This is a genomic window from Candidatus Accumulibacter sp. ACC003 (assembly GCF_907163085.1).
Taxonomy (GTDB): domain Bacteria; phylum Pseudomonadota; class Gammaproteobacteria; order Burkholderiales; family Rhodocyclaceae; genus Accumulibacter.
In genome coordinates this window covers 1-56714 of the sequence record NZ_CAJQTX010000006.1, presented here as the reverse complement: position 1 = coordinate 56714, position 56714 = coordinate 1, and the positions used below count along the sequence as shown (strand labels likewise).

At 63.4% G+C, this 56714-nt stretch carries 52 protein-coding genes, 1 tRNA gene and 4 pseudogenes (1 of these 57 running past the window's edge); 37 read left to right on the top strand and 20 right to left on the bottom strand.

Annotation, left to right across the window (positions count from 1 at the left end; all coding sequences use genetic code 11):
- Both QZ656_RS13490 and QZ656_RS13485 read left to right on the top strand, forming a co-directional pair.
- Nucleotides 1-309 carry the 3' portion of a carbohydrate-binding family V/XII gene (locus QZ656_RS13490; RefSeq protein WP_291993900.1) on the top strand. It extends 2253 nt beyond the left edge of the window, so only the last 309 of its 2562 coding nucleotides appear in the window; the start codon falls outside the window, past its left edge; the stop codon is at nt 307-309.
- Between the two features lie 89 nt (nt 310-398).
- Entirely contained in the window at nt 399-833 is a 435-nt protein-coding gene (locus tag QZ656_RS13485) for a hypothetical protein (RefSeq protein WP_291993899.1), read from the top strand.
- 198 nt (nt 834-1031) lie between these two features.
- Here QZ656_RS13485 and QZ656_RS13480 read toward each other — a convergent pair whose 3' ends face one another.
- The 3 genes from QZ656_RS13480 to QZ656_RS13470 form a co-directional block, all read right to left on the bottom strand.
- Nucleotides 1032-2513: an IS1634 family transposase gene (locus QZ656_RS13480; protein WP_291993898.1), complete on the bottom strand. Its 1482-nt coding sequence runs from the start codon at nt 2511-2513 to the stop codon at nt 1032-1034.
- Nucleotides 2514-3086: 573 nt separating this feature from the next.
- Nucleotides 3087-4550 carry an efflux transporter outer membrane subunit gene (locus QZ656_RS13475; protein WP_291993897.1) on the bottom strand — a complete coding sequence of 488 codons (1464 nt, stop codon included), beginning with the start codon at nt 4548-4550 and terminating at the stop codon, nt 3087-3089.
- On the bottom strand, nt 4550-5443 hold the full coding sequence (locus tag QZ656_RS13470) for an efflux RND transporter periplasmic adaptor subunit (protein ID WP_291993896.1): 894 nt from the start codon (nt 5441-5443) through the stop codon (nt 4550-4552). The genes QZ656_RS13475 and QZ656_RS13470 overlap by 1 nt, the downstream gene beginning before the upstream one ends.
- Before the next feature lie 96 nt (nt 5444-5539).
- On the opposite strand from QZ656_RS13470, the pseudogene QZ656_RS13465 reads away from it, so the two are divergent.
- Nucleotides 5540-6474 (top strand): annotated as a pseudogene (locus tag QZ656_RS13465) (site-specific integrase).
- A complete protein-coding gene (locus QZ656_RS13455) occupies nt 6471-7577 on the top strand; it encodes a transposase (RefSeq protein ID WP_291991620.1) in 1107 nt (368 codons plus the stop codon). The pseudogene QZ656_RS13465 and the gene QZ656_RS13455 overlap by 4 nt, the downstream one beginning before the upstream one ends.
- 287 nt (nt 7578-7864) lie before the next feature.
- Here QZ656_RS13455 and QZ656_RS13450 read toward each other — a convergent pair whose 3' ends face one another.
- From QZ656_RS13450 to QZ656_RS13430, 5 genes are all read right to left on the bottom strand, one after another.
- Nucleotides 7865-8131, bottom strand: a complete 267-nt coding sequence (locus QZ656_RS13450) for a hypothetical protein (protein WP_291993895.1) — start codon at nt 8129-8131, stop codon at nt 7865-7867.
- Between the two features lie 15 nt (nt 8132-8146).
- Nucleotides 8147-8515: a DUF3302 domain-containing protein gene (locus QZ656_RS13445; RefSeq protein ID WP_291993894.1), complete on the bottom strand. Its 369-nt coding sequence runs from the start codon at nt 8513-8515 to the stop codon at nt 8147-8149.
- Between the two features lie 146 nt (nt 8516-8661).
- Nucleotides 8662-9108, bottom strand: coding sequence for a cytochrome d ubiquinol oxidase subunit II (locus tag QZ656_RS13440; RefSeq protein WP_291993893.1), 447 nt, complete (start codon nt 9106-9108; stop codon nt 8662-8664).
- 161 nt (nt 9109-9269) lie between these two features.
- Nucleotides 9270-10127 carry a DUF4338 domain-containing protein gene (locus QZ656_RS13435; RefSeq protein WP_291991654.1) on the bottom strand — a complete coding sequence of 286 codons (858 nt, stop codon included), beginning with the start codon at nt 10125-10127 and terminating at the stop codon, nt 9270-9272.
- Complete coding sequence (locus QZ656_RS13430) at nt 10124-11824, bottom strand: IS66 family transposase (protein ID WP_291991655.1); 1701 nt, start codon at nt 11822-11824, stop codon at nt 10124-10126. Before QZ656_RS13430 ends, QZ656_RS13435 begins: the two co-directional genes overlap by 4 nt.
- A 263-nt stretch (nt 11825-12087) precedes the next feature.
- Here QZ656_RS13430 and QZ656_RS13425 point away from each other — a divergent pair, with 263 nt between their 5' ends.
- From QZ656_RS13425 to QZ656_RS13415, 3 genes are all read left to right on the top strand, one after another.
- Nucleotides 12088-12825 carry a PEP-CTERM sorting domain-containing protein gene (locus QZ656_RS13425; protein WP_291993892.1) on the top strand — a complete coding sequence of 246 codons (738 nt, stop codon included), beginning with the start codon at nt 12088-12090 and terminating at the stop codon, nt 12823-12825.
- 443 nt (nt 12826-13268) lie between these two features.
- Complete coding sequence (locus QZ656_RS13420) at nt 13269-14621, top strand: IS4 family transposase (RefSeq protein WP_291991684.1); 1353 nt, start codon at nt 13269-13271, stop codon at nt 14619-14621.
- 251 nt (nt 14622-14872) lie between these two features.
- Nucleotides 14873-15202, top strand: a complete 330-nt coding sequence (locus QZ656_RS13415; RefSeq protein WP_291993891.1) for a hypothetical protein — start codon at nt 14873-14875, stop codon at nt 15200-15202.
- Nucleotides 15203-15274: 72 nt separating this feature from the next.
- Here QZ656_RS13415 and QZ656_RS13410 read toward each other — a convergent pair whose 3' ends face one another.
- The 3 genes from QZ656_RS13410 to QZ656_RS13400 form a co-directional block, all read right to left on the bottom strand.
- Nucleotides 15275-15736, bottom strand: a complete 462-nt coding sequence (locus QZ656_RS13410; RefSeq protein ID WP_291993890.1) for a hypothetical protein — start codon at nt 15734-15736, stop codon at nt 15275-15277.
- Between the two features lie 9 nt (nt 15737-15745).
- Nucleotides 15746-16696 carry a DUF2092 domain-containing protein gene (locus QZ656_RS13405; protein WP_291993889.1) on the bottom strand — a complete coding sequence of 317 codons (951 nt, stop codon included), beginning with the start codon at nt 16694-16696 and terminating at the stop codon, nt 15746-15748.
- A 169-nt stretch (nt 16697-16865) separates the two neighbouring features.
- On the bottom strand, nt 16866-18365 hold the full coding sequence (locus tag QZ656_RS13400; RefSeq protein WP_291993888.1) for a CoA-acylating methylmalonate-semialdehyde dehydrogenase: 1500 nt from the start codon (nt 18363-18365) through the stop codon (nt 16866-16868).
- 133 nt (nt 18366-18498) lie between these two features.
- On the opposite strand from QZ656_RS13400, the gene QZ656_RS13395 reads away from it, so the two are divergent.
- The 6 genes from QZ656_RS13395 to QZ656_RS13370 all read left to right on the top strand — a co-directional run bounded on the left by QZ656_RS13395 (nt 18499) and on the right by QZ656_RS13370 (nt 25020).
- Entirely contained in the window at nt 18499-19281 is a 783-nt protein-coding gene (locus QZ656_RS13395) for an IclR family transcriptional regulator (RefSeq protein WP_291993887.1), read from the top strand.
- Nucleotides 19282-19389: 108 nt separating this feature from the next.
- Entirely contained in the window at nt 19390-20370 is a 981-nt protein-coding gene (locus QZ656_RS13390; protein WP_291993886.1) for a D-glycerate dehydrogenase, read from the top strand.
- Nucleotides 20352-21281 (top strand): NAD(P)-dependent oxidoreductase, encoded by a 930-nt coding sequence (locus QZ656_RS13385; protein WP_291994209.1) that lies wholly within the window; start codon nt 20352-20354, stop codon nt 21279-21281. The genes QZ656_RS13390 and QZ656_RS13385 overlap by 19 nt, the downstream gene beginning before the upstream one ends.
- Nucleotides 21278-22183, top strand: a complete 906-nt coding sequence (locus QZ656_RS13380) for an NAD(P)-dependent oxidoreductase (RefSeq protein ID WP_291993885.1) — start codon at nt 21278-21280, stop codon at nt 22181-22183. Before QZ656_RS13385 ends, QZ656_RS13380 begins: the two co-directional genes overlap by 4 nt.
- 339 nt (nt 22184-22522) lie before the next feature.
- Nucleotides 22523-23170, top strand: coding sequence for a PEP-CTERM sorting domain-containing protein (locus QZ656_RS13375; RefSeq protein ID WP_291993884.1), 648 nt, complete (start codon nt 22523-22525; stop codon nt 23168-23170).
- Nucleotides 23171-23766: 596 nt separating this feature from the next.
- Complete coding sequence (locus QZ656_RS13370) at nt 23767-25020, top strand: IS4 family transposase (protein ID WP_291991552.1); 1254 nt, start codon at nt 23767-23769, stop codon at nt 25018-25020.
- A 19-nt stretch (nt 25021-25039) separates the two neighbouring features.
- Here the strand turns inward: QZ656_RS13370 and QZ656_RS13365 are convergent.
- A pseudogene (locus QZ656_RS13365) lies at nt 25040-25426 on the bottom strand (PAS domain S-box protein); the annotation flags it as partial.
- A gap of 1057 nt (nt 25427-26483) precedes the next feature.
- On the opposite strand from QZ656_RS13365, the gene QZ656_RS13360 reads away from it, so the two are divergent.
- Nucleotides 26484-27581 carry an ISAs1 family transposase gene (locus QZ656_RS13360; RefSeq protein WP_291991628.1) on the top strand — a complete coding sequence of 366 codons (1098 nt, stop codon included), beginning with the start codon at nt 26484-26486 and terminating at the stop codon, nt 27579-27581.
- An 84-nt stretch (nt 27582-27665) separates the two neighbouring features.
- Here the strand turns inward: QZ656_RS13360 and QZ656_RS13355 are convergent, their stop codons facing one another.
- Nucleotides 27666-28010 (bottom strand): cupin domain-containing protein, encoded by a 345-nt coding sequence (locus QZ656_RS13355; RefSeq protein WP_291993883.1) that lies wholly within the window; start codon nt 28008-28010, stop codon nt 27666-27668.
- A 395-nt stretch (nt 28011-28405) separates the two neighbouring features.
- Between QZ656_RS13355 and QZ656_RS13350 the strand changes: the two genes are divergently transcribed.
- On the top strand, nt 28406-28591 hold the full coding sequence (locus QZ656_RS13350) for a hypothetical protein (RefSeq protein ID WP_291993882.1): 186 nt from the start codon (nt 28406-28408) through the stop codon (nt 28589-28591).
- 884 nt (nt 28592-29475) lie between these two features.
- Here QZ656_RS13350 and QZ656_RS13345 read toward each other — a convergent pair.
- Nucleotides 29476-30111: a hypothetical protein gene (locus QZ656_RS13345; protein ID WP_291994208.1), complete on the bottom strand. Its 636-nt coding sequence runs from the start codon at nt 30109-30111 to the stop codon at nt 29476-29478.
- A 411-nt stretch (nt 30112-30522) separates the two neighbouring features.
- On the opposite strand from QZ656_RS13345, the pseudogene QZ656_RS13340 reads away from it, so the two are divergent.
- A pseudogene (locus tag QZ656_RS13340) lies at nt 30523-30807 on the top strand (VapC toxin family PIN domain ribonuclease); the annotation flags it as partial.
- 666 nt (nt 30808-31473) lie between these two features.
- Here QZ656_RS13340 and QZ656_RS13335 read toward each other — a convergent pair.
- Nucleotides 31474-31547, bottom strand: a tRNA-Gly gene (locus QZ656_RS13335).
- A 331-nt stretch (nt 31548-31878) separates the two neighbouring features.
- Here QZ656_RS13335 and QZ656_RS13330 point away from each other — a divergent pair.
- The 11 genes and pseudogenes from QZ656_RS13330 (at nt 31879) to QZ656_RS13280 (ending at nt 42646) form a co-directional block, all read left to right on the top strand.
- Nucleotides 31879-32133 (top strand): hypothetical protein, encoded by a 255-nt coding sequence (locus QZ656_RS13330; protein WP_291993881.1) that lies wholly within the window; start codon nt 31879-31881, stop codon nt 32131-32133.
- Nucleotides 32134-32148: 15 nt separating this feature from the next.
- The gene (gene miaB, locus QZ656_RS13325; RefSeq protein ID WP_291993880.1) at nt 32149-33516 is read left to right on the top strand and encodes a tRNA (N6-isopentenyl adenosine(37)-C2)-methylthiotransferase MiaB; all 1368 of its coding nucleotides are present in this window, start codon (nt 32149-32151) and stop codon (nt 33514-33516) included.
- Nucleotides 33513-34517, top strand: a complete 1005-nt coding sequence (locus QZ656_RS13320; protein ID WP_291993879.1) for a PhoH family protein — start codon at nt 33513-33515, stop codon at nt 34515-34517. Before miaB ends, QZ656_RS13320 begins: the two co-directional genes overlap by 4 nt.
- Nucleotides 34518-34607: 90 nt before the next feature.
- Nucleotides 34608-35075 (top strand): rRNA maturation RNase YbeY, encoded by a 468-nt coding sequence (gene ybeY / locus QZ656_RS13315; protein ID WP_291993878.1) that lies wholly within the window; start codon nt 34608-34610, stop codon nt 35073-35075.
- A 68-nt stretch (nt 35076-35143) separates the two neighbouring features.
- A complete protein-coding gene (locus QZ656_RS13310; protein WP_291993877.1) occupies nt 35144-36007 on the top strand; it encodes a transporter associated domain-containing protein in 864 nt (287 codons plus the stop codon).
- On the top strand, nt 36000-37529 hold the full coding sequence (lnt, locus tag QZ656_RS13305; RefSeq protein ID WP_291993876.1) for an apolipoprotein N-acyltransferase: 1530 nt from the start codon (nt 36000-36002) through the stop codon (nt 37527-37529). Before QZ656_RS13310 ends, lnt begins: the two co-directional genes overlap by 8 nt.
- Before the next feature lie 116 nt (nt 37530-37645).
- Nucleotides 37646-38551 (top strand): glycine--tRNA ligase subunit alpha, encoded by a 906-nt coding sequence (gene glyQ, locus QZ656_RS13300; RefSeq protein WP_291993875.1) that lies wholly within the window; start codon nt 37646-37648, stop codon nt 38549-38551.
- A gap of 1 nt (nt 38552) precedes the next feature.
- Nucleotides 38553-40625, top strand: a complete 2073-nt coding sequence (gene glyS / locus QZ656_RS13295; RefSeq protein WP_291993874.1) for a glycine--tRNA ligase subunit beta — start codon at nt 38553-38555, stop codon at nt 40623-40625.
- Nucleotides 40616-41158, top strand: a pseudogene (gmhB, locus tag QZ656_RS13290) (D-glycero-beta-D-manno-heptose 1,7-bisphosphate 7-phosphatase); the annotation flags it as partial. The gene glyS and the pseudogene gmhB, both read left to right, overlap by 10 nt.
- The gene (locus tag QZ656_RS13285) at nt 41158-41901 is read left to right on the top strand and encodes a lysophospholipid acyltransferase family protein (protein ID WP_291993872.1); all 744 of its coding nucleotides are present in this window, start codon (nt 41158-41160) and stop codon (nt 41899-41901) included. The pseudogene gmhB and the gene QZ656_RS13285, both read left to right, overlap by 1 nt.
- Nucleotides 41885-42646 carry a SprT family zinc-dependent metalloprotease gene (locus QZ656_RS13280; protein WP_291993871.1) on the top strand — a complete coding sequence of 254 codons (762 nt, stop codon included), beginning with the start codon at nt 41885-41887 and terminating at the stop codon, nt 42644-42646. The genes QZ656_RS13285 and QZ656_RS13280 overlap by 17 nt, the downstream gene beginning before the upstream one ends.
- A gap of 112 nt (nt 42647-42758) precedes the next feature.
- On the opposite strand, the gene QZ656_RS13275 is transcribed toward QZ656_RS13280, so the two are convergent.
- On the bottom strand, nt 42759-43274 hold the full coding sequence (locus QZ656_RS13275) for a hemerythrin domain-containing protein (protein WP_291993870.1): 516 nt from the start codon (nt 43272-43274) through the stop codon (nt 42759-42761).
- Nucleotides 43275-43407: 133 nt separating this feature from the next.
- Nucleotides 43408-44073 carry an OmpA family protein gene (locus QZ656_RS13270; protein WP_291993869.1) on the bottom strand — a complete coding sequence of 222 codons (666 nt, stop codon included), beginning with the start codon at nt 44071-44073 and terminating at the stop codon, nt 43408-43410.
- A gap of 303 nt (nt 44074-44376) precedes the next feature.
- Between QZ656_RS13270 and gloA the strand changes: the two genes are divergently transcribed.
- The 5 genes from gloA (at nt 44377) to QZ656_RS13245 (ending at nt 48533) form a co-directional block, all read left to right on the top strand.
- The gene (gloA, locus tag QZ656_RS13265) at nt 44377-44763 is read left to right on the top strand and encodes a lactoylglutathione lyase (RefSeq protein WP_291993868.1); all 387 of its coding nucleotides are present in this window, start codon (nt 44377-44379) and stop codon (nt 44761-44763) included.
- A gap of 4 nt (nt 44764-44767) precedes the next feature.
- Complete coding sequence (locus QZ656_RS13260; protein WP_291993867.1) at nt 44768-45367, top strand: hypothetical protein; 600 nt, start codon at nt 44768-44770, stop codon at nt 45365-45367.
- 144 nt (nt 45368-45511) lie between these two features.
- Nucleotides 45512-46027: an HD domain-containing protein gene (locus tag QZ656_RS13255; protein WP_291993866.1), complete on the top strand. Its 516-nt coding sequence runs from the start codon at nt 45512-45514 to the stop codon at nt 46025-46027.
- 84 nt (nt 46028-46111) lie between these two features.
- Nucleotides 46112-46732, top strand: a complete 621-nt coding sequence (locus tag QZ656_RS13250) for a LysE family translocator (protein WP_291993865.1) — start codon at nt 46112-46114, stop codon at nt 46730-46732.
- Between the two features lie 178 nt (nt 46733-46910).
- Nucleotides 46911-48533, top strand: a complete 1623-nt coding sequence (locus QZ656_RS13245) for an ABC-F family ATPase (protein ID WP_291993864.1) — start codon at nt 46911-46913, stop codon at nt 48531-48533.
- Nucleotides 48534-48604: 71 nt separating this feature from the next.
- Here QZ656_RS13245 and QZ656_RS13240 read toward each other — a convergent pair whose 3' ends face one another.
- Nucleotides 48605-49189, bottom strand: coding sequence for a hypothetical protein (locus QZ656_RS13240; RefSeq protein WP_291993863.1), 585 nt, complete (start codon nt 49187-49189; stop codon nt 48605-48607).
- A 341-nt stretch (nt 49190-49530) separates the two neighbouring features.
- Between QZ656_RS13240 and thrH the strand changes: the two genes are divergently transcribed.
- The 5 genes from thrH (at nt 49531) to QZ656_RS13215 (ending at nt 55728) form a co-directional block, all read left to right on the top strand.
- Nucleotides 49531-50148, top strand: a complete 618-nt coding sequence (gene thrH, locus QZ656_RS13235; protein WP_291993862.1) for a bifunctional phosphoserine phosphatase/homoserine phosphotransferase ThrH — start codon at nt 49531-49533, stop codon at nt 50146-50148.
- Nucleotides 50149-50161: 13 nt separating this feature from the next.
- Complete coding sequence (purU, locus tag QZ656_RS13230; RefSeq protein ID WP_291993861.1) at nt 50162-51034, top strand: formyltetrahydrofolate deformylase; 873 nt, start codon at nt 50162-50164, stop codon at nt 51032-51034.
- Nucleotides 51035-51112: 78 nt separating this feature from the next.
- On the top strand, nt 51113-53059 hold the full coding sequence (locus tag QZ656_RS13225) for an ATP-binding cassette domain-containing protein (protein WP_291993860.1): 1947 nt from the start codon (nt 51113-51115) through the stop codon (nt 53057-53059).
- Nucleotides 53060-53294: 235 nt separating this feature from the next.
- Nucleotides 53295-53732: a hemerythrin family protein gene (locus QZ656_RS13220; RefSeq protein ID WP_291993859.1), complete on the top strand. Its 438-nt coding sequence runs from the start codon at nt 53295-53297 to the stop codon at nt 53730-53732.
- Nucleotides 53733-53943: 211 nt separating this feature from the next.
- Complete coding sequence (locus tag QZ656_RS13215) at nt 53944-55728, top strand: sensor domain-containing diguanylate cyclase (protein ID WP_291993858.1); 1785 nt, start codon at nt 53944-53946, stop codon at nt 55726-55728.
- 78 nt (nt 55729-55806) lie between these two features.
- On the opposite strand, the gene QZ656_RS13210 is transcribed toward QZ656_RS13215, so the two are convergent.
- Nucleotides 55807-56586 (bottom strand): ABC transporter ATP-binding protein, encoded by a 780-nt coding sequence (locus QZ656_RS13210; protein ID WP_291993857.1) that lies wholly within the window; start codon nt 56584-56586, stop codon nt 55807-55809.
- 1 nt (nt 56587) lies between these two features.
- Nucleotides 56588-56714, bottom strand: a 127-nt coding sequence (locus tag QZ656_RS13205; RefSeq protein WP_291994207.1) for an iron chelate uptake ABC transporter family permease subunit, incomplete at its 5' end; no start/stop codon positions are given.

Below are 56714 nucleotides of genomic sequence, written 5' to 3'. Positions count from 1 at the left end.
ACCGGCCAGACCAAGAGCTATACCTCGAGCGGTCTGTTCGGCAATCACTACGCCGGCGCCGACGGCAGTGCCTACCGCAGCAGCGACAGCGGCTGGCAACAACACGGCGCCGACGGCTGGCAAGCCGCTGGCGGCGACACCGCGTGGGCCGATCGCGAGCAAAACGCGCGCAACAATGCCGAGAGCCATGCCAGCGCTGGCGGCTTTGGTGGCGACAACCGCTTCGGCGGTGGTGGCGATCGCTTTGGCGGTGGCTTTGGTGGCCGCTTCGGTGGCGGCTTCGGCGGCCGTTTTGGCGGCCGCCGTTAGCGATTCCTTGCTGCTGCAGCCTGAACACTGGACCTCTGAACCTGTCACGCCGTCGAACGCGGCACTGATCACCCATGAAAGCAGACGAAATGAATAAATCGATCATCATGCTGACGCTCGGCGTGTCGCTGGCGGTGGCTTCGGTCGCTACCGCGATCGCCGCGCCACCTGCAGCCGCCGCCGGCAACACGCTATCGCCAACCGCTGCGACGAGCGTCGACTTCAAGGTGTTGAAAGGCGCTTGGGTGCGTCCCGACGGCGGCTATACGATCACCATCAGCGACGTCGCCGCGGGCGGCCAGATCGACGCGCTGTATTTCAATCCCGGCCAGTTGCCTTTCGCCCGGGCCGAAGCATCACGCGCGGACGGCAAGCTACGCGCCTTCTTCGAGTTGACCGCCGGCGGCTACGGCGGCTCGACCTACGATCTCACCTACGATCCGGCCAACGATCGACTCATCGGCATCTACTACCAGGCAGTCGCCAAACAGAAGTACGACATCTACTTCCAGCGCCGCCGCTGATCGGCTGACGCGGCAGGCGCGGCGCCAGCGAAGCCGACGACGATGCCCTGCCCCGACAAGCCGATTCCCAGCAGGTAGGGAAACCCGTCGTGATGCGTGGCAGCCCGGACGGATCTTCCTCGCGCTGGTAGCCGAAGTTCTGCTGTATGTCTTTGTATTTTTTTAAATAACGGTGGATGAAGCGAGATCGGCTTCTGCCTACGCAGCGCGCTTCTGGGCTTTTGGCTTGAGGGGGAAGGCAAGGCCAATGGCACCGAGGATCTGTGCCTGTTGCTCGTCCGGGCGCGGCAGGTGAGTGTGACGCTGACCGTTGCGGTCGGTGCTGTAGAGGTAGGTCAGTCGTCCGAGCGCCAGTAGGGCGTCGTCCGAGGTAATGGCGGTACTACTGCTTTCGGTCGTGCCGAAGGCCTGACGCAGCCCCGCTTCAAACTGTCGGGTGATCTTCAACGCCAGCATCGCCACGAACACATGCGCTTTGGTGCGCTCGGCCTTGCGCAGGAAGATCGGACGGATTTCCAGGAAGGCGGTCTTCACGGTGCGGAAGTTGCGCTCGACTTTTTGCAGGTCCCGATAGCGCGCATCGACCGTCTTGGCATCCATCATGTCCACCGGCACGTTCGTTTCCAGGAGGTAGCAGCCGTCGAGCAGAGCGTCCTGCGCTTTGGCCTCCTCGTCGATAGACCAGACAATGACGCGTTCCTCCAGCGTCAGCGTGACAAACCCGCTGAGCTTGTGGCGCTTGGCCCAGTTCTGCAGGGCGGCCAGGCCTGTCGCGGCGCTGGCGCGGGTGGAGTCCTTGACGAAGGCGTTACGTGCGGTGATCTTTGCCTGCAACTGGGTCAGCTTGTCGTCCCGCCGCCGCTCCTCGCGTACCCGCACGGTATCGTTGCGGCGCACGATCAGGCGCTTGTCGCCGTGCTCCACCTCGCACAGATGTGCGTCGAAGAGATCCGTCTGCAACACGCCCTGCTTGAGAAAGGTACGCACCTGGGCGTCAGTCAAGGCGGTGATATAACGAAAGCCCTGCGCCGACAGCGCCGCTTTCCCCTTGGCTTTGATCATTCCCCGGTCGCCGACCAGCACCACCTCGGCCAGGCCGAATTGCTCTTTGAGAATCGTGATCTGACTGGCCACCGTCGTCGGGTCCGCCGTGTTGCCTTCGAAGACTCGCACAGCCAGGGGCTCCCCGTCCTCCGCGGTCAATAAACCGATGACGATTTGCTGCTTGCCCCGCTTGCCGTCGCGGTTGTAACCGTACCGCCCCAACTCGTTGCATTCCCCTTCAAAGTAGCTCGAGGTGACGTCGTAGAGCACCAATACCGGTGGCTGGCCCTGTTGTTTGACATAGGCCTGGTACAGCTCGCGCTCAATGCGCTCCTGCTGGCTCGCCAGCCAGTCCAGCGCCGCGTAGAGATCATCCTCATCAAAGTCGTCCACCCCCAGCACGCTGGCCACCGCGTGCTGCTGCGCCCAGCGCACCGCCGACAACCGCGACCCACCATGCGCGATGCGTGCCAGAATCAGGAACAAGTTGAGCTTGCTTTCCGGGGCCGTGCCCAGCACCCGCGTGATGCCCACCTGGTCAGCCAGATGCTTGAGCGCAAACAGAACACCGAAAATCTCACCACTGGTCATCTCCCCGGACCAATCGTCGAACTCGCCTTTCACCAGACGTTCCATCGCGGTGATCTGCTCCGCAGACCAATTCGTCAGATTGGCGATAGTCCGTGTGCAGACCTTGCCCCCCTCGCGATACGATTCGCGAAGCAGAATGGCTGGCCTAGACTTGCGGTTGGGGATGTGGGCGATGTACATGCCGACACTTAACAATATAACGACATGTTTGTAAAGCCGTAAATACATTGTTACATGCCTACGCGTTCGGGCGATTTATGGCTTACTTCAATTACATCAACGACTTACATTGATGGTGCGTGGAAGATCCGCCGGAGGAACTGCGTCGGCGACATATGGCTTCGCTGCGCTCGCCATGACGGCTACGCGGCTAGCCGCCCCCACGTCGTCACTGCGCAGTCCAGCGCAGCGGCGGCGCAGCAGCAGCAGCCATGGCAGTTGCCTACTTCGAGTACCTTGCCGGTACACAGATTCGCTGATGGCACAGCCAGCATCTCATCCGGAGGGCCGGCGATCGCTTGTCGCGTCTCGCTTGACAGCCGTCGCAGTGGCTTCGCCGGCCACCAACGGTGAAGCGTGCGAGCATTGCCGTGCATGTCCATGCACCGCTGCTGCGTGCTACTGCGCCGTGGTCGTCGCCTGTTCCTGGTCGTCGCGTGATGGACGTGCAGGGGGAAGCGCCGCAGCCACCGCCGGCGTAGCGTCGAAGCTACGGCCAAGTGCCAGATACAGCCGGATGCGGTTGGCGCCCCGGGTGGCACGCAGTTTGATGGCGATCGCCTGGCTCTGGATCTCTGCCGACTGTAACTGCGCCACCCAGAGCAGGTCCCGCATACCCGCCCGATACTGGACAGTGGCGATGCGTACGGCGGCAGTACGGTCCACCACCGCACGATCCTGAAAAGGTATGCGCCTGGCCAGGAACTGCTCGTTGGCCAGGGCGGCTTCGGCTTCACGAAAAGCGTCCAGCATCAGCGCACCGTAGTGGGCGACCGCCTGCGCCTGCTGCGCATTGGCGATCTCGATCTGTGCGCGTAAGGCGCCACCTTCGTAGATCGGAATCGACACGCCGATGCCGGCCGCGGCCAACCACGGATTGAGGCGAAGCAGCGAGAGCAGGTTGTCACCAAGGCGACCGCCGGCCAGTGACAGGGAGAAATCCGGCAGCAGCGCCAACTCCGCCGCTTCCTGCTGGCGGAAGGCGGCGAGCACCGCGCGCTCGGCGGCGACGATGTCCGGGCGTCGTTCGAGCAAGGCAGCGGGCGCGCCTGCGCCGACGACCGACGGCAGCCGTGGAAACGACGACGCCACCGCCAACTCGGCGCCGGGATAACGGCCGAGCAGGATTTCCAGGGCGCGGCGTGCGTCGCCAGCAGCCTGGCGAGCACCTTCGAGATCGCTCTGCGCCGTCTCGAGCTGGGCACGGACGTCGACCACGTTCAGCTCGGAATCCTTGCCGGCGGAAAACCTGATATCCACCAGCCGCAGCAGGTCCTCGAAAACGCGCACCGCCTGCTCGCTGAGTTGGACCAACTGGCGCGTCTCGATGGCCAAGTACCAGGTCTTTGCCACCAGCCCCGCCAGCGATTGGCGCGCGTTCGCGTAATCAAGCGCGCTGGCCTCGAAGGCCGCTTCGGCAACAGCGCGCTGCGCGCGCAGGCGGCCCCAGAGATCAATCTCCCAGGCGACGCCGACGTAGGCCAGCGTGCTGTTGAAGCTATTACCCTGGTCTTTGTCGCGCAGGCTCTTGGCGCCGAGTTGCCCGTCAATCTGCGGCGCCAGCTGCGCGCCGACGAGCAGCAGCTGCTGCTGAGCGATGCGCACGCGCTCTGCCGCCTGGCGCAGGTCGAGGTTATTGGCAATGGCCTCGGCGACGATGGCCTCGAGCAGCGGATCCTGGAAGGCCTTCAGCCAACCGTCGACGACGCTCCCGGCCCTGGCGTCGGCCTGCCAGGCGGCGGGAATATGGGTCGACGCCGGCAGCGCCTGCTCGACCACCTCGGACTGCGTGAAGGGGGTCTTCAGTGCGCAGCCAGCCAGCGCGGCCAGCGCGCTGAGCACCATGACGATCGGCGCGCGCATCAGCCGGCGAAGGGGTACAGCCAGTTGAACCAGCTGTAGGCGCGGATACCGATCCGCCGCAAAACGACGAAGCCGCTGTCGGGATGGGTGTAGATTGTCGCCCGACCCTGGGTGCCGATCGGGAATTTCGCCTGGTCCTCGTCGTCGAGGTGGATAGCAACCGCGAACTGTCCCTGCGGGACTTCGGTCGGCACGTAGGAGAATGTCGGCAGCGTCCCGCTGGGCAGCATCTGCCCGACACCGTTGCCCTTCCAGATCGCCTGGACCGTACCACGAAATATCTGCCCGGGATAGAGATCGATCGCCGCCTCGACCAACTGGCCGGGCTTCACGTACTTGAGATTTTCCTGGAAGAAATTAGCCAGCAGGTAACGATCGGCGTCGCAGATGAACGCGGCAATGGCGCCGAAACGGACGATGCCGGCGACCATCCCCGGACGCACCTGCAGATTGATGATGTAGCCGTCCTCGGGCGCGACCATCAGCGTGTTGTCGAGGTAGAAGCGCGCCTGCTCGAGCTCGGCCTGTACTTCGGCGACCGTCGTGTTGACGTTATTGATCTGCGAGTTGTATTGCAGCCGCGCACGCTGCTCCTCGGCCAGCGCCTCCTGGACCCCGGCAGCATGGGCGGCCGCCTGCGCGCTCCATTTCTGGGCGTCTTCCTCGGGGCCAGCGCCCTGCTTGGCGAGCTTGACTGAAAGCTTTTCCTGGTACTTTGCGTACTTCAGCTCGCTGCGCAGCTTGACGACCTTCGCCGCGTTGATGTCGATGTCGCTCTTCATCACCAGCACATTCTGCTTGGCCTTGGCCAACGACGCTTCGAGCTGATCGACCTTGTATTGATAGGCGCGACGATCAAACTGGAACAGCGGCTGGCCCTTCTTGACCGGCACGTTGGACGAAGCCGCTACGCGGAGGAAACCCCGGTGCTGTCGTCGCGTTGACTCAAGATGTGACCTCGCCCCTCATCCGAGGGACGTTCATGACGAATGCGAGGTTACCGCAAGATGGAAGAGATGTCCGCTGTCGCAACGACGATTTTTGACACGAACTACGAGCTGCACCAGAAGCACCTGAAGCTCAAGGGCTTGCAGCCGAAGACGATCGACGCGTATTCGCGCGCCGTCCGCCGGGTGGGAGATTACTTCGCTCATCAGATCGACGATCTGAGCGAGGCCGACCTGTTGGATTACTTCGCCGACCTGCGTGAGACGCACTCCTGGAGTTCGCTCAAGCTCGATCTGTACGGGCTCAAGTTTTACTACGAGCACGTGCTGAAGAAACCCTGGGTGGCGCCCGGTCTGATCAAGCCGCCGCGCTCGCTGCGCCTGCCGGACATCGTCACGGTCGAGGAGACCGAGCGGATTTTTCTGGCCACGCAGGTGCTCAGTTACCGCGTTTTCTTCTTCACCCTCTACAGTCTCGGCCTGCGCCTGGGCGAAGGCTTACGGCTGACGGTCGCCGACATCGACGGCGCGCGCGGGCGGGTGCATATCCGCGATGCCAAGGGCAACAAGGATCGCCTGGTGCCGCTGCCGACGGCCACCTACCGACTCCTGCGTTGTTTCTGGCAGCGCCACCGTAATCCCGTTCTGCTGTTTCCCAATCGCCGCGGCGGCTTGCCAGGTGCGAGCAGCGCCAGGACACCGCTCAATCGCAGCGGCGTTCAGAAGGCACTGCGGGCGGTGGTCGAATCCTGCGGGCTAAAAAAAACATTTCGCCGCACAGTTTGCGTCACGCCTATGCCACGCACCTGATCGAGGCGGGCGTCGAGCTCACCGAGGTGCAGAGCATTCTCGGCCATCACTCGATTCTCACGACGGTTCGCTACACCCATCTGACGGATCAAACCCGGCATCACGCCATCGACCGCATCAACGCGCTGATGGACCGCTTTTGTCTGAGCAAGGGGACGCCGCGATGATCCGCCTCGGCTCTGTCATTGCCGAATTCGAAGCGGACTTCATGACGCAATTTCGCCACCGCCTGAGCTTCGATCAGCTTCGGGCACTCTCGGCGATGCGCGATTGCCGCGGCCCGGCCAGCCCGATGATGCAGCTCCAGTGCGAAGGCTGCGATCAGCAAAAACTCGTTCCGCATTCCTGCGGCCATCGCCTTTGCCCGCACTGCCAGCACCACGAGAGCCAGCAATGGCTGGAACGTCAGATAGAGCGCCTCGTCCCGGCCGACTACTTTCTGCTGACCTTCACGCTGCCGGCCGAATTGCGCGGGCTCGCTGCGGCGCACGCCGACGTCGTCTTCGATGGCTTGATGCGCTGTGCCTGGGAAACGGTGCACCGCTTCAGTCAGAACGACCGGCAGTTGCAGGGCACGCCCGGCGCCATCGCGGTCCTGCACACGCACTCGCGTCGGCTCGACTTCCACCCGCATGTCCATCTCGTCGTCCCCGCGGCAGCGATCGATGCCGCGAAGCAGCGCTGGCGACGCAAGCGGCGCGGCAAGAACGGCACCTACCTGTTCAACGAGAAGGCGATGGCCAAGGTCTTCCGGGCCAAAATGCTGGCGGCGATCGAGGCGGCCGGCATTTGCCTGCCGGCGTCCTATCCGCGGGAATGGGTAGCGCACTGCAAATCGGTGGGCAGCGGCGAGAAGGCCCTGATCTACCTCGGTCGTTACCTCTACCGCGGCGTCATCCGTGAACAGGACATCCTCGCTTGTAAGGATGGGCGGGTGAGCTTCCGCTACCGCAACGCACAAACCGGCAAGTCGGAAAAGCGCTCGCTAGCCGGCGCCGATTTCCTCTGGCTGATCCTCCAGCACGTGCTACCCAAGGGCTTTCGCCGCGCCCGCAATTTCGGCTTCCTGCACGCCAACTGCAAGCGCCTGATCAGTTTGCTGCACCGCTTGCTGAAGTTCGATCCCAGCCGCTTCACGCCGCCGCGCAAGGAGCGGCCAGCGATGCTTTGCCCGTGCTGTGGCTCCGTGATGTCAATTGTCCGGACGCGTATTCGATCAACATCGCCCGCCTTCGTCGCTGCTCCACCGCTCGTCGCGATCGCTGCCTGATCGTGTAAGCCGCCTTCACAGCGCTGTCCGGCCGCCTTTGGGACTTCAGTTTCCCCAAGCTGAGTGACGGGGTCGCCCGGAGTTCAGTGGCCGGGACGCCAAAACGGCCGGATTTGCGCGATCTTCGCTGACGGTGCCGCAGCGCGCGGCGACGGCCCGCTCCCCGCCCTTCGGCATTCATGCCTGCGGGGTAAATCCAAAAAAGATATTTGCAGAGGGCGCGCCCAGCGCTCCGGCCCGGGCTCGTCCAACAAACGGATCAGATCGTGGCTTCGCACGATCTATCCTTATTCGTTAGGAGCAACCAGTACCTCGGTCACCAGCGTCGGTTCGGGTAGTCGCGGAACCAGCTGAATGGTGTGCTGGATGACCTTCGCCTCGGTCGCATACGGGGCAACGAAGCGCAGGCCAAGCATGAAGATGATCAGCAGATGCAGGCCAACGGAGACGGACACCACGCCCCAGGCGATGTTGAACTTCATCCACTTGAACTTGAAGAACACCAGCCACACGATGAAAGCGTAGCCGAACAGGAGCACAAAACCGAACAGCATGGGAATCTTTCCTCGTCAGCTCGGCGCGCCACTGGCGGGCGGTGGCTCGGCCGTCGTCTTGGCCGGCGTGGCCTCGGCCTTCCCGTCGAGGCGGGCAAGCTCCTCTTCGATCGCGCGTGCCTCGGCACGCGGGAAGCGGCGAATATCGATGACATCGGTCGGCTTGAAAGCCCAGATGAACGCCTGTACCCAGGGGTAGATCGTCGGCAGCAGTCCGGCCCAGCCCATCAGCTTCACCGCTTCGGCTTCCGGATGCTTGCGGGCCAGGGCGATCCGCCCCGGCAATCCGGCAATCCAGACGAAGATCGTCAACACCGCGACGCCCGCCAGGAGCGCCGTGGCGAAGGTTGCGTAGTCCCAGAAATCCAGTTCGAAGCCAAGCATCGTCGATCGTCCCTCAATGCCGCTATCGTATGGCTTGGCAACGTGGTCACCAAGCCGCCAAGGCGGCGAGTATACAGCGACTTTCCGGGCCGCGACCGCCGCCAGGGCGCGGAACTACGACGCGGCGGCAGCCCGCAGCCCGCCGATCATCTGCCACAAGTGCGTACGACGATGTCATTGGGCTTGCCGATCTTGCCACGGAAAACCCGGTACACGCCGATGGTGCAGACGGCGATCACCGGCAGCACGATGATGGCGCCGTAAAAGAGAAACCAGAGCGACGCTTCCGGCGAAGCCACGTCGGCGACGGTCAGCGAACAGGGAATCATGTCCGGCCAGAACATCACCGTCAGGCTGAGGAAAGCGGCGACGAAAACAGCACGCTCATGGCAAAGGGCACGCCAGCGCGCTTCTGGCGGGCGCCGAGAACAGCCGCGAGCGCAGCGAGCGCGGAGAAAGCCAGACTCCAAGGCCGCTCCTGCCGGTCGGAAACCTTCACCCACGACAGACCGCACTGAACCGCCAATCGCCGCTCTCGCGGCCACTTTAGAGGCACGAATTTCAAACCTCCCAATACTCAATACTAATTCCACCGAAATTCACGCCGCCGCGCACACCATTTTTTGCCACACGGCCGTAACACAAGTACCAGGCGCGAATCTTGTCGTAAATTTTTACACATCCCTATCAATTGCTTGCTTTTAGGTAAGTATTCGGCCAACCCGTAGCGCGCCAGCGCCATTGCCGAGGCGGGTTAGCGGCAGAGGACTGATCGGAAGGATCGGTGAAGGGGATAGAGCCAGATATCCTTGATCGGGAGGATCGACTTGCGGGTGGGGCACTTCTTGCCTCGGCCGGCGGTTTGGCCGACCTTGATCCAGTTGGCGGCCTGGTAGCAGGTGCCGCGATGGCGGGGCGTCTCGACGAAGGTTTCGAGTAGTACGGGGCGGTAGCCGTAGCGCGCCAGCCAGTCCTTGGGCAATTGCCGCTGCATAAGCGAGAGGATCTTGGAGGCCAGGCCCTTGCACTGGATCCAGGGCAGGATCAGAAAGCGGGCATTGTTCACCACCAGTTGCAGGTTCCTTTGTCGCTGCTCATCGTGCCAACCGATGAATTGCTCGCGCGCGGCGAGTTTCCAGGCGCTGGCGCCGAAGCTGAGCAAGGCGACCAGGGTCTCGCCGGCGAAGACGAAGTAGCGGCTCTGACTGCCCGCCATGGGCGTGTGGCCGAGATAGTGGTAGCGGGCGATGTACTCGTTCCACAGACGCGAGTTCGCCGAACCGACGACCTGATGCAGACGCAGCGGCGGCAGTTCATGCACCGGCTGGGTGAGCAACGGTTGTGGATCGGTGGCGTGAGTAGGCAGATACTCGGGTTGGCGAGGAGCGGCCCGTCGTGCCGCCGGCAGGGTGAGCAGGCCGTCGGCCTGCATACGCAGCATGGCCACCCGGCAGGTCATATCCTTCAGCTCGCCATTGGGCTTACGCCAGTCGAAGAGCTCACACACCTGGCGCGACAGTTGCGCGCGGCTGCTGCCAGGATGGGCTTCGATCAGGCGGCAGAGGGCCTGCAGTTCGTCGTCGGTAAAGTGACGCCCGCAATAAGGCTTCACGAGCTATCGATGGGACGGCTCTGATCGACCGGGATGCCACGCATCTGAGCCAGTCGATCGGTCGCCATCGCCCAGGGCAGAAAGGCACTCAAGTCCGTCGGCGGCAGGTTGCCGTTGGCGGCGCAGGCCTCCAGATACGCCGTCAGCCAGGTGCGCGGGTTGATTCCCCACAAGCGCAGCGTCAGCAGCAAGCTGAACATCGTCGCGGCGAGTGCGCCGGACCAGAGACTGCCCGACCCATAGAAGTTCTTGCGTGCGACCACCGGCGTGCGCTGTGCGCGCTCGGCGGCATTATTGTCCATCGCCACCTCGGGGCGGTCGACAAAGACGGTCAGGCCGGACCAATGTTTGCGCATGCTTCGCAGCACCTTGCTCGCCGGCATTTTGAGCGCCGGGTTCGCCAGTTCGCTTTCCCGTTGACTGGCCATTTGCGTGATCGCCTGCCGCAAGGCGCGGTCGCGTTCGGCCCACTGTACTGGGTCGCTACGGACTTCCAGGCGCCGTCCATTCAAGTGGTAGAGCTGAGCGATCTGCTCGACCCAGGCCAGTGCCCAGTCCGCGAGCTCCGGATGGGCGTTGGCCAGTTCCAGGAAATCACGCCGCTGATGTGCCCAGCAGAAAGCCAGAATGAAGTGGTCAAGGACTCGCGCGAGCTTCTTGTAGGCCGAATAGCGATCACAGATGATGACTCCTCCGGCGCTACCGGAGAGCTCCCGGATCGGCACCGCCGCCGAGCGGCTCGGGTCGAGCACGAAGTGGATGACCGATGGGCCGTGGAACACCCAGAAATACCAGCGATGTCCGACCTTCCCTTCGGTCTCGGCAAAGACCCGCCAGCGGGTCTCGTCTGCGTGCCACTGTTTCTCGCTGCGTAGTTGGCCAAGCAGTGCTTCTTCAAGCGGCTCGAACAGCGGTGCCAAGGCACGCAGTCCGCCGGCCACCGTTCCTGCCGAGAGCGTCAGTCCGTGGTCGGACAAGTCTCGCAGAAGCCGATGCGTCGGCTGGCCGTACAAGAACTTCGACAGCAGCAGGTGCACCCAGATCGACACGCCGTACTTTCCACGCGGGATCAATCGTGCCGGCGGTGGCGCGGTCAGAATACCCCGCGCGCCCGAACACTGACAGGTCCGCCGGTAGCGCCGCCGGCAGATCTTCCGGCGGTAGGCCTTGACCTCGATCTCGAGGACTTCACTGTCTTCCGTGCCGGGAAAGTCGACGTAGCCCAGACCACAGTCCGGGCAATGCGGGCAGTCGATGTCGATGACCTCGATCTGCGTCGGCAAGTGACTTTCCGGGTTCCGCCCGTGACCCGCTGCTCCCGGTTGCTGACCTCGAGCTCGCGACGATTTTTGGTCCGCCGCCGGGTTCTTCTCGGCTCCCGAAGAGCGTTCTGACTTGCGACCAAACAGGCGTTTTTGCAGATCGCGGATCTTGCCCTTGGCCTGCTCCAGTTCGCTGCGCAAGGCCGCCTCGCGCGCCGCCGCTTGCGCCATTTCCACCCGATGAGCGGCCTCCGATTGCGCCAACCGAACCAGCGCTTGTCGATGTTGGCTCCGCCAGAAGCTGGCCTCCCAGCGGAGCTTGATTTCCTGCTCCTTGGTCAACGTCACCAACACCTCGGCGAACGGCGCCACTTGGCGGTGACTTGCCGCCGATCCTCCGCCAATGATGTCCGCACCCGTGTCCATGCGCCGCATGGTGCCGGATTTCCGCTGCTGTGTCCAGTCCAGATTTCCGGTCTACCCGCCAATCGCTGACTGAACCACGCCGACCAAAAAAGCGGGGGCTACGGGTTCACCGAATACTTACGCTTTTAGCTAACAAACTAACCGCAAGCAATTGATCTTGTGGATATTTTAAAAACATGGCACAAAATTTGCTCAATGTTGCGCCATGGCAAGCAAAGCGTGCCATATCGATTCTTCCGGGTGGGTCATATTTTCATTTGAGGGGTGTGACCTTGAAACTACGTACAGGAAATCTTGCTTCAGCAGTCGCTCTTGCAGCCGGTTTGTTTGCTCTGGCGCCAGGCGCAGCACAGGCGTTCCCTTTCGCGGGTGGTCCCGACGATGGTTTTGTTGGCTGTGATGTTGTCGGGGGATGTAGCATCACCCTCGACGAACACGGCAACATATCGGGGTCATTTCTCGGTTTCTTCGGGCCCTATGACGTCAGCTTGACCCATATCGCGTCGACGGTGGACGCGGCTTATGCTGGCCTGGAGGTGATCTCTTACGAGGTGATTGGCAAGGGCGGCATCGCACCGCTGCGCTTGACCGCTGGCGCGATCGGCGTTTGCGATCACGGCGTGACCGACGACGGCTTGGCCTGCACCGGCCCAGACGGCGACAAGAAGGGCGACGTTCTGATCTTCAAGCCCGGTATTGTTGACGGAAGCGGTTATGGGCACACCATCATTGACTTCCTGTCCGACGTTATGGGCCCCTTCGCTTGGGTGACCGAGTACAACGTGCTGGAGCTTGGTCCAGAGGGCAACAACGGTGCCACTTACCAGACGGGCGCGACCGGCTTTTATCCTAACGGCGTCATATGTCCCGGCGATGCCTCATGCTCACCGGCTGACGAACGTATGACCTACTTCATTGTCAGCGACACAAGCGTGCCGGAACCGGGTTCGCTGGCCTTGCTCGGCCTCGGCCTTGCAGGACTCCGATTCGAGCGCCGCAAGAATGCCTGATCACCGACACAATTGACGAAGACCCCGCTTCGGCGGGGTCTTCGTTTTGTGGCCATTCATGGTCTTTTGCCGCCATCTCATCCAGCACGCTTATCCCCTGGCTCGCAAAAACGCGCCCGCGACACGCTCTGGGATGAAAATCGCCAGGAACGGACCCGCGGCCAGAATGAAGCACGCCCTCGCCAGTACTTCGTCTATTTTCTGGACGCCAGTCTTGCCCGGCGCAATGGCCTGGTGATCGCCTTGCTCAGCGACTTCTCGAATTCGCCCAGGGCGCGGCGAACGACGTGCCTATACACGCTTTAGCGCACGGCTTAAGGTATCTCGTTATACACAACTCACTCAGCATAACGTGGCCGCCCGATGTGCCCTGACAAATAGTTGACTGATTTTGTCTGGTATACCCCTTGCTTTCCCTTTCCCATTTTCATAAGGATCGGGCGATGGCAAACTGGGCGGGAGACGAATTTGGCGGGGCTGAACTGGGGGACGGACGTCTGAGACGGAGGCTAATCAAACTGGCGACACGCTTTGCAGAGCAGCCGACGGCGAGCATACCAGGCGCCTGTGGGGATTGGGCGGAGACTGTGGCGGCGTACCGTTTCTTCGATCAGGCCCACGCTGGCAAGCGCGGGTTGAACTGGCAATCGATCCTGCAACCGCACATGGATTGCAGCCAAAGGCGCATGGCACAACACCCGGTGGTGTTGTGCCTTCAGGACACCACCGAACTGGACTTCAACGGTCAGGAGATCGAAGGACTCGGGCCGCTCTCGTACGAAGCCCAGCGCGGCATGTATCTGCACCCGACCTATGCGGTGACCCCGGAACGTGAACCGCTCGGGGTGATCGACGCCTGGATGTGGGCGAGAGAAGCGAAAGCGGCCGACGGAAGCCGGCCGGGCATCAGCGAGAGCACGCGCTGGATTGAAGGCTACGAGCGGGTCGCCGAAACCGCGGCGGGGATGCCACAAACGCGATTGGTCTATGTGGCCGACCGCGAAGCGGACATCGTCGGCCTGATGCAGCGCGCCCAGGCGTTGGGAACGCCGGCCGACTGGCTGATTCGCGCCAAACACAACCGCTGTTTGCCGCAAGGCGGCAAACTGTGGGCGGCAACTCTTGCCGAAGCGCCCCTCGGCGAGATCGAATTCACTCTGGCATCGCGGCACGGGCAGCCAAAACGGATCGTGCGCCAGCAGTTGCGAAGCCATGCGGTCGACCTCCCGGCTCGTGACACGGACGGCCGCCACATCAGAGTGACCTGCCTGATCGCCACGGAAATCGGGGCGCCCGCCGGCTGCAAGCCGGTCGAATGGCGCTTGCTGACCAATCGTAAAGTTGCCGATCTTGAGGCGGCCGTCGAATTGATCGACTGGTATCGCTGCCGCTGGGAGATCGAAACCTTGTTCCATGTGCTCAAGAACGGCTGCCGGGTCGAGGCCTTGCAACTGGGCAGCCAGAGCAAGCTGGAACTGGCTCTGGCGGTCTATCTGGTTGTTTCCTGGCGCCTTGCCCGCCTGATCCGCCTGGGACGCATCCACCCGCAGTGGCCTGCCGATCTGCTCTTCTCCGAAACGGAATGGGCCGGCGCCTTTATCCTCAACAAGAAGAAACCACCGAAGAAGGTGCCGAGCATTCGCGAGGTCATCCGTTTGATCGCGCAGCTCGGCGGATTCCTCGCCCGCAAGGGCGACGGCGAACCCGGCGTCAAATCCCTCTGGCTCGGCATCCAGCGCTTGCGTGATTTCGTCTCCGGCGTAGAGCATATGCGCGAGCTCCGTCATGTCATGTGAGTTGTGTATAACGGGATGGGCTTAAGGGGCTGTTTCCACACCTGCCGATCCTGCTGTTGCTTGACGGCGCCCGGGAGAACGTATCCTCCATCATTCCGTATCGATAACAGCGCCGCTGACGAAGATTGCGCTTGCCGATCGGCGAATTCTGGCAACGCGCTCCGATTGACGACCGCGGCGACAAGCAGTGATACTGCGGCAGCTATCGCCTTATTTCCCGTTTTGACCAGCACCACTTGATAAAGAGGCTCATGATGTCGAAGAAAACGATGCTTTACGTGACCGCGGTGGCGCTTCTCGTGGCCGGCTGCGCCAGCAATCAGCAGCTGCTCGGCAGCGAGCAGGACACGGCGCTGCAGGTCGCCGTCCGCCGCGGCCAATTCGAGATGTCGTGTCCGAGCGCGACCGGAACAGTGCTTTCGAGCAATATCCTGCAACCCGTTCTCTGGAACGGCATCGAGCGCGCCGAATACACCATCGGCGTCGCCGGCTGCGGCCAGAAAGCCACTTATATTTCTGTTTGCCAGCTCGGGTCGTCGAGTTGCCTGGCGGTCTCCGGACGCAACGCGGCGAGCTGGTAATAGCCCAAGCATGCGCTGCAAGCGGCGACGCGGCCGGGCAGTGATAGCCCGACCGCGTCGCCGGCCGGACCGTCAGTAGGGCTGGTTGACGACCACGTAGGTGACCGAACTCCCGGAATACTGCGGCTGATAGTAGGTGCCACCGCATCGCTGGTAGGTCACGCCGGCATAGGCGTAAGGTGAGCAACTCGGCGGCAGCGAGTAGACTATCGAGCCGACGACGGCGGCCGTCACCGCCACGGCCGCGCCGACGGCGACGGCGGTTCCCACCGGGTGGTAGCCGCCGCGGTGATTCACATTCACATTGACGTTACGGTTGACGTTCACGTTGGTGTTGCGATTGACGTTCGTATTCCGGTTGACGTTGGCGTTCCGGTTGACGCTCGTCCGGGTATTCCCCGAGGCGTGCACCGCGCGCCCCGCATGCGCCTCTGACGCGGCGAAGAAATCATGCGCGCCGACGGCCAGCAGCGACATCAGGACAGCACGCGGCCAACGGCCGGAGGAATGTTTCTGGGTTTGCTCTTGGCTCATCATCTCACCTCAATTCTTGTTGCCGGGCTGCTCGTCCAGCTCGCGAAAGACGATCTTTTGGGCGCTCTTGGGGGCCGCAAAACGGAAGGCGCTTTCACGCAGTCGCGGCGACAGATTCCAGCTCAGCACCGACGCATGTTGTGGCGCGCCCTCGACCCCCCGGGTGGTAATGACGATTTTTCTCGGCAGCGGAATCTTGCCTTCCTGGATCCAGATCTGCCAATCGATATCGTCCTGGCGGAAGGCATAGTGGTCGCAGACCACGCCAGCGACGCGACTCTTGCCGAGATCCATCCCCGACTTGATGTTGGCCATCAAGGACTCTGGCGCCAGCAGGTCGGCCAGCGGCCACTCCAGACCGTATTTCGTTTCGGCGAAGTCGAGCATTTCCTTGATCGTTGCCGGAGCCTTGACCGACGCGTAATAGTTCAGCGGCTTGGCGTAGAGAGTCAGCGTCTTGCCGTCGTAGTAAAACTGGCGCTGGCGGTCGTCAGCAACGACGTCCACGCGCAGACGATTGGGCTTGAGCACCGAAACATCGGCGACCGAACCCATCTGGATCTTCTGACCGTCCTCGAGAACTTCGTCGGTGCTCGAATCGATGCGCACACTGAAAGTCTTCAGCGTTTGCAGGAAATCGCTGCTGCGCTTGAGCGCCGCGGCGGCCTCTGGCTCAATGACCGGCGCCGGGCTCGCCTCGGCGGCGACGGCCGGATCTGTAGCCGCCTCGGCAGCGGCAGCCGGCGCCTTGCCAGCCGCCGCCGTAGCCGCCGGTGCCTTGGCCGCGTCGACCGTGGCGGCAGGAGCTTTGACTGCGTCGGCGGCGGCCTCGGCAACCGCCGCCGGCGCCTTGGCAGCCACCGGCGCCTCGGCGCTGCTGGCCTGCTGCGCGCCGCTGTAAGCAGGAACGGCCAGGAGCGCGGCGGCGATCACGGCTAGCGAAAAACGACCTGGTTTCATCAGCAAATCTCTCCTCGGTTGGTTATCGGACAACGGCAATGAGCTACGGCAGCAAAGCGGCACCACCAACAAGTACAGCCTATCACAGGCAATGGCCCGCTGGCCAAAGCGGCGCCAGCCGGACCAGCTACGGCCAAGGCGGCGAGTCGATATTCGCGCTCACCGGCGCTCAGTGCGTCGGCATCACGAAACTGGCCGCACTCGCTGTGTCCTGTGGCCAGCGCGCAGTCGCCGTCTTGAGACGGGTGTAGAAGTGCACGCCATCGGGACCATGGACCGCATGATCGCCGAACAGCGAGCGCTTCCAGCCGCCGAAACTATGGAAAGCCATCGGCACGGGAATTGGCACGTTGACGCCGACCATGCCAACCTGAACGCGCCGCACGAACTCCCTGGCGATATGACCGCTGCGGGTAAACACCGCCACGCCATTGCCGTATTCGTGCGCATTGACGAGATCGATGGCGGCCTCGAAATCGGCAACGCGGACGACGCACAGCACCGGGCCAAAGATTTCCTCGCGGTAGATGCGCATCGCCGAAGAAACACGGTCGAACAGGCAGCCGCCGAGGAAATACCCGTCACGGTGACCGGCCACCTGCAGTTCGCGGCCATCGACCACCAGCTCGGCACCCTCCTCGACGCCCAGATCGACGTAAGCGCGCACCTTGTCGAGATGCTGCCGCGTAACCAGCGGCCCCATTTCCATCGCCGGGTCGATGCCGGCGCCGATTCTTAGCGAGCGCACGCGTTGCGCCAACGCCGCCACCAGCCGGTCACCAACGTCGCCGACGGCGACTGCCACCGAGATCGCCATGCAGCGTTCGCCGGCAGAACCGTAGGCGGCGCCGATCAGCGCATCGACGGCTTGCGCGAGATCGGCGTCCGGCATCACCAGCAGGTGATTCTTGGCGCCGCCGAGCGCCTGCACGCGCTTGCCGTGCGCGCTTCCCGTGGCATAAATGTACTCGGCGATCGGCGTCGAACCGACAAAGCTGAGCGCGGCCACGCGCGCGTCGGTCAGCAAGCCGTCGACCGCCTCCTTGTCGCCGTGGATGACGTTGAATACACCATTTGGCAGATCGGCCTGCGCCAGCAGCTCGGCGATGAACACGCTGGCCGACGGGTCACGCTCGGACGGCTTGAGGACGAAGGTATTGCCGCAAGCCAGGGCGATCGGAAACATCCACATCGGCACCATCACCGGGAAATTGAACGGCGTGATGCCGGCGCAGACGCCGATTGGCTGACGGATCGACCAGCTGTCGACGCCGCTGCCGATCTGCTCGGAGTAAGCGCCCTTCAACAGATGCGGGATGCCACAGGCGAACTCGACGACTTCCATGCCGCGGATGATCTCGCCCCTGGCATCAGCGAGCACCTTGCCGTGCTCGGCGGTGAGGATCGCCGCCAGCTCGTCGAGGTGCCGCTCAAGCAGCTCGCGAAACTTGAACAGCACGCGCGCACGCCGCAGTGGCGGCGTATCTGCCCATCCGGGCAGCGCCGTGGCGGCGGCGGTGATCGCCCGAGCGGTCTCGTCGGCGCTCGCCAGCGGCACCCGCGCCGTCAGTTGCCCGGTTGCCGGGTTGAAGACGTCGCCCCAGCGCGAACCTGATCCCGGAACGTGATGGCCATTGATGAAGTGCGACAGCTGTCGAATTTCATTCATATATGTGAACCCCGTGCTTGATTTTGAATTTTATCCATAGTAGGTTCGTGCCAATCGAAGTGTCAATCGTATTCATGGCGACGAGATCTACGACAGCGAGGTCAACTGGACAGTGCACACGGCGAACCGTGATTTGCCCAAGGCGGTAGTTCCATCGGTGCTCAAAGCGGCGCGCGTGCTTGACGAGATCGCCGCCTCGCGCGACGCGCTTAGCCTCGGCGAGATCGCCGCGCGTCTCGGACTGCCGAAGAGTTCAACGCTCAGTCTGTGCACCAGCCTGACGCTCTGCGGACTGCTGCAGCGTTTCGACAACGGTAGCTACCACCTCGGTACGCACCTGGTCGACCTGGCGCACGCGTACCTGGCGCGCACCGACCTCACCCAGGAATTCGGGCGTGCCTGGGATTCCCTGCACATCATGCCCGAGGAATCCGCCGTGCTGGCCGTCATGGACGGCAGCAACGTTGTCTATGTGGCGTGTCGAAATGGCAGTCAAGCGTTTGCCCTGACCTACCGCATCGGCATGCGGCTGCCCGCACACTCGACGGCGACCGGCAAAGCGCTGCTGAGCACGATGAGCGACGAGCGTATACGCCAGCTGTACCAGGGCCGGAAACTGGAGCGCCTGACGCCGAAAACGCTGACTTCCGTCGAGTCCTTGCTGGCCAACCTGGCAGTGGCACGGCAGCAGGACTTTGCGGTAGACGACGAGGAAACACGTGCCGGCATGTGCTGCTATGGCGCGCCGGTCTTTGACGCCAGCGGACACCAGGCTGTTGCGGCAGTCGCGCTGAGCATGATGAAGAGCAGCAGCACACCGTCCAGCGCAGACCGCGTCAGCCTCGCGGCAAGAACCGTCCACGAGTTGGCCAAGCTGATGTCGCGTCGCCTGGGCATGATTCCCGGAGCGAAATAAGCGTGCCATTTCAAGAGCATTCTGGCGATGCCGGTCGGGGTCGCGATGGCCGTGTGCGAAGACAGCGAAGAGCGGCGCAAGCACGATGACTGAAACGGAACCCTGCCGATGAAAACCAAAATACTCGTCTGTCGCGCCATTTTCCCGGCACTGGTCGAACGCCTGTCGACGCATTTCGACGTCGACTACAACGATCAAGACGCTGCGCTGCCCGCCGAGCAACTCGCCGCCCGCCTGGCCGACAAGGTCGCCGCCATTACGCTGCTCTCCGACCGTATCGACGCGGCGGTGCTGGCCAGAGCGCCGGCTCTCAAGGCGGTCTGCAACGTCGCCGTCGGCTACAACAACTTCGACCTCGAGGCGCTTACCGGCGCCGGTGTGATGGCCACCAATACGCCTGGCGTTCTCGACGACACCACCGCGGATACCGTCTGGGCGCTGCTCCTGGCGTCGGCACGGCGCGTCGTCGGCGCCGACAAATGGCTCCGCGCCGGCCAATGGCAAGGCTGGCAGTTCCACGACAACTGGTTCGGCAACGACGTTCACCACGCGACGCTGGGCATCCTCGGCATGGGCCGCATTGGCCAGGCCGTCGCCCGACGCGCGCTTGGCTTCGACATGCGAGTCGTCTACCACAATCGCCATCGCCTTGCCGACGACGCCGAACAAGCCTGCAATGCCACCTGGGTCAGCCGGGATGAGCTGCTGCGCGAAGCCGATTTCCTGGTCCTGCTGCTGCCCTACTCGCCGGCCACGCATCACCTCATTGGCGCCAGCGAACTGGCGGCGATGAAGCCGAGCGCGCACCTGATCAACGTCGCGCGCGGCGGCATCGTCGACGACGACGCCCTGATCGACGCGCTGCAGCAGCGGCGCATTGCCGGCGCCGGCCTCGACGTCTTCGAGAACGAACCGGCGCTCGACGGACGCTTCCTGACCCTCGATAATGCCGTGCTGACGCCACACATCGGATCGTCGACCTACGCCACGCGCCTCGGCATGGCATCGCTCGCCGCCGACAACCTGGTCGCGGCGCTCAGCGGCAAGCGCCCGCCCAATCTGCTCAACCCATCGACCTTCGCCGGTTAACGCCAAACCCCGGCAAGTCGGCACAGGAGACACGCATGCAAATCGGATTTATCGGACTCGGCCTGATGGGCCGCCCCATGGCGCTACACCTGGCCAAGGCCGGCCACACGCTGCACCTCTGGGCACGCCGCGCCGCCTCGCTCGAGCCTTTCTGCGACGTCGAAGCGAGAATGCATGATTCGCCCGCCGAGGTCGCCGAACACGCCGAAATCGTGTTCACGATTGTCGCCGACGCGCCCGACGTTAAGGCCTTGGCGCTGGGCGAAGCCGGCCTTGCCGAAGGCGCCAGAGCGGGATTGATCGTCGTCGACATGAGCACCATCAACCCCAACGCGGCGCGCGAAATCGGCGCCAGCCTGGCCGAAAAAGGCATCGAATTCGTCGATGCGCCGGTTTCCGGTGGCGAGGTCGGCGCGATCAACGCCGCCTTGACGATCATGGTCGGCGCCAAGCCGGAGGTATTCGAGAAGGTCAAGCCGCTGTTCGAGAAGATGGGCAAGTCGGTGACCTTGATCGGCGACATCGGCGCCGGCCAGGTTGCCAAGGCGTGCAACCAGATCCTCACCGGTGTCGGCGTCGTGGCCGTTGCCGAGGCCTTCAACTTCGCGGCCAGGAACGGCGTCGACGTGGCCAAGGTGCGCGAAGCGCTACTCGGTGGCTTCGCCTACTCGCGCATCCTCGAAAACCACGGCCAGCGGATGCTCGACCGCAACTTCAAACCGGGCTTCAAAGCCTGGATGCACCAGAAGGACCTGCGCATCGTCATGGAGGAAGCGCACCGCCTCGGCCTGATGCTGCCCGCCGCGGCTGCCACCGCACAACTGTTCAACGCCATCGTCGGCAGCGGCATGGGTGAGGACGACTCGGTCGCCGCGCTCAAGCTCCTCGAAAAACTGTCCACGCCGCAATGAAGCTGGGCTTGATCGGCGTCGGCGGCATGGGCCGGCCGATGGCCGAACGCCTGCTGGCGGCCGGCCATCAATTGACGGTCTGGAGCCGCCGCCCCGACGCCGCCGACGCGCTACTGGCGCTCGGCGCGCGCCGCGCGGCAAGCCTGCAGGAACTGGCCGCGTGCTGCGAGATGGTGTGCACCAACGTCACTGGCAGCGCCGACGTCGTCGGCCTGACGGCGCCGCTTCTCGAAGGCCTGGCGGCGGACGCCATTCACGTCGATTTCTCGACCATTGCGCCGTCCGTCGCCAGGGCCATCGCCGCAGCTTACGAAGCGCGTGCTCGCCATTTTGTCGATGCCCCGGTTTCCGGTGGCACCGCCGGCGCGCAAGCCGCGACGCTGGCCATCATGTGGGGCGGCAAGGCGGCGCTGGCAGAGCGGCTCGATCCGATCTTTCGCTGCCTCGGCAAGACCATCGTCCGCGTCGGTGACGCCGGCGCCGGGCAGGTCGCGAAAGCGTGCAACCAGCTGGTGATGGTTGCAGCCATCGAAGCCTGCGCCGAAGCAGCGCGTTTCGCAGAGGCGGCGGGAATCGATTTTGCGCGCGTGCGTACTGCGACTCTCGGCGGTTCGGCCGGCTCACGCGTGCTCGAGTTCTTTGGCGGCAAGATGGCGGCGCGCGACTTCGCCGCCGGCGTCGAGGCGCGCCTGCACCACAAGGACTTCGCCATGCTGATGGCCGAAGCGACGCGTCAGGCGGTGCCCTTGCCGGTCGCCAGCGCGGTGATGCAGCAACTCGACGCGCTGATCGCCGCCGGCTGGGGAACGCAGGACACCTCGCGGCTGCTCGCTGTTCTGGAGAGGAGCGGTGGAAGCCCGGTGGCGAGCAATAGCGGGCGTAGCGCGATCAATGAGGGCTAAGCATCGCCGTAGCTGACGGGCCAGCATGAACTCAGACGACAACGATCTCGACAGATACCGGACGTGATCAAGCTCGGAACGTCGCCGGCGCCGGGCCGATCATCGGCAGGGCTCGTCACGGCAAGGCACCTTTGCACCATCGGATTTTGCTACACTGGCCACCGACGGTGCGGCCATCGCGCGCAATAAATCATGGATTTGCATTTCGGATCGATTGTTGCTTAACTGACTTCATCGGCACTCTGGCGATGCCAGGGCACCGCAGGCGCTTGGCGCGAGGCGTTGAAGCTGGGTCGAATAGCACAGCGCAGGCCAAATAACTATTTTTTGGGGAAACTTATGAACCGAATCATCGGACTTCTGGCGTCTATGCTCTTGGTGACGAGCCTCGCGCCTCAGAACGCCAACGCTAGCTTGCTGCTCGATCTCGATCTCGATACCGGAGGCACGACGTTTTCCTGCACTGCCATTTCATGTGGAGCCAAGGGCATAACGTTTGGCTGGTCGTTCAAGGTGATCAAACAGATCACGATCGATGGCCTTGGCGTGTGGGACAGCAGCCCCGACGGCTTGGGCGGCACAGCGCTCACCCGTTTATGGAGGGCGGCGACCGAGACGCAACTCGCCAGCGTAGAGATCACCGATAAGAGCACAGCCGTCGCATCGGCAAGCAAGGACGGCCGGTGGCTGTTTGAAAACATCACGGCACTGACCTTGGCGCCAGACGACTACATGATCGGTACACTGTTCCTGCCATCGGGACTGATCGCGCAAATTGGTGCGCCCTACACGACCATCGCGGAAATCACGTTTGGCGGCGGCTTTCAATCAGGATTCGATTCCGGCCTTGCATTTCCTGCCGTCTCGTTAGATACGCCAGGCTTCGGTCCGACGATGCGCCAGGCGGCCGCTCCGGAACCCGCCAGCCTCGCCCTGCTGGGCTTGGCCTTGGTCGGTCTCGCCGCAGCGCGTCGACGAAATCACTAAGCGGTACCAACGTCACGAAAACCCCGCTTCGGCGGGGTTTTCGCGAGCACGGCCGGACCAAAACTGGCCCGATGAATTCACCCTAGTGGGTCGCGGCTACGCGAATGCCAGCACGGCACGACAAGGCCCCGCAGCATCTCTCGCTCTTGAAGAAAATCGTGCGCAAGCTGATTCCTCTGGACACGACCGACAAGAACAAAACCAGCTTGCACCTGAAGCAACGGTGTCCGGCTGCCTCATAGGTATGCCAACAACAATGGCCGCAACTGGGCCTCGTAGAGCGCCTGCGAGGCGGGTTTGTGAAAACAGTGCAACGGTGTCCGGCTTGAATTTTGGCCGAAGCAGGTAATCCACCACAAGGCGGCGTCGCAGTCGTGTTATACGCGGATAATTTGAGTATTTAATAGAAAAGCGGCAGGTTCGAAATCGACGTGCTCTATGGCGCGGATATTGAGGCGGCAAAAATATTTTTAAAATAATGCGAAAAACACTTGACAAAGGTTTGGCAAAATGCTCGCAATTTTGGCTGTATAAACAACAGCTTATTGGAGTGTCTTGTGGATACCGAACGATTAACTGCGGTCATGGATAGCCTCATGAACCAAACCGTCTTGGGTGAATTGTTGGCGCCGATGGCTCGTGCCTTGGCGCAGGTGCGCGGTACCGACGCGGTATCGCGAGTGTTGAGCATGGCGGATTTTATCGGCCTGGGGGTGCTGCGCCACCTGCAGGGCATGCGCACCCTGCGCGAGCAGGTGCAGTCGCTGCTGCATTGCGAGCCGGGGACGGCGCAGCGCGTCCCGCTGGCACGTTCCACCTGGTCGGACGCGCTGTCCTCGCGCCGCCGCCGCACGGTCTTGGAGGCGGCGATGCCGCCGTTGCTCACCGAGGCCCGGGCCGCGCTGCCGGATCGCCTGGCGCAATTCCCAGCCCTGCAAGGACGGCCGGTGTATGCAATGGATGGGACCTATCAGAGCGAAAGCGCCCACTACGGGCGGTGTACGCCCCGCCAGGGCGGGACGGACAATCCCAAGGGGCACGCGCTGTTGAGCTTCTACGACGTGCGCCTGGGTTGCCCCACCGACGTGCACGTCGACACCCGCAGTCGCCACGAAATCACTCTGTTGCGCGACTATGACCAATCCGCGCAGGCCATGACCCGTGACAAGGGCGCGCTGTGGCTGGTCGACCGCGCTTTCATCGACGCGACGTTTTGGGATGACCGGAAAAAGAGCTTGGGCGTGACCATGATCACGCGCATGAAAAGCAGCCTGTGCGTCGAGTCCACCGAGCCCTTAAAGATCGAGGATGTCCCGGCCAACGACGGGGTGCTCAACGATCTGCGCATCACCTTGCTCAGTTCCCGCCAACACTGGCGCCTGATCACCTTCCGCAGCCGACGAGGACATCTCGTGGAGTTTCTGACCAACGAGTTCGACCTCGCGCCCGGCGTCATCGCCTTCCTCTACTCCCGCCGCTGGGAGGAGGAGAAATGTTTCGACACATGGAAGAACGACTTCAGCCTCGCCAAGGCATGGGGCGCCAGTGTGGCGGCCATCGAGAATCAGGTCCGCCTGGCCGTTGTCACCAGCCTCTTGGTGGCCCTGCTGGTGCACTACAGAATGGGGCAGCACGGAATCGTGGACGAGAAGGCTTTGCGCAAGCAGGACCGGCGCCAGACCTCGGCGACCGACGGGACCGATCGCCCCGACTGGACTGCCCCGGTATTCCGCTACACCTCCAAGGTGAGCCGCCAAGTCCTGCGGTTTTTTAAGCACTGTTTTCACAAACCCGCCTCGCAGGCGCTCTACGAGGCCCAGTTGCGGCCATTGTTGTTGGCATACCTATGAGGCAGCCGGACACCGTTGCCTTGCGAATATAGGTTAGTTCGTAGATATCTTCGATGCCGCGCGAGGCTTTGAACAGCAATGCCTCGAAGCCCGGCGTTATCGAGCTATCGAGTTCGACGCTCAGGGCCTCGGCGCGCGATATCAATTCCAGCGGATCGGAAATGTCAGCGGGCGTGATCTTGTTCACCACGTCCGCCGCCGTGTAGCCCAGCATACGTTCCGCGCCAACGTTAAAAATCTGGATGACACCTTGAGCATCAGTCGCGATGCTTGAGAAGTTGGCACTGTTGAAAATCGCGCTCTGCAAAGCACCAGTCTTGAGCAGCGCTTCCTCGCGCTGGACTTCGGCGACAGACGCCGTCGCGTCAGCGGCAGGGGTAGAGGAATCGTGAATCGTCTTGGACATGGCAGACCTTTGTAGAGTCTCGAGCTGATGTTGCGGGTCGCGCGGCCGAGGGAGTAACAATCCTCGTAACCTGGCATAACTGCATATAAAGCCGCCAACTTGTCCAGGCCTTGCAGGCGGCGGCCAGACAAATATCGATCCAGAACCTGTCGGTAGCGGAACGATTGGCTGGTGTATCGAGGAAAACCGGTGCTCGACAGTAAGGGTTTTGCGCAACGTCAGTGTCGGCTGATCGCCACCTGTCGTTCCAAGTGCTCAGCATTGTTTCTTTGTATCTCCCGGTTTGCAGTGCGCCGACAATTGCATGCCCCACCAACTACTCCGCAATATTAAGTGCCTGCCCGGTGATTAATGGCCGGGACACATCATTCACCATAGCCAGCCATTTTTTTGCTTCCGGGTTACCATCGCCAAACTCACGCAACACCGACTCTGACACCAAAAATTCGTACTGGTTGCGGATTCCCATCAAGCAAGAACAATTTGCCGATGAGCCACCCCGAGAATGGGGTCGCCTGGGCGAGCCGCCAGGGTGCTTATGGCAACGATTAAAACGCAGACTCTACGCTTTCGAATTCGACTCTCTCTCAGAAGATTGTGGTCTGCCAATTATTATCTTGAGGTAAGCCAACGACAACATCGGCGCGGGCAATGCCATAGCCGCGTCGCGGAACTGGCGCCGGACCATGAGCGTATTTTCGCTGACGCTGTCAGGGTGCGCCTGCGCCCGAACAGCGTCCACCCTTGACATCGCCGCCCCTTCAAACCGCCAAAACCAGCGCCGTTCCACACGAAACGACACAGCTCCATATCTCGTCCGCTAACGATTCCAAACGGACATTCGAACGTTGCGGCTGATCGGCGCGCGGAGGAGGCGAAGCGGACCGAAGGCCAGGGCCTCCGCACTCGGATAGCATAGTGCTTGTTGTCATACTCGATCAGCGGAAAATCGTTAACATTCATGGGCTTATGACAACCACTTGTAAACCCTGTTGAAATCAGGTCTACTCTCGTCTTTTGGACGAACGAAATGACTGTGACGACGGGAGTGAGCCTGATGTGCTGCTTGAGGGAAGTGGACGACCCGCGCAGACCCAGCAACGGGACGCTGCATGACTTCCAGGAGATTTTGGTGATTGCCATGGCAGGGGTACTCTCGGATTGTGACACCATCGAAGACATCGCCTACTGGGGGCGCCGGAAAGAAAAATGGCTGCGTGAATTCCTGGTGCTCAAGAACGGGGTTCCCTCCACGGAGACGTTTCTGCGGGTGTTCCGAGCGCTTGACCCGAAGCAATTTGAGGTCGCGTTTCGCCGCTGGGTGGCCGGGGTGGTCGGCGCCTTGCGAGGCAGCGTCGCGTTCGATGGCAAGACGGTGCGAGGTTCCGGCAGTGGTGGCGAAACCGCGATTCACATGGTCAGCGCCTTCGCTACGGAATTGGGTATTGTCCTCGGCCAGGAAAAGGTCGCCAGCAAGAGTAATGAGATCACCGCCATCCCGGAACTCCTCAAGGCACTGTATATCAATGGGTTGCTGGTCACCATCGACGCCATGGGCTGCCAGAAAACTATTGCTCGGCAGATCACGGATCAAGGCGGTGACTACCTGCTGGCGGTCAAAGGCAACCAGCCGACGTTGCTGGAAGCCATCGAGACCGAGTTCATCGACCAGTATCAATCCGAGGCCGTTGATCGCCACCGTCAGGCCCGCAAGTCCCATGGTCGAATCGTCGGACAGATCGCCTCGGTCTTGCCTGCGCAAGGACTCGTTGATCTGGCCGATTGGCCGAAGTGCCAGACGATCGGCCTGGTCGACTCCCTGCGCAAGGTTGGCGACAAGGAATCGAACTTCGAGCGACGCTACTACATCAGTTCTCGTGCCTTGACCGCCGAAGAGCTGGCGGCCGCGGTGCGAGGCCATTGGGGCGTAGAAAACCGCCTTCACTGGGTGCTCGACGTCAGCTTTCGTGAAGATGCCAGCACTGTACGCAAGGACAACGCCCCACAGAACCTCTCCCTCTTGAAGAAAATCGTTCTCAACCTGATTCGTCTGGATACGACCGACAAGACTAAAGCCAGCTTACGCTTGAAGCGCAAAGGAGCTGCTTGGGATGACGATGTCCGGATGACGATGCTGGGCCTCACACCGCTATGACAGCGGAGTGCGGAGGCCCTGGACCGAAGGCCGATCTGTTGAGCCACCTCGTAGTCCGGACAGTGTTAGATGTCGGGCTTGGGCTTACTCTTGCCTGACTATATCGACCGAGATCTCCACTGCCGGAATCGTTCCTCTATTCTCAAGCCAGTGTGTGGTGTTCCTATCCTCGGGCCAGCCCACTCCCGGACCATAGTCCGTAGCGACGCCATTTCGATGGTCAGTGATGGTTCCTTGCAGTATGAAAACGGTGCCTGGTCTGTCTTTATGGTCGTGAATCGGCCCGAACACGCCTCCAGCCTCGATGGTTACCTTTCGCATTCGAAGTTGGCGGCCTGCCATGCCTTCTATTTCAGGACCAAGATCAACCGTGGCAAGTAACGTCACCGTGACGCCCTTCGTCTCAGGTGCCACCTGTACGTTGCTCATCGCGCTCTCCTTTCTGTGCTTCCAGAACCTGAAAGTTATTGGACGAATCGGCTCCGAATATTGTTGCAATAGTCCAGGCGGATTCGCACGCAGGTGTTTTCGCGAACGGCATGGCCTTGATTAGCGATTAACCTCACCAAGGGGCCTGGCTGACGTTCATTGCTAATCAAATCGCCTTTTCTTTCGATGCGTCTTGAAAAAATAGCTTGGCTTGAAGCGATGGGAATGAACGGCAGCTTGAGGCACACTGGCTTTGCGGCTGCTTCTGGCCGAAAGCTGCAATTCCGTGATGGTACAACGAAGCCGATCTCGGCACGCAATCGCCACCGACTGTCAGGCGGCCACTTCGGCCGAACGGCGCACGCAAGAACGCGCTTTCAGGATGCTCGTCCGGCGTGATGCGCAAAAGTGCGGCCGTCGCCGCCGGCCATCGCTGGTCAGTGGCCCGCCTTTTCGCCGCGCTCGCGGCTTATTCGCTGGCCAGGGACTTCGGCAGGAGCGCCGGGCTCGCGGCCTTGACGGCAGCGATGGCTGGTCGCAGCAGCCGCAAGGCGAAGCAGTGCCCGGTCACCACTTCCTGAGCGCTGCGCAAGCCTCGGCGCTCGGCACACAAGCTTCCGAGCTGCGGGCGCAAGGCTCCGACCTTCGACGGCAAGCTTGCGATCCTTGGCCGCCAGCATGAAAGCCCTGGTGTGCAAACCGCGAAACCTGGCGCGCAAAGCTTCGAGGCTCGATGCCGATGATGGAGAACATCAAACGCGAGCTTCTCGACCTTGCGCGCGAGGTCTTGAGCTGCACGCGCAAGGATCAAAGCTTCACCGCGCAAGCCGCGCTGCTGTGCGCGTCGAGCAAAAAGGCTTGCGGGCGAGGCTTTTTTTCTCGCGCGCGACGTTCAAAGCCTTGCCGGGACACTTCGCCGCTGCGGCGGTCGAGCAAAAAGCTTCGCCGCTGCGGTCGTGTCGCTGATGCCCGCGTACAAAAGCCTGGCGCGAAGGGCGAAAAGCCTTGCCGGAAGGGCGGAAAGCCTTGCCCATCGAGCAAAGGAACTCGCGCGTGCAGTTCGTCGGCGTGCAGTCGTGCCAGCGAAGCCGGTGCGCAAGAGGCAACAGGACGCTGCGGCACGAAGGTCCTGCGCCGCTGAGCGAGGAGTGCATCGGGCGGGAAGCGCGCCGCAAGGTCTTGTCGGGAAGCGCGCGCGTTTGGGATCGATTTCGCCGAATTCAGCGCGCCAGGCCGGATCGGCAAAAGGGGGTGGGTAAGCGGCGACAGAGAACGCTGGTCAGCGGCGGGTAACAGCTCAGAATTCCAGCACACAGACGAGGCGAAGCGGCGTCAAACAGCGGCAGCAGAGGATTGGCTCTCTGCTGGGCCTCGCACCGCAAGCCACAGTCGATAGAGCTTCAGCACCCGACAATTGCCGCGTCGGCGATGAGTTGTTCAGCTCCCGGGCGAGCAAGCCAAGGGCTTATTTCTCAGCAAAGCAATAGAACAGTCCGTCGCCACCCGTCGGACGCACTTTTTCCTGGCTGCAGCCAAGCGTTGGGTGCGCCGAATTCCACGAGACAGCCCAGGCCGCGTCGAGCGGACCGGCGCGATCAAAATGGCCGGTCATCGCGGCACCATCGGGCGTGCTCTTCGTCCAGTTGCCGCAAGTCATGTCGGCAAACGAGGCGCCCGGAAAAGCCGTTCCGTCGGGTCGCGAACCGGTCAGGATGTCGTGCTTGTTGGGTTTCTCGGTGCGGCTATTGACCGGCTCACCCTTTTCGTCGAGCGCCGTCTGCTTGCTCAACTCGCTGTTGGCCGAATGCAGGTCGTCGACGCTCCACGCGATCACTTCGCCCCTGGCGTTCTGCCAGGGGCCTGCGCCGATCCGGTCGCGCGCATTAACAAAGTTGCTGTCGGCCAGCTTTGCTGCCTGGGTGCTCAGGTAGGCGTGCCAGGTACGATCACCGGCACCCGCCGCCCGTGCCAGCGCTTGACAGTGCTGGTCGGCGCCCTCGAGGCCACCCAGATCGCCACCTTTGCCGGAGCCAACGCTGGTCACAAAAAACGTCATTTCCTTTGGACCTGACTGCAGGCTTGCGCAGCCAGCCAGGCCCATCACGGCGGCCGCAAGCAGCGACGCCCTTCTCACTGTTGACTGCATCGCACTCTCCTTTTGGCTCTCGCCAGTTTGATAAAAACGACCGTGGTATAGCGGCGACAGGAGCCACTTGCAGGGCACGGCTTGCCGGGCTGGTTTTTTCGCTGTGCTGGGCGACAGCGGCGGACACCGGTGGCCGTTGCCGGCACGCCGGCTTTCTCAAGAACAGAATCATAAGGCCAGCCCAGTGGATACTAGCCAACGTGAACTGATCGCGCAACGCAGGAACGTGATGCCGCACGAACGACATTGGGCCGCGAGATCGCCCTCACGAACGAGAATTTCGCGGTCTTCGACCAGCAGGGCGACAGGATGCCGGCCGCTGCGCTTTGAACGATCGTTCTCGATACCCAGGTCGGTTCCGATCCGATGCCGCCAGAGCCGCATCCGGCCATGCCAGCCTGGCTGAATCATCAAGTCGCTGAAAGGCTGTAGCTGTCCAGCGTGGCGCTGGCAGAGTTCCTGTTTGGCATCGCGGCGCTCACAGCCGGCAAGCGCACGTACGCGTTGACAGCAGCCCTTGACGGTCCGAAGGGACTATTCAGGGATCGGCTGCTGCCATTCGACATCGCCGCGGGACGGCGCTATGGCGAACTGGCCGTGAAGGCCAAGGCCGGCGGGCGACGATTCCCAACCCGTGACGGCTACATCGCCAACGCCAGGAGAAAGATCACTGGATTGCCACGTCGGCTGCACCTCCTCGCCATGACGTGCGCGCCAGGCGCATCGCGATGAAATTTGGCGCTGGTGTCGTGCTGCATTCTTGAGGAGACCTTCAGCAATCCTGAAAGCAAGGCCATACCGAAAGCTTGTGGTCGCTGAAACTGGCCTCCGCCAAAGCTTGCGGCCACCCTTCAAGGGAAAGCGTCCAAGCGTCCCACTCGGCGGGCGTTGCCGGGCGCCACGGCCGACACGCGGCGCGCGCCCACACCGTCATTGCGAGGAGGCAAAGCCGACGCGGCAATCCAGCTCCATCCTCTGATTGACCCGCGGGCCAGGCAGATCGCGAGGAAATCGCTGGCGCTTGCTCGCCATGAAGCCCGCACCGACTTGTTACTGGATTCTTGACAGGACAGGGCGTCAGCTACGCCAAAACCAACGCCGAACGCTTGCGCTCAGTGGCCTCGTAGCGTGCAACACCACACTGGCCGACAACCGGCCGCAGACGTGCGGGAAGTGCCATGCGAATAGTGTAGGTGCCGCTGGGGAGGCGATAGAGACCGGGGTTCCCCAGCCTGTGAACCACCTTGCCGCCGCCTTGCCCGGCATCTCGCGAACGGCAACGCGAGCTTCAATGACATCAGCGGAACAAGCGGAAGGTGGAGCGGGCGAAGGGAATCGAACCCTCGGCTCTAGCTTGGGAAGCTAGGGTATTACCATTATACGACGCCCGCAAAGGCCGCCATTCTACGACGCTTGTACGCTTCTCCACAACGTCCGCTTGCGCCACCGTAGGCAACAGACCGTCGCCGCGACTGGCCAGCCAGGCAGCGACGGCGCGCTTCCCGACATACGCCACACTGATATTTGTCCGGTGCGCCGGGCTGCCCGCCGGCTTGACGACGCGGCCGCTGGCCGCAAGTTGAGCTGACAGCGGCGCGTTGGCGTGTCTATAATGCGCCGATGGACATCCCGGCCGCTCTCCTGTACACGATTCTCAGCAGCATTGCCCAGTCGGCAATGGCGCCAGCGCCTGACCCGTGGCTCTTGAACGAGCCGGCGGCAATGGCCCGCCTGCTGCCGGCAGAAGCGAAGCAGGGTGTCATGCTGCCGCCCGCAGGCGACGGCTTTGTCGTCATCGACGAGCAGCGCTGGCCACTGGCGCCAACGGCGCAAATCCGCAGCCGGCAAAACCTGATCGTGGTGCCGATGCAAATCCAGAACCCCGTGGAAGTCGTTTATCTCCCCAACGCGTCGGGCGCGATCAATCGCGTCTGGATGCTGACGTCGAGCGAAGCCTCGGCGCCGCGCGCACGCTAAACCAACAAGTAAAACATGGCCAAAAAACTGTTCATCCGCACCTTCGGGTGCCAGATGAACGAGTACGACTCGGACAAGATGGCCGACGTACTCGCTGCATCGGAAGAAATCGTCAAGACCGACACCCCCGACGACGCCGACATCATCCTCTTCAACACCTGCTCGGTGCGCGAGAAGGCCCAGGAGCGCGTCTTTCACGACCTCGGTCGCGTGCGCCTGCTGAAGCGCGCCAATCCCGACCTGATCATCGGCGTCGGCGGTTGCGTGGCGAGCCAGGAGGGCGCAGCGATCGTCGCCCGCGCGCCTTATGTGGACGTCGTCTTCGGGCCGCAAACGCTGCATCGCCTGCCGCAGCTGATCGCCGACCGGCGTCGCCTGGGCAAGTCGCAGGTCGACATTTCCTTCCCCGAGATCGAGAAATTCGACAAGCTGCCGCCGGCGAGCGTCGATGGCGCGGCCGCTTTCGTCTCGATCATGGAAGGCTGCAGCAAGTTCTGTTCGTTCTGCATCGTCCCCTATACGCGTGGCGAGGAAGTCTCGCGACCCTTCGACGACGTGTTGACCGAGGTCGCTGGTCTGGCCGCGCAGGGCGTCGCCGAGGTCACGCTGCTCGGCCAGAACGTCAATGCCTACCGCGGCGCGATGAGCGGCAAGGGGCAGGCGCAGCCCGGCGAGGAAAGCGCCGATCTGGCGTTGTTGATCGAGTACATCGCCGAGATTCCGGGAATCGAACGGATCCGCTACACGACTTCGCATCCGCGCGAGGTGACACAGCGCCTGATCGACGTCTATGCCAGCGTTCCGAAACTGGTTTCGCACCTGCATCTACCGGTGCAGTCGGGTTCCGACCGCGTGCTGGCGGCGATGAAGCGCGGCTATACGGCGCTCGAATACAAGAGTCTGGTGCGCAAGCTGCGGGTGGCGCGTCCCGATCTGTCGCTGTCGTCGGATTTCATCGTCGGCTTTCCCGGCGAAACCGCCGACGATTTCGAGAAGACCATGAAGCTGATCGACGACCTCGCCTTCGACGCGTCGTTTTCGTTCATCTACAGCGCACGGCCCGGCACCCCGGCCGCCGAACTCGCCGACGAGACGCCGCCAGCGGTCAAGCTCGAACGCCTGCAGCGTCTGCAGAAGCGCATCGACGAGCTGGCGCAAGCGGTTTCGGCGGCGATGGTCGGCAGCGTCCAGCGGGTGCTCGTCGAAGGCGTTTCGCGCAAGGACGACAAGGAACTGGCCGGCCGCACCGATAACAACCGGGTGGTCAATTTTGCCGTCACCGCGGGCGACCCGGCGGCCTGGCTCAATCGCTTCGTCGAGGTCCGCATCAGCTCGGCAATGCCGCATTCGCTGCGCGGCGAACTCGTCGGCGACGCCGCATGAGCGCCGCCGCGCCAGCGGCCAAGAGCCGCGCCATCGAGTTGTTGCTGTCGCCGGTCAATAACCGGCATCTGGCCAATCTGTGCGGCGCCCTCGACGAGAATCTGCGCCAGATCGAAACCGCACTCGACGTCTCGATCGCCCGCCGCGGCGAGCGCTTCACCCTACGCGGTGAAATCGCCCAGACGACGCGCGCGTCGGAAGCGCTGCAGCAGTTCTACGCGCAGGCCAAGAACGCGCTGTCGGTCGACGAGATCCAGCTCGGGCTGATCGAGATTGTCAACCGGCCGCTACGCCACGTCTCTTCCGGCCCCGGCGTCTCGCCGGCCCTGATGACGCGCAAGAGCGAACTGCACGGCCGCACGCCGCGCCAGATCGAATACCTCAAGCATATCCAGGAACACGACATCACCTTCGGCACGGGCCCGGCGGGTACCGGCAAGACGTATCTGGCGGTCGCTTCGGCGGTCGACGCCTTCGAGCGCGAACTGGTGAAACGCATCGTCCTGACGCGGCCGGCGGTCGAGGCCGGCGAACGCCTGGGCTTTCTGCCTGGCGACCTGGCGCAGAAGGTCGATCCGTATCTGCGGCCGCTGTACGACGCGCTCTACGACCTGATGGGCTTCGAGCGCGTCGGCAAGCTGTTTGAACGCGGCGCGATCGAGATCGCGCCGCTGGCGTACATGCGCGGCCGTACCCTGAACCATGCGTTCATCATCCTCGACGAGGCGCAGAACACGACGCCCGAACAAATGAAGATGTTCCTGACGCGCATCGGCATCGGCGCCAAGGCGGTGGTCACCGGCGACGTCACGCAGATCGACCTGCAACGCGGCCAGAAGAGCGGCCTGATCGAGGCGCGCGTGATCCTCAAGGACGTTCGCGGCATCGCCTTCACCGAGTTCCTCAAGGAAGACGTCGTCCGCCATCCGCTGGTGGCGCGCATCGTCTCGGCGTACGAGGCGCATACCGCGGCGCTGGAAGCACTCGAAGCCAAACGCTGATGACCATCAACAGAAGCCCTCTGATCATGAAAGTGATGAGCGTTCCGCGCTTTTACGACGCTCGTCCTCGATAAAAAGGCAGCAAACCACATGCCCAAAGAAACCGAACACCTCGACGTCGACGTGCAATACGCCGGCAAACGCCACGAGCTGCCGCGCAAGCGGCAAGTCCGCGCCTGGGTGCGCGCGGCGGCGGCAGTCAACGGCGAACGCGGCGGGCGAATCACCGTGCGCTTCGTCGGCAAGCGCGAAGGGCGACGACTGAACCGCGAGTATCGCGGCCAGGAAGACGCCACCAACGTCCTGTCCTTCCCCTACGCGCTTGAACCGCTGCTTTGCGGTGACCTGGTACTGTGCACGCCGGTGCTGGTGCGCGAGGCTGCCGAGCAGGACAAGTCGCTGACGGCGCATTGCGCGCATCTGATCGTCCATGGCGTCCTGCATCTGCAGGCTTACGACCACGAGACCGGCGAGCAGGAAGCGACCGAGATGGAGGGCCTGGAACGTCGCGTCCTGGCGGCCCTGGGATACCCTGACCCGTACCGCGGCGAGGACTGAAACGTCAGCGGCGCTGAGCGACGGCGCTGGCCTCGTCGCCGCTGACGCCTCAATCCTCGAAACTGATCATGGCCACGCACACCAGCAACAAGACCATCCCCAACCCCAGCGCCAACCCGGGCTTTTTTGAACGCCTTTCGGCGCTGCTCGTTCGCGAACCCGAAGACCGTGAGCAGCTGATGAAGCTCTTGCAGTCGGCGCACCAGCGCAAACTGCTCGACGCCGACGCCTTGCGCATCACCGAGGGCGCGCTCGCCGCTTCGGAAGTCACCGCGCGCGAGGTGATGGTGCCGCGCCCGCTGATGGAAGTCGTAGACGTCAAGGACTCATTCGCGGCGGTCATCGCGCAAGTGAATCTCACGGCACACTCGCGCTTTCCGATCATCGACGGCAGTCGCGACAACGTCGTCGGCATCCTGCTGGCCAAGGATCTGCTACGCGTACAGCGCGACGATGATTTCACGCTCCGCGACTGGGTACGGCCGGCGGTGTTCATCCCGGAATTCAAACGCCTCGACGGCCTGCTGCGCGAGCTGCGCGTGTCGCGCAATCACATGGCGATGGTTATCGACGAATACGCCGGCATCGCCGGGCTGATCACCATCGAGGACGTGCTCGAACAGATCGTCGGCGAGATCGAGGATGAATACGACTTTGACGAGACCGACGGCAACATCGAGCTTGACCACAGCGGTCTTTACCGGGTCAAGGCGCAAACGGCTATAGGCGAATTCAACAGCGCCTTCGCAACACACTTCAGCGACGAGAAGTGCGCCACGGTCGGCGGCCTGATCTTGCGCGAACTCGGTCGCGTGCCGCTGTTCAACGAAACGATCTGCATCGAAGACACTCCGTTCCAGGTCTTGCGCGCCGACGGTCGGCGGATCTATACCCTGCTCGTCCCCGGCTCGCCAGATATCACTGATGCCTAGGAAAGCCCTGCACTGGCGCGTCTTCGGCGCGCTGCTGCTCGGCGCCGCGGGCGTCTTCGCCTTTGCCCCTTTCGCCTGCTTTCCGGTCAATTGGCTGACGCTCGGCGGCCTCTACGCGCTGCTCTGCGCCGAGGCCGACGGCGCGCGGCGCGCGCGCTGCGGTGCGCTGATCGGCGCGGCTTTCGCTTTCGGCCTGTTTCTCGCTGGCGTCTCGTGGGTCTACGTCAGCCTCAGCGTCTTTGGTGGCATGCCGGCGCCGCTGGCCGGCCTGGCGACGCTACTGTTCTGCGTCGTGCTGAGCATTTTCCCGGCGCTCGTCGGCGCGCTGTTCGTACGCCTGGCGAGCATCGGCCGGCTGCCGCGGGTGCTGCTCTTCGCCGCCCTGTGGGTGCTCGCCGAGTGGGCGCGCTCGTGGGTCTTTACGGGTTTTCCGTGGCTCGCCGCCGGCTACTCGCAAGTCCCGCCCAGCCCGCTCGCCGGCTACGCGCCGCTGCTCGGCGTCTATGGCGTTTCGCTGGCGTCGGCGCTGGTCGGCGCGCTGCTGTTCGAGATCGCGCGGCGCTGGCGCTCGCCGCCGGCACCCGGCTCGGCCGGCCGGCAAAGCCGCTGGCTGACGCTGCCACTGCTGCTAATCGTGCTGACGATAGCTGGCGGCGCCGCGCTCCAGGAACGGCGCTGGACGCAGAAAGAGGGCGAAACCCTGCGCGTCGCGCTGCTGCAGGGCAATGTGCCGCAGGAGATTAAATGGCGCCCCGAGCGCTTTGTCGATTCGCTGCGCACCTACTACCGCCTGGCGCAGGAAAACCCGGCACGGCTGACGGTCCTCCCGGAAACCGCGCTGCCGGCGTTTCTCGACCAGGTTCCCGCGGCGTATCTCGACGAGTTGCGGAAACTTGCGCGGCGCCAGGAAGGCGAGCTGTTGCTGGGAATCGCCGTCGCCGAAGGCCGCCGCTACTTCAACTCCGCAGTGACTCTCGGCGTCGCGGAATCGCAGCGTTACAGCAAGCGCCACCTGGTTCCTTTCGGCGAGTTCGTACCACCCGGCTTCGCCTGGTTCATGGCCATGGCCAACATCCCGATGTCGGATTTCACGGCCGGCTCGCCCGGGCAGGCGCCGCTCGATCTGGTCGGCCAGAAAGTGGCAGTAAACATCTGCTACGAGGACGCCTTCGGCGAGGAGATTATCGACGCACTGCCGGCCGCGACGCTGCTCGTCAATATCTCCAACGTCGCCTGGTTCGGCGACTCGCTGGCGCCCGCGCAACACCTGCAGATTGCCCAGATGCGCGCGCTTGAAAGCGGCCGGATGATGCTGCGCGCGACCAACACCGGCATGACGGCGATCATCGACGTCGACGGCCGCGTACGCTCACGGTTGCCGCCATTCACCCGCGGCGCGCTGGTCGACGAGGTGCAGGGCTACGCCGGGGCGACACCGTACGTTCGCTGGGGCAACTGGCCGGTGATTGCGATGGCCTTGCTGCTGGTCCTGCTGTCGATCGGCAAACGCCAGCGGCGCTGAGGCGCCCGGCGCAGCTGGCGACGCCACCGCCAAGGCCGCGAAGCGGCTTGAACGCGGTTCTTGTCCGGCCAGAAAACAAGTAAAATCGCGCTTTCGCTTCGCTCCGAAACTCTCCCATGCCAACGTTTCAACAAGTCATTCTGCGTCTCCAGGAGTTCTGGGACCAACAGGGCTGCGCGCTATTGCAGCCTTACGACATCGAAGTCGGTGCCGGCACCTTTCACACCGCGACCTTTCTCAGAGCGATCGGCCCGGAACCGTGGAACGCGGCTTATGTACAACCGTCGCGCCGCCCCAAGGACGGTCGCTACGGCGAGAATCCGAACCGCATGCAGCATTACTACCAGTACCAGGTGGTCATGAAGCCGTCGCCGGCCAATATCCAGGACCTCTATCTCGAATCCTTGCGCGCGCTCGGCATCGATACCGCGCAGCACGATGTGCGCTTCGTCGAGGACGACTGGGAAAGCCCGACGCTGGGCGCCTGGGGACTCGGCTGGGAAGTCTGGCTGGACGGCATGGAAGTAACCCAGTTCACGTATTTCCAGGAAGTTGGCTCGCTGCCATGCCGGCCGGTGCTCGGCGAAATCACCTACGGTATCGAACGCCTGGCGATGTACCTGCAGGGCGTCGAAAACGTCTTCGACCTGGTGTGGGCCGAAGGACCGGGCTACCGGGTGACCTACGGCGACGTCTTTCATCAAAACGAAGTCGAGCAGTCGAAGTACAACTTCGAACTGGCCAACGTCGACATGCTGTTCCGCCACTTCGGCGAGTACGAGTCCGAAGCGCTGCGACTGATCGCCGCCGGCCTGCCGCTACCCGGTTACGAGATGGTCATGAAGTGCTCGCATACGTTCAATCTGCTCGACGCCCGCGGCGCCATCTCGGTGACCGAACGCGCGGCCTACATTGGCCGCGTCCGCGCGCTGGCGCGCGAAGTCGCGCAGGCTTATCACGATTCCCGGCAGGCGCTCGGTTTCCCGATGTGCAAGACCACCGCTGGCGCCGAGGGGCAATGAGATGAACGACACCGTCCTGATCGAGCTGCGCACCGAAGAACTGCCGCCCAAATCACTCAAACTGCTCTCCGAGGCTTTCGCCGAAGGCGTTTTCAATGCCCTCAAGGCGCAGTTGTTCACCGCCGACGACAGCGTTTGCACGGCATTCGCGACGCCGCGCCGATTGGCGCTGACGATTACCGGCATCGCCGCCAGGCAACCCGACCGGCTGCTCGAACGCAAGGGACCGGCCGTCGCTGGCGCGCTCGACGCCGCCGGCCAGCCGACCAAGGCGCTGCAGGGCTTCATGCGCTCGGCAGGAGTCAGCTTCGAGCAACTGCACCAGACCGCTGACGGCAAAGGCGAATACTTCGTCGCCCGACGCCCGAAAGAAGGCGAGGAAATCGACGCCCATCTTGCCGAGATCGTCGCGCAGGCGCTGAAGAAGCTGCCGATCCCGAAAGTGATGCGCTGGGGCGACTCGGAACATCAATTCGTCCGCCCGGTGCATGGCCTGATCCTGTTGCACGGCGAGCGCGTCGTTGCCGGCGAAGTGCTGGGGCTGCGCAGCGCTCGCGTCACGCTCGGTCACCGCTTCCTGTCGACCGGCGAAATCGTCGTCGGCAACGCCGCCGACTATGCCGAGCAGCTCGCCAGGGGCAAGGTCATCGCCTCGTTCGCGGCCAGGCGTGCGGCGATCGCTGCGCAGCTCGACGCCGCTGCCGGCCAACTCGGCGCGCGCATCAATCGCGCCGACGGCCTGCTCGACGAGGTCACCGCGCTGGTCGAATGGCCGGCGGTCTATGCCGGCGAATTCGAGGCCGAATACCTGGAAGTGCCGCAGGAATGCCTGATCCTGACGATGCAGCAGAACCAGAAGTACTTCCCGCTGCTCGACGCCAGCGGCAAGCTGCTGAACAAGTTCCTGATCGTTTCCAACATGCAGGTCGACGATCCCGGCGCCATCATCCAGGGCAACGAGCGCGTCGTTCGCCCGCGCCTAGCCGATGCCCGCTTCTTCTACAACCAGGACCGCAAGAACGGCTTCACCACCCGGGCGATGCGCCTCGGCGCGGTGGTCTATCACAATAAGCTCGGCTCGCTGGGCGACCGGGCGCAGCGTCTGGGCCGCAGCGCGCGCGCCATTGCCGAGAAACTCGGCGCCGACGTGAACATCGCCGAGCGCGCGGGACTGCTCGCCAAGGTCGACCTCCTGACCGACATGGTCGGCGAGTTCCCCGAGTTGCAGGGCACCATGGGCCGCTACTACCTGCTGCACGAGGGCGTCGTGCCGGCGCTTGCCGACGCCGTCGAGCAGCACTACCGCCCACGCTTTGCCGGCGATGCGCTGCCCGAGGGCGACATCGCCTGCGCCGCTGCGCTGGCCGACAAGCTCGACGCGCTGGTCGGTTTCTTCGGCATCGGCCAGTTGCCGACCGGCGACAAGGATCCCTTCGGCCTGCGTCGCGCGGCGCTTGGCGTCCTGCGTATCCTGATGGAAACCCCCTTGCCGCTCGACTTGGCCGAGCTGATCGGCGACGCCCGCAACGCCTTCGATACCCAGGGACTTCAGATCGAGCCGCTCGAGCAGCCCTTGCTGGTATTCATGCTCGACCGCCTGCGCGGCATGCTCAGGGACGCCGGCCACTCGGTCGACGTCGTCGAGGCCGTTCTCGCCCAACAGCCGACGCGCATTGATCGCGTTCCGGCCAGGCTGGCGGCGGTCGCCGAGTTCCAGAAGCTGCCCGAGGCGCTGGCGCTCGCCGCCGCCAACAAGCGTATCGGCAACATCCTGAAAAAAGCCGAGGCCGACCTCCCCGATCCCGACATCGCGCTACTCGAAGAAGACGCCGAGACGGCGCTGTTCGAACGTGTGCTGCTGATCGCACCGCTGGTCAAGTCGCACGTCGCCAACGACAATTACGCCGACGCGCTGAAAACGCTGGCGGCGGTACGCAGCGAAGTCGACCGTTTCTTCGAAGAAGTGATGGTCAACGTCCCCGAGCCGCTACTGCGGGCCAATCGACTGGGCCTGCTGAAAGCGCTCTCCGAAGAGCTCAACGCGGTTGCCGACATTTCGAAGCTGGCCGTATGAAACTCGTCATTCTCGACCGCGACGGCGTCATCAACTACGACTCGAAGCAGTTCATCAAGTCGCCTGCCGAGTGGCGACCGATACCCGGCAGCCTCGAGGCAATCGCCCGCCTCAACCAGGCCGGCTACCGGGTGGTGTTGTGCACCAACCAGTCCGGCGTCGGACGCGGCCTGTTCGACATGGATACGCTGAACGCCATCCACGCCAAGATGCACCGTGCCGTACAAACCGTCGGCGGCCGCATCGACGCGATCTTCTACTGCCCGCATGCGGTCGATGCGCACTGCACTTGCCGCAAACCCAAGACCGGCATGTTCGAACGTATCGCCAACTGCTTCAACGTCGACCTGGCGGGCGTGCCGGCAATCGGCGATACCCTGCGCGACCTGCTGGCCGCCGCAGCGGTCGGCGCAAAACCGCTGCTGGTCCTGACCGGCCAGGGTGCGCAGACCGTCGAGGCCGGCGGTCTGCCCGAAGGCACGCTGGTTTTCCCCGATCTCGCGACCGCCGCCGAACACCTCCTGCAGTCGTGATGGTCGCCGTCCGTTCGACGCTGTTCCTGCTGCTGGTCAGCGTGTGGACAATCCCATTCGGCGTTCTCGTTTCGCTGGCCGTGCTCTTGCCGATACGCGTACGCTATCAGGTCATCGCCGTCTGGCGGGCCGGTTTCATGGCGCTGTGCCACAGCGTTCTCGGCATCCGCTATCGCGTCATCGGGCGTGAGAACATCCCCGCGGAGCCGTCGATCGTTCTCGCCAAACACCAGTCGGCGTGGGAAACGGTCGGCCTGCAGGAGGTCTTTCCGCCGCTGGTCTTCGTGCTCAAGAAGGAACTGCTGCGGATACCTTTCTTCGGCTGGGGCCTGGCCGCGTTGAAGATGATCTCGATCGATCGAGCGGCTGCCAAGGACGCCCTCAAGCAGATCTTCGAGCAGGGGCGTGAGCGCCTGGCAGCCGGCTATTGGGTGGTGATCTTCCCCGAGGGAACGCGCGTCGCGCCCGGCGCGACGTGTCGTTACAAGCCCGGCGCCGCGCACCTGGCGGTGCGTGCCGGCAGCCGCGTCGTGCCGGTGGCGCACAACGCCGGCGAAATCTGGGGAAGAAACGCTTTCCAGATCTCGCCCGGACTGATCACCGTCAGTATCGGACCGCCGATCGACCCGGCCGACAAGTCAGCCGCAAAGATCAACGCGCTGGCCGCCGAATGGATCGAGGGCGAAATGCGGCGCCTGTCGCCGCACCGCTACCCGGCGCCTGCCGATGCCGCGACTGTTTGAGCAACTCGGCTTCGGCGAGCGACCACCGGCGACTGGCGAAACGTCGCGCAGCATTGCCATCGGCGAGCGCACCGTGCCCTACGTCCTGCGCCGCGGCAAGCGTCAAACCATCGGCCTGTCGATCGATCATCGTGGCCTGCGCGTCGGCGCGCCGCCGCGCGCCTCGTTGCGCGAAGTCGAAACGCTGCTCCTGAAGCACGGCCAATGGATCGGCCGCAAGCTCGACGAATGGTCGGGGCGCCAACCTCCGGAAACACTGCAAATCACCGATGGCCTGGCGCTGCCGCTACTTGGCCAGGCGCTCACGATCCACCTGGCAGCGGGCGCCAACCGCTACGTGTGGACGCGACTGGCCGAGCAGCCGGCGCTTACCCTGTGCCTGCGCGCGCCGACCGACGCGCCGCGGCTGCTCGAGAAAGCGCTGCGCGAAAGGGCCCGCGTGCTGTTCGGCGAACGCCTGGCGCTCTACGCGCAGCGACTCGGCGTCGAGCTGCCGCGGCTGTCGCTGTCGGCGGCCCGCACGCGCTGGGGAAGCTGCAGCCTGCGTAGCGGAATTCGCCTGAACTGGCGGCTGATCCATTTCCCGCCGGCGGTGGTCGACTACGTCGTCGCGCACGAACTGGCGCACTTGCGCGAAATGAACCACGGCCCGCGCTTCTGGGCGATCGTCGCGCAGCTATACCCCGATCACCGCGCCGCACGCCAGGAACTACGACGACTCGCCGTCGATTGCCCACGCTGGTAGCCGCGGAACGCTGACGCCGCGTAGACGCGAGAAGTAACGGTACTTTTGCGGCCGGGCTCGATGGCCAGCGCAAGCAGCCGTTCTGCTGCCGCCCGCGCGGCCAGCCCTGAGCCTACCTGCTCGGCCAGACCTGCCCTTTGTCGCTCGCTGCCTGGCGAGCGTAGAGGCAATAATCCATGTCGCTGTTGAAGATGTGGCCGACCGTCAGGCCCAGCACGTAGTTCTGGAACGCCAGGCCCGGTTCGCCGGCGATAGTGCCGGATTGCGATTTGTGGAGGCGGTCGAGGATGGCCTGCAATTCGTCGAGCATCACCTGGTGTTCAGCCTTGTGCGCAGCGAGCTCTGGATAGCCGATGTCGGCCAGCAGCTGTTCCTCGTAGCGGAAGTGCGCGTGCAGGACCTTGTCGAGCTTCTCGGCGAGCGCTTTCAGCTCATCGAGATTGCCGCGATCCTGCCAGATGTGCGCGATCTCCAGCGCGAGATTGAAAATCGCCTCGTGCTGCGCGTCGATCTGCGGCTGATGGACCTTGAGGTGGTCGCCCCAGGAAATGAGCTGCTTGAGGGAAAACTCGGACAGATTATGCAGGCCCGACATGGGTGCGACCGAATGACTCGATGCGAAACTCATGCGTTTCTCCTTTCGCCTTCGTAGCAGGCGCGCGGGTGATCGGTTTTCTGCACCGATCCCTTGTTATAGACGTTGAATTACGATTGTCAAGGGAGCGGGCGGCAAACACGATCTCGTCAGCGGCGACCGATACTCACCGTGCCGGCTCGGCGATGAATATTTCGACGCGGCGGTTGATCGCACGCCCGGCGGCCGTGGCGTTGTCAGCCGCCGGCTGACGCGAGCCACGGCCATCGATGGCGATGCGCGACGCCGCGACGCCGCGGGCCACCAGGTAGTCGCGCGTCGCCGCCGCACGATTGACCGACAGCGGGTCGTTGATTGCGTCACTGCCGCTGCTGTCGGTGTGGCCGATAACCGTGACGGTGGTCACCGGGTGCTGGTTAAGGCTGGCCGCAAGCCGGTCGAGCACCGGCGTCATGTTGGCATTGATGTTGTAGCGGCCAACGTCGAAGGAAATGTCGCTGGGGATGTCCAGCTTGAGCTGGTTGTCGGCCGTCTGCGACACTGCCACGCCGGTGCCTTGCGTGGCCTGCTCCATCGACGCCTTCTGTTCCTGCATGCGCTGCGACCACAGATAGCCGCCAGCGGCACCAATCGCCGCGCCAACTGCGGCACCGGTGGCCGTGCTCCGACCCTTGTTGCCGCCTGCCGAAGCCCGGCCAATGACCGCGCCGGCGACCGCCCCGATGGCCGCTCCGGTGCCGCTATCGCGCTGCGTTTCGGTCATGTTGGCGCAGCCTGAAAGCCCGTTCACGACGAGAAGCATCGCGGATACTGAAATGATGATCTTGTTCATGGTTCCTGCCTTCCTTTGTGAACCTTGTCGACAAGGTCCATTGTGGTCCGCCCAAACGTCGGCGCGAAATCCGGTCGCGGCACCAGCCAGGCAGATCCTGATCGATTGACCGCAACAAGCTACGGTATTCCGATAGCGGTATTGGTGCAAGGCTGCCTTGCTCTCACGGCGCAGCGGCACGCCAGCCGGCGACGAACCGTCGCCCTTGCTTCTGGTGTATCGTCGCGGGGTCTCCCCTCAATTCCCGTCGGCGCGCGTCAAATGACAGTCGCTCGCTGCTGCCCACACTGCTCAGGAGAAGGCATGAGAATCCTGCACACCATGTTACGCGTTGGCGACCTCGATCGATCGCTGGCTTTCTACACCGAGGTCATTGGCATGCACCTGTTGCGGCGCCAGGATTACCCGGGCGGGCGCTTCACGCTGGCCTTTGTCGGCTTTGGCCCGGAATCGCAAGAAACCGTCCTTGAATTGACCCACAACTGGGATACGCCTTCGTACGAACTCGGCGACGCCTTCGGCCATGTGGCGATCGCCGTCGCCGACGCCTACGCCGCCTGCGAGCAGATCAAGGCGCGCGGCGGCAAAGTGGTTCGCGAAGCGGGGCCGATGAAACACGGCACGTCGGTGATCGCCTTTGTCGAGGATCCCGATGGCTACAAGATCGAGCTGGTCGAGAAAAAGGCTTGAGCCGGTGAGCTTTCCGAGCTTCTTCGCCGAGGTGCCGACGATCATCATGCGCGATCCCCTGGCCGAATTTCTCGGCGCTGCCGACGGCGGCGTGATCGAGTATGGCTACGCCGACGCCGTCAAGCTCGCCGGCCATTCGTGTCCGACGGTGGCCGGCGCCTATCTGCTCAGCAGCCGCGTTCTGCAAGCGCCATACCCCGACCAGCTGCCCCTGCGCGGCGGCATCCAGGTCGATTTCCGCGACCCTCTGGAGGCCGCTGTCAGCGGCGTCGTCGCCGCCGTCGTCGGGCTGCTGACCGGCGCCGCTGCGGGGGGGTTCAAGGGGCTGGCCGGTCGTTTCTCGCGTCGCGAATTGCTGCGTTTCAGCGTCGAGCTGCCTGGCGAGATCCGCCGCACACGCCTGGACAACGGCCAGAACGTCAGCGCTTCGCTGCAGCTCGGCCATGTCCCGGCCGACGCCCGCGTCGGACCGCTGCTGCAGCAGCTGCTCGCTGGAAACGACGATCCAGAGCAGCGAGCGCTGTTCGCCACGCTGTGGCAGGATCGCGTGCGGCGAATCCTCGTCGAGCACTTCAGCGATCCGCGCCTGGTCAGTTTCGCGTAAGAAGAACGCGGCAAAATCCGCTCGCAGCGACGAATTGCGCTTAAGGATTGTCGCCGGTCCCCCGTATCGCCAGTTCGGACCTGGGCGCTTGCCGAAACCAGACAAGCCGTGCCACCCCGAGCGAAAACCTGCAAGGAGACAAGAATGCTCGATGAGGCGCGCAAGTTTGCCTTCGCTGCGCACGATGGCCAGAGGTATGGCGACCGACCGTACTCGGTTCACCTCGAAGCGGTGGTGCGGCTGCTCGCACCCTACGGAAGCGAGGCGCAGATCATTGGTTATCTCCACGACATCATCGAGGACACCGACGTCACCGCCAGCGACATCGACGAGCGCTTTGGGCCACTGGTCGCCGAGTGCGTCAGCCTGCTCACCGACTCGCCCGGCGAGAACCGCGCCGAGCGCAAGGCGAAGACCTACGCCAGGCTGGCGACCGTCGCCGCCGGCCCGGCCGAGCTGGCGCTACTGGTCAAGGCCGCCGACCGCCTGGCAAACGTCAGGACCTGCTTACTGGACGATCAACAGCGCCTGATGGCGGTCTATCGCAGCGAGCATCCCAGCTTCAGACGTGCCGCTTATCGCCACGGTCTCTGCGAGCCCTTCTGGGCCGAACTCGATGCCCTGCTGGCAACTGTGCCAGAAGCCGAGCAACGCCTCTGAACGTCGGCACCCGCGGCGGCGCAGCGCGAGCCTTGACCGTACCGCTGCCAAGGCGGCAGCCGGTCATCGACAGGAGAAAATCGAGTGTTCGAAATCCAGAACTACAGCAGTTTTGTCGCCGCGATTATCGTCTTCCAGATGATCCCGGGCCCCGGCACGCTGGCCATCCTCAATGCCAGCGCCCGCGATGGCGTCGCCGCGGGAATGGGCGCAGTCGTCGGCACACTGCTCGGTGATCTGGTCTACATGGTCGCCGCCGTCGCCGGCCTGGCGGCGGTGATGCATGCCCACCCGGCGATCTTTTCCGGCTTGCAGTGGTTTGGCGCCGCCTATCTGGGCTGGATCGGCGTGCAATTGCTGCGCCAGCGCGTCGGCAAGCCCCAGGCCACCCCGGAAGCCAGGAAAAGCGCCGGGGTATACGGCCGGCAGGCATTCGCGGTCAGCCTCACCAACCCCAAGGTGATGCTCTTCTTCGTCGCCTTCTTTCCGCTTTTCTTGCGTGCCGACGCGTCGTCGCTGACGCTGCTGGCGATGATGCTGCACGTCACCGTGCTTGCCCTTCTCTACCAGACCGGGCTGGTCCTACTCGGCAACGCGCTGGCGCACAAGCTGTCGGCACTGCCGTCGGCGCGCAAACTGGCGACCCGCCTGGCGGGTGTCGCTCTGGTCGCTTTCGGTATCAAGCTGGCACTCGACAATCGCTGACGCCGAGGCGCCCCGGAGCCGCTTGCTCGCGGCACGCTTCGTTCTGCCCGCCGGCGCAATGCCGGCAGCCGGGCAGCCAATCCGAGTCCGCGACCGGGCACGCCGGGCAGGCACGGCGGCGGTCGCTGAGGTACAATATCGCGCTTTTGCAACCCAATGATTTTACCGAGGTTTCTGAGTGCTCGTTGCCAACAACATCACCATGCAGTTCGGGGTCAAGCCCCTCTTTGAAAACGTCTCCGTCAAGTTCGGCGAGGGCTATCGCTACGGCCTGATCGGCGCCAACGGCTCGGGCAAGTCGACTTTCATGAAGATTCTCGACGGCGAACTCGAAGCGACCGCCGGCAACGTCTCGAAAGACGCCCACGAACGGATGGCCTATCTTCGCCAGGATCAATTCGCTTTTGAAGTGCAGCGGGTGATCGACGTGGTGATGATGGGCCACCAGGAAATGTGGGCCTGCATGGTCGAGAAGGACGCCATCTACGCCAATCCGGAAGCGACCGAAGACGACTACCTGAACGCGGCCGAACTCGAAGGCCGCTTCGCCGAGTACGACGGTTATACCGCCGAGGCGCGCGCCGGCGAACTGCTGCTCGGCGTCGGTATTCCGGTGGAACAACACTTCGGCCCGATGAGCGACGTAGCACCCGGCTGGAAGCTGCGCGTGCTGTTGATTCAGGCGCTGTTCTCCAACCCCGACATTCTGCTGCTCGACGAACCGACCAACAACCTCGACATCGGCACCATCCGCTGGCTGGAAAACGTCATCAACGAGCGTAATAGCACGATGATCATCATTTCCCACGACCGGCACTTCCTCAATCAGGTGTGCACGCACATGGCCGATCTCGATTTCGGCAAGATCACCGTCTATCCGGGTAATTACGACGATTTCATGGAAGCGTCAGCGCAGGCGCGCGAGCGGCAGCAGAACGCCAACGCCAAGGCCAAGGAACGGATCGCTGATCTGCAGAATTTTGTGCGGCGCTTTTCGGCCAACGCCTCGAAGGCCAAACAGGCGACTTCCCGCGTCAAGCTGATCGAAAAGCTCAAACCGGAAGACGTCAAGCCTTCGTCACGCCAGTATCCGTGGATCCGTTTCGAGTACGACGAGCGCGAGAAGCTGCACCGCCAGGCGGTCGAGATCGAAAATCTGACGTTCGCTTATCCGGGCAGCGGGCAAAAGATCGTCGACAATCTGAATCTGAGCATCAACGGTGGCGACCGGCTGGCGATCATTGGCGAAAACGGCGTCGGCAAGACAACCTTGCTGAAGCTGCTGATCGGCGAATTAGAAGCCCAGCGCGGCAGCATCAAGTGGGCCGAGAAAGCACAACTCGGTTACTACGCGCAGGACCACGCCAGCGACTTTGACAGCGACGTCAGTCTGACCGAGTGGATCGCCGGCTACGCACGCGCCAGCCTCGACGACGGTGACGACCTCGAAACCTTGATCCGTGGCACGCTCGGACGCCTGCTGTTCTCGGGCAACGAAGTGCGCAAGGCCGTCAAAGTGATCTCCGGTGGCGAGCAGGGGCGGATGATCTTCGGCAAGCTGATGCTGATGAAGCCGAACGTGCTGGTGATGGACGAGCCGACCAACCACCTCGACATGGAGTCGATTGAGTCGCTCAATACGTCGCTGGAGAAGTTCAAGGGAACGCTGCTGTTCGTCTCGCACGACCGCGAGTTCGTCTCGTCGCTGGCCACGCGCATCCTGGAAATCCGCCTCGACGGCAGCATCGTCAACTACCTGGGCACCTACGAAGAGTACCTGGGCAGCCAAGGCCTCGCCTGACGCCGCCAGCGCGCCGGCCAGTACGCCGGTGCCACCGCATCCGCGCGCTTGACCAGCCGCCCGGCGTCGGCTCAGTTGGCCGGCGCTGGCTTGGCCGCTGCCGCGGCGGCCTTCTTGGCCTCGCGCTCGGCGTCCTGCCTGGCCCGTTTATCGAGTTTGGCTTGCCTCTTGGCCTGGTCGGCGGCCGTTTTCGCACGCCCTTCTTCAGCTTTCCGGGCTTTGTCGGCAAGCCTGGCGTCGCGCTCGGCGAGCTTCGCCGCCTGCTCGGCACGGAACTGCTGCGTACTTTCCTGCTCATCGGCCTGGCGGACCAGCGCATCGGCAGCGCGTTGCGCTTCCTTGGCTTCGAGGTCCTGCCGCCGCGCCGCGCGCTCGAAGTCAATCGCCGGCTGGTCGATCTGGCGCGCCTCGACGGTCGACGCGGTATAGCGCTTCTTGGCGTCCACCAGACAAGAGTTGACGAGAAACTTGCCATAGCACTCGTTCTGTTCGGCCGCGTAGCGCAGCTCTGCGGCGGCACGCATCGCGTCGGCGCGTTCGCGTTGCAGAACGGCCTGCTCGAGCGTTTTTGGCGCTTCCGCAGCCGCCGGAGGCTCATCGGCCCAGGCCAGCAGACTGGTGCACAGCGCGACAAGCAGGTAACTGCCAAAACGCATTCTTTCCTCCTGCCAAATCGGCGAAAAAAGGGTCGTGATCACTGCCCGCGGCAGTCGGCGGAAACGCTGACGCAGCGGCCAGCCGGGTAGGCCAGTGGCGAGGCTAGCACAAACACCGATCGACTCGGTGGATCATCGTTCTGCGACCCGCCACGAGTCCGCCAGGCCGTCGCGCTTTGCGCCGCGCTCGTCAGTGGCCCCTGGAGCGAACGGCGAGCCGCGAAGTGGCCGCCATGGCCAAGCCTTGACCACCATCGGCCGGCGCCTGGCCGCGGTTTTGCCGGGGTGGATTTGGTAGAATCGCGTCTTTTCGCAAAAACCTCACCAACCGGGAGCCTGCCGTGCAAATCGTCTGCCTTGACCTTGAAGGCGTACTCGTCCCCGAAATCTGGATCGAATTCGCTGCCCGCACGGGCATTCCGGAGCTTCGCCGCACCACGCGCGACGAGCCAGACTATGACAAATTGATGAGCTACCGGCTGGCCATCCTGGCCGAGAACAAGCTTGGCCTGCCCGACATCCAGAAGGTCATCGCCGAAATGGGACCACTCGCCGGGGCCCGCGAGTTCGTCGATGGTCTGCGCGAAGATTATCAGCTGATCATCCTCTCCGACACCTTCTACGAGTTCGCCCAGCCGCTGATGCGCCAGCTTGGTTGGCCGACACTGTTCTGCCACAGCCTCGAAGCCGACGCCAATGGCACGGTCGTGCGCTACCGCTTGCGGATGCCCGACCAGAAACGTCAGGCGGTCCGTCGTTTCAAGGAACTCCGGTTTACGGTCGTCGCGGCGGGTGATTCGTACAACGATACGGCGATGCTCGGCGAAGCACACGCCGGCATCCTGTTTTGCCCGCCGGCGAAGGTGATCGAGGAATTCCCGCAGTATCCGGTAACGCGCTCCTACGCCGATCTACGCGCCGAGATCGACAAGGCCTTTGCCGCCTGCGCAGCGGCCTGAGGGGCGGTACCACATGCTTACACGTCGCTTCTATACGCTGTCGGGATCGTGTCCCGACCAGGTCGGGATCATCGCCCGCGTCGCCAGCTTTATCGCCCAGCACAACGGCTGGATCCTCGAATCCAGCTATCACGCCGACGAAGGCAACGCCGAGCATGGCAGCCGTTACTTCATGCGCATGGAGGTGAAGGCCGATTCACTGCCTTTCCACCTGGCCGAATTCCGCCAGCGCTTCGCGCCGCTGGCCGCCGAGTTGTCGATGGACTGGAAGATCAGCGACTCGGCAGTCAGGCGACGCGTGGTGCTGATGGTCAGCAAACAGGAACACTGCCTGTACGACCTGCTGGCGCGCTGGCAGTCGAAGGAACTCGACATCGAAATTCCCTGCGTGATCTCGAATCATGAGCACTTCAAGGCCTTCGTCGAGTGGCACGGCATCGCTTTCCACCACGTCCCGATAGCCCCGGACAACAAGGAAGGCGCTTACGCCGAGATTCGCCGGATCTACGACGAAGTCAAGGGCGACACCATGGTTCTCGCCCGCTACATGCAGATTCTGCCGGCCGACCTGTGCGAGCGCTACCCGGGGCAGATCATCAACATCCACCACTCGTTTCTGCCGAGCTTCGTTGGCGCCAGACCGTATCACCAGGCTTACCAGCGTGGCGTCAAGCTGATCGGCGCCACCTGCCACTACGTCACGCGAGAACTCGACCAGGGCCCGATCATCGAGCAGGACGTGATCCGCATCGATCATTCCGACTCGGTCGACGACATGGTGCGCTACGGCAGAGACATCGAGAAGGCCGTGCTGGCGCGCGGGCTGCGTTATCACCTCGAGGACCGCGTGCTGTTGCACGCCAACAAGACCGTGATCTTTCGCTAATCACCAACGCCGCCGATTCCGATCACCCCAAGAATTCCGTTCTGCCTGCTGGAAAATCGACTGGAGTAGCACACCCCCATGATCACCCTCAAGAGCGTCACCCTGCGCCGCGGCGTCAGGGTGCTGCTGGACAAGGCTTCGGTAACCGTCAATACCGGCGAACGCGTTGGCCTGGTCGGTCGCAATGGCGCCGGCAAATCGACGTTGTTCGGACTGCTCGACGGCAGCCTGCACGAAGACGCCGGCGAATTCTTCCGTCCTGCGCAGTGGCGTCTGGCGCAGGTCTCGCAGGAAATGCCGGAAACCACTGACAGCGCGACCGACTTCGTGATCGCTGGCGACAACGCTCTGCTGGCCGCGCAGGAGGAGGTGCGGCTGGCCGAAGCCGATGGCGACGGCGACCGCCTGGCGCACGCCTACATGCACCTGCACGACGCTGGCGCCCACGATGCGCAGGCGCGCGCACAGGCACTGATCCTCGGCCTGGGCTTCAAGACCAGCGAAGTGAACAATCCGGTCGACAGCTTCTCGGGCGGCTGGCGGATGCGTCTGCAGCTGGCACGCGCGCTGATGTGCCCGTCGGACCTGATGCTGCTCGACGAGCCGACCAACCACCTCGATCTCGATGCGCTGGTGTGGCTCGAGAGCTGGCTGACGCGCTACGAAGGGACGATGCTGGTGATCAGCCACGACCGCGAGTTTCTCGACGCGATCAGCACCGTCACCCTGCACATCGAAAACGAACAATTGACGCGTTACGGCGGCAACTACAGCGTCTTTGAGGAAACCCGCGCGCAGCAGCTCGAGTTGCAGCAGAACGCCTACGTCAAGCAGCAGGACAAGATCGCCCATCTGCAGAGCTTCATCGCGCGCTTCAAGGCCAAAGCGACCAAGGCCAAGCAGGCGCAGAGCCGGGTCAAGGCGCTCGAACGCATCGAACGACTGGCGCCGGTTCTCGCCAGCGCCGACTTCACCTTCGAATTCGAAGAGCCGGCCAACCTGCCGAACCCCATGCTGGTCATCGACAAAGCGTGTTTCGGCTACCCCGCGCCGGCCGACGCCGCCGCCGGCACGCCGCCGACGGTGATCGTCCGCGAGGTCACGCGATCAGTGCTCGCCGGCCAGAGAATCGGCATCCTGGGCGCCAACGGCCAGGGCAAGTCGACGCTGGTCAAGACCATCGCCCGCGTCCTGGCGTGCACCAGCGGCGTCGTCAGCGAAGGCAAAGGCCTGCATGTTGGCTACTTCGCACAACAGGAACTCGACGTCCTGCGGCCGCACGAAACGCCTCTGGAACATATGCTGCGAATGGCCAGGGAAGGCCTGCCGAGCGGCCAGAGCGGCCGCGAGCAGGACCTGCGCAGCTTCCTCGGCACCTTCAAGTTCAGCGGCGACATGGTCAAACAGAGCGTCGGCACCATGAGCGGTGGCGAGAAGGCCAGGCTGGTGCTGTGCATGATCGTCTGGCAGCGGCCAAACCTGCTGTTGCTCGACGAACCGACCAACCACCTTGACCTGGCGACGCGTGAAGCGCTGTCGATGGCGCTCAACGAATTCGAAGGAACGGTCATGCTGGTCAGCCATGACCGCGCGCTGCTGCGCTCGGTGTGTGACGAGTTCTGGCTGGTCAGCCGTGGTGGCGTCGAGGATTTCAGCGGCGATCTCGACGACTATCAGCGCTACCTGCTCGACGAGGCCAAACGCAATCGCGAAAGTCTCAAGGCGTCCACCCGCAGCAGCCGCGAACCGGTCAAGCGGCAACCGACTACCGCGGCGAGCAAAACAACACCCGGCGACCTCAAAGTACTGACCCGCGACCAGGGGAAGGTCGAACAGGCGCTGCTCACTCTGCAGCAAGAGCAGCACTCCCTGGCCGCGCGCTTATCTACGCCGCAGTCCGCGCCGGCTCTGGCCGACCTCGGACAACGGATGACCGCAATCGGTGAGGAACTGGCGACGCTGGAAGAGCGTTGGCTGAGCCTCTCGGATCAGATCGACAGCGCCAGCAAACCGACCACGTCGTGAGATCGTCGGCCAGCCAAGCGGTCACAAGCTCTCGAGACACGCGTTATCATGAAAGCCATGTCCGTTTCCCCCGTCTTCCCAATCCCCTTCCCAATCCCCTTCCCAATCCCCTTCCCAATCCCCTTCCCAATCCCCTTCCCAATCCCCTTCCCAACGCCTGTCGCGAATCGCGGAGAAGCGAGATTCGTGAGTCGCTTAGGCGACTTTCACGGTGAGCGAGCAGATGGAGCACAGCATGAAACTTGAGTTGGCGGAATGGTCGTCGAAGATCCTGGTCGGCTTGCCAAACATTGATGCCCAGCATCGACAATTGTTCGACCTGGCCGCGACCTTCACCAGCGATGGCGACCAGATCCGGGTGATGAAATCCCTGGCCATGCTGACCGAGTACGTCAAGGTGCATTTGCGCGAAGAAGAGCAGATGATGGCCGCTTGCAACTACCCGGGCCTCGAGGCGCATCGAGAACTGCACACGGAGTTCCGCCGGATGCTGTTCACTTTGCTGGAGAACGCCAAGCGGATGACCCTCGACGAGATTGCCGACGAGGTCAAGTACCTGATCAACGGCTGGTTCTACAACCACATCATGGTCGCCGATTTCGACTACGTGCCAAGTGTCAAGTCCGCTTCGGCTGCCGCGCTGGCGACCACCGAGCCGCGACCAGCCGGATGACGGCGGGCGAAGCACCGCCACTCAGCAGCCAGCGTGACATCAATCACGCCGCCAGCGCCCTGCTGACGATAGCATGTGCTGCATCAGGTGCCTGTGCAACGACATTTCCAGGCTCGCCTGCCGACCGTCAGGGCCGGTCGCGACCGCGTGTCGGCGCGGCACAGCGGCTCTCCTGGCACCTTTCCCACCGCAGCACCCGGGGCGACCGCCGATGAAGTTTCTGCAGTTCCTTTCTCTGCGGCAGATGCTGACCATGCCGTACGTGGTCCTGGTTCTGTTGCTCGCTGCAGCGATTGGCGGCTTGTCGTATTCGGCCGGACGCGTCGCCGTCGACACCCTGTCGAAGCAGCTGCTGTCGGAGATGGTATACCGCATTGCGCAGGCCGCCGAGCGTCATGTATTCGGCGCCAGTGCAGTGCTCGAAACAGCCTTCCCCAGCGGCGTTGCCGCGCCGGCCAGCATCGAGGACGACCTCGCCAATCTGCGCACGCGCTTCTGGCTGGCGACGTCGGTGCATCGCGACCCCAACAACTACGCGTATTACGGCGACCGTAACGGACACTTTTTCGGGCTCTGGCGGCATTCCGCGAGCGACGCCGAGTTGCGCCTGCGCCGCAGCGGCGAGGGGCCGCGCACGATCTACCGCTTTTCCGGAATAGACGGCAAACTGCACGATCCGGTACGTGAAACGCGGATCTTCGAGCCGCGCCAGCGGCCGTGGTTCACCTCCGGTAAGAATGCCGCTTCGTCGAACACCTGGACGTCGGTATACATCGACTTCAAGACCGAGGAACTGGTCGCCACGCGCGCGCGACGCGTCAACGACGCGCGCGGCGAATTCCAGGGCGTCGTCGCCACCGACCTGTCGCTGCAAGGGGTCAATAACTTCCTGCGAGCCCTGCGTCTGAGCGCCAAGGGCATCGCCTACGTCGTCGAGCCCGATGGCAACCTGATCGGTACCTCGCGGGGCCACCACCTGCACAAAGACGCCGCCGGTGGCAACGTACGGCTCAACGCAGAGGACAGCGACGATCAGCTGGTGGTCGCCAGTTACCGGGCAATACGCAAGCTGCAGAGCCAATTCAACGCGATCGACGAGACCAACAGGATCGACGAGATCGCGCAGCCGCGAACCGTCGTCTTCGAAGCCGTAGACGATCAGCCGGTGGAAGCCGCCTACGCCCGCATTCAGGATGCCGCCGGGCTGGACTGGCTGATTGTCGTCGCCGTCCCACGCAGCGATTTCCTGTTCAGCGTCACCGAAAACTTCAAACGCACGGTGGCACTGGCGCTGCTGGCGTCGCTGATGACCATGGTCATTGGCTTCATGGTCCTTTCGGTCGTCGCCCGCGACCTCAAGCAGCTGGCAGTGGCCGCCCGCCAGATCGGCAATGGTGACCTGAACGCGTCCTTCGACGTCACCCGCAGCGATGAAATCGGCGATCTTGCCAAGAGCTTCCGGAGCATGCAGAGCAAATTGCTCAGCGACCGCCTGACCGGGCTGGCCAACCGCGAGGCGTTCATGCGGCGGGTCGACGAGCGCCTGTTACAGCAAGCCGAGAACCTCGAGCCGCGCCCTTTCGCGATCCTTTTCATCGACCTCAACGACTTCAAGAACATCAATGACAGTTTCGGCCACGACGTCGGCGACAAGGTCCTGCAGGAGATCGCGCAGCGCATGCTGACCGGGCTGCGCAGCAGGGATCTGGTGGCGCGTTACGCCGGCGATGAGTTTGTCGTCATGCTCGACGCGGTCGACAACCGGCTCGATGCCGAAAAGGCCCGCAACAAGATCGAGCAACTGCTGGGCGCGCCACTGCTGTCGATCGATCCGGCGGCGCAGATCGCCGAAGCCGGGGCTTCGGTCGGCCTGGCGATGTACCCCGACGACGGGCAGGACGTCGAGTCGCTGGTGCAACGTTCCGATGCCGACATGTACCGGCGCAAGCAGGCCAGCCAGGCAGCACGCAGCGGACCGGTGACGCCGCCCGCTTGAGGCGATGCCGGCGAGCGTTGCCCGTCACGAGGTGGCCACGGAAACCAAGGCTGGCCCGCTGGCCGGCAGCCGCCGTTCCTACCCGGGCATGAACCAGCGCTGTCGGCCATCGCCGACCTGGCGCAGCGGATAGCCGTAGAGCCTCGATAGCGACTCGCTGCTGATCACCTCGTCGCAGGGTCCGTGTAGCGTCGTGCCATCGTCGAAGAGCAGCAGCACGTGGCTGCAGAAACGCGCCGCCAGGCCCGGTTCGTGCAGGACCATCACACTCGCCGTCTGCTCGTCGCGGCTGAGTGTAGCCAACAATTCGAGAGTCGCAATCTGGTGATTCAGATCGAGGTGCGCCAAGGGCTCGTCGAGCAGATAAAGCCGCGGCTCCTGGGTAAGCAGGGTAGCGATCGCCAGCCTTTGCCGCTCGCCACCGGAAAGCGTCTGCACGTCGCGCTGCGCCAATTCGGCCAGGCCGACCCTGGCCAGTGCCTGGCGGGCGACCGTCGCGTCTTTCGCCGACTCCCAGTCCCAGCGGCCGAGATGCGGGTGGCGCCCGACCAGTGCGGTCTCCAGGACCGTCGACGAGAAAGCCTCGCTGTGGCTTTGCGGCAACCAGCCGCGAATACGCGCACTGCGGCGGGCGCCCAGCGTCGCGTACGACGCACCATCGACGCGCACCTCGCCGGCGATCGGTTCCCGCAAGCCGGCGAGCACCGACAGCAAGGTTGATTTGCCGGCGCCATTGCGGCCAAGGATGGCCAATGATTCACCGGCCTGCACAGCCAGCGTCAGCTCGTCGCAGAAGCGGCGGCCAGCAATGCCAACGCTCAGCGCATGCGTGCTCAACAGCGGCATCTGCCGAGCCATCTCAGCCTCGGGCAGGTGCGGCACGGCTCAGCAGGAACAGGAAGACGGGGACGCCGATCAGCGCCGTGAGAACCCCCACCGGCAGTTGCTGCGGCGCGATCACTGTCCGTGCCAGCGTGTCGGCAATC

Excerpts from the sequence above, each read along its gene's own strand:
- QZ656_RS13485 (WP_291993899.1), top strand. The coding sequence starts at position 399 with ATGAATAAATCGATCATCATGCTGACGCTCGGCGTGTCGCTGGCGGTG.
- QZ656_RS13480 (WP_291993898.1), bottom strand. The coding sequence starts at position 2,513 with ATGGAACGTCTGGTGAAAGGCGAGTTCGACGATTGGTCCGGGGAGATG.
- QZ656_RS13475 (WP_291993897.1), bottom strand. The coding sequence starts at position 4,550 with ATGCGCGCGCCGATCGTCATGGTGCTCAGCGCGCTGGCCGCGCTGGCT.
- QZ656_RS13455 (WP_291991620.1), top strand. The coding sequence starts at position 6,471 with ATGATCCGCCTCGGCTCTGTCATTGCCGAATTCGAAGCGGACTTCATG.
- QZ656_RS13450 (WP_291993895.1), bottom strand. The coding sequence starts at position 8,131 with ATGCTGTTCGGTTTTGTGCTCCTGTTCGGCTACGCTTTCATCGTGTGG.
- QZ656_RS13445 (WP_291993894.1), bottom strand. The coding sequence starts at position 8,515 with ATGCTTGGCTTCGAACTGGATTTCTGGGACTACGCAACCTTCGCCACG.
- QZ656_RS13430 (WP_291991655.1), bottom strand. The coding sequence starts at position 11,824 with ATGCGGCGCATGGACACGGGTGCGGACATCATTGGCGGAGGATCGGCG.
- QZ656_RS13420 (WP_291991684.1), top strand. The coding sequence starts at position 13,269 with ATGGCAAACTGGGCGGGAGACGAATTTGGCGGGGCTGAACTGGGGGAC.
- QZ656_RS13415 (WP_291993891.1), top strand. The coding sequence starts at position 14,873 with ATGATGTCGAAGAAAACGATGCTTTACGTGACCGCGGTGGCGCTTCTC.
- QZ656_RS13410 (WP_291993890.1), bottom strand. The coding sequence starts at position 15,736 with ATGAGCCAAGAGCAAACCCAGAAACATTCCTCCGGCCGTTGGCCGCGT.
- QZ656_RS13405 (WP_291993889.1), bottom strand. The coding sequence starts at position 16,696 with ATGAAACCAGGTCGTTTTTCGCTAGCCGTGATCGCCGCCGCGCTCCTG.
- QZ656_RS13400 (WP_291993888.1), bottom strand. The coding sequence starts at position 18,365 with ATGAATGAAATTCGACAGCTGTCGCACTTCATCAATGGCCATCACGTT.
- QZ656_RS13390 (WP_291993886.1), top strand. The coding sequence starts at position 19,390 with ATGAAAACCAAAATACTCGTCTGTCGCGCCATTTTCCCGGCACTGGTC.
- QZ656_RS13380 (WP_291993885.1), top strand. The coding sequence starts at position 21,278 with ATGAAGCTGGGCTTGATCGGCGTCGGCGGCATGGGCCGGCCGATGGCC.
- QZ656_RS13375 (WP_291993884.1), top strand. The coding sequence starts at position 22,523 with ATGAACCGAATCATCGGACTTCTGGCGTCTATGCTCTTGGTGACGAGC.
- QZ656_RS13370 (WP_291991552.1), top strand. The coding sequence starts at position 23,767 with ATGAACCAAACCGTCTTGGGTGAATTGTTGGCGCCGATGGCTCGTGCC.
- QZ656_RS13360 (WP_291991628.1), top strand. The coding sequence starts at position 26,484 with ATGTGCTGCTTGAGGGAAGTGGACGACCCGCGCAGACCCAGCAACGGG.
- QZ656_RS13355 (WP_291993883.1), bottom strand. The coding sequence starts at position 28,010 with ATGAGCAACGTACAGGTGGCACCTGAGACGAAGGGCGTCACGGTGACG.
- QZ656_RS13345 (WP_291994208.1), bottom strand. The coding sequence starts at position 30,111 with ATGGGCCTGGCTGGCTGCGCAAGCCTGCAGTCAGGTCCAAAGGAAATG.
- QZ656_RS13330 (WP_291993881.1), top strand. The coding sequence starts at position 31,879 with ATGGCCCGCCTGCTGCCGGCAGAAGCGAAGCAGGGTGTCATGCTGCCG.
- miaB (WP_291993880.1), top strand. The coding sequence starts at position 32,149 with ATGGCCAAAAAACTGTTCATCCGCACCTTCGGGTGCCAGATGAACGAG.
- QZ656_RS13320 (WP_291993879.1), top strand. The coding sequence starts at position 33,513 with ATGAGCGCCGCCGCGCCAGCGGCCAAGAGCCGCGCCATCGAGTTGTTG.
- ybeY (WP_291993878.1), top strand. The coding sequence starts at position 34,608 with ATGCCCAAAGAAACCGAACACCTCGACGTCGACGTGCAATACGCCGGC.
- QZ656_RS13310 (WP_291993877.1), top strand. The coding sequence starts at position 35,144 with ATGGCCACGCACACCAGCAACAAGACCATCCCCAACCCCAGCGCCAAC.
- lnt (WP_291993876.1), top strand. The coding sequence starts at position 36,000 with ATGCCTAGGAAAGCCCTGCACTGGCGCGTCTTCGGCGCGCTGCTGCTC.
- glyQ (WP_291993875.1), top strand. The coding sequence starts at position 37,646 with ATGCCAACGTTTCAACAAGTCATTCTGCGTCTCCAGGAGTTCTGGGAC.
- glyS (WP_291993874.1), top strand. The coding sequence starts at position 38,553 with ATGAACGACACCGTCCTGATCGAGCTGCGCACCGAAGAACTGCCGCCC.
- QZ656_RS13285 (WP_291993872.1), top strand. The coding sequence starts at position 41,158 with ATGGTCGCCGTCCGTTCGACGCTGTTCCTGCTGCTGGTCAGCGTGTGG.
- QZ656_RS13280 (WP_291993871.1), top strand. The coding sequence starts at position 41,885 with ATGCCGCGACTGTTTGAGCAACTCGGCTTCGGCGAGCGACCACCGGCG.
- QZ656_RS13275 (WP_291993870.1), bottom strand. The coding sequence starts at position 43,274 with ATGAGTTTCGCATCGAGTCATTCGGTCGCACCCATGTCGGGCCTGCAT.
- QZ656_RS13270 (WP_291993869.1), bottom strand. The coding sequence starts at position 44,073 with ATGAACAAGATCATCATTTCAGTATCCGCGATGCTTCTCGTCGTGAAC.
- gloA (WP_291993868.1), top strand. The coding sequence starts at position 44,377 with ATGAGAATCCTGCACACCATGTTACGCGTTGGCGACCTCGATCGATCG.
- QZ656_RS13255 (WP_291993866.1), top strand. The coding sequence starts at position 45,512 with ATGCTCGATGAGGCGCGCAAGTTTGCCTTCGCTGCGCACGATGGCCAG.
- QZ656_RS13240 (WP_291993863.1), bottom strand. The coding sequence starts at position 49,189 with ATGCGTTTTGGCAGTTACCTGCTTGTCGCGCTGTGCACCAGTCTGCTG.
- purU (WP_291993861.1), top strand. The coding sequence starts at position 50,162 with ATGCTTACACGTCGCTTCTATACGCTGTCGGGATCGTGTCCCGACCAG.
- QZ656_RS13225 (WP_291993860.1), top strand. The coding sequence starts at position 51,113 with ATGATCACCCTCAAGAGCGTCACCCTGCGCCGCGGCGTCAGGGTGCTG.
- QZ656_RS13220 (WP_291993859.1), top strand. The coding sequence starts at position 53,295 with ATGAAACTTGAGTTGGCGGAATGGTCGTCGAAGATCCTGGTCGGCTTG.
- QZ656_RS13215 (WP_291993858.1), top strand. The coding sequence starts at position 53,944 with ATGAAGTTTCTGCAGTTCCTTTCTCTGCGGCAGATGCTGACCATGCCG.
- QZ656_RS13210 (WP_291993857.1), bottom strand. The coding sequence starts at position 56,586 with ATGGCTCGGCAGATGCCGCTGTTGAGCACGCATGCGCTGAGCGTTGGC.